The organism is Tropicimonas sp. TH_r6, from assembly GCF_033101155.1.
GTDB lineage: Bacteria > Pseudomonadota > Alphaproteobacteria > Rhodobacterales > Rhodobacteraceae > Tropicimonas.
The window spans coordinates 1-56,654 of sequence record NZ_JAWMPX010000031.1 but is presented as its reverse complement, the minus strand read 5'-3'; the positions used below and the strand labels follow the sequence as shown (position 1 = coordinate 56,654).

Here is a 56,654-nt window from a genome sequence, read left to right as displayed (position 1 = left end):
GTCGGGGTTGATGCAGCTCATGCCGGCGACGGCAGAGCGCTTCGGGGTCTCCAATCGCAATGATGCCGCTCAGAACATCCGCGGCGGCGTTGCCTATCTCGACTGGCTCCTCGACCATTTCGACCGCGATCCGATTCTGGCGCTGGCCGGCTACAATGCCGGCGAGAACGCGGTGCGGAAAAATGGCGGCGTGCCGCCTTATGCGGAGACCCGGGACTATGTGCCGAAGGTGGTCGCGGCCTGGAATGTCGCCAAGGGGCTCTGCCTGACCGCGCCGCAGCTGGTCTCGGATGGCTGTGTCTTCCGGCGCGGCGCGCAGGTGGCGCAGGTGGTCGACAAGCCCTGACCCGCTTCTATTTGGGAGGAGGGCTCCGCATCACGCTTTCGCGGAAGCGGCGGTCTCGATCTCATGGCCCAGCGGCTGAACGCTCCCGTTTCACCAGTGTCAAACGGGAGCAGTCGCGCTGTGGCGATCAGGCGGCCCTGCGGGCGCCGGAACGGCGGCGGTGCCGCTTCTGCCCGTTCGGCCGCGCGGCTTGCGGTTTGCCCGAGCGTTTCGGCGTTTCGGCCTGGGATGGCCCCCAACGCGTCCCGCCCTGCACGGGGATGTCGGTCCCCAACGCTTTCTGGATTGCCTTCAGCTCTGACATCTCGGCCGGTGCGCAATAGGCAATGGCGGAGCCGTCGCGACCAGCGCGCGCGGTGCGCCCGATCCGGTGCACGTAGTTCTCCGGCACATTGGGCAGGTCGTAATTATAGACGTGGCGCACACCGGGGATGTCGAGGCCGCGCGCCGCGACATCGGTTGCCACGAGCACTTTCAGTTCCCCCGACTTGAACGCCTTGATCGCCCGTTCGCGCTGTCCCTGGGACTTGTTGCCATGGATTGCGCCAACAGAGTAGCCCGCCTTTTCCAACGCCCCTGCGAGGCGGTTGGCGCCGTGCTTGGTGCGGGTGAAGACCAGCGCCATGTCGGACCGATGGGCATCGAGATGGTTGATAAGCAGGCGGGTCTTGCCTGCCTGTTCGACGAAATGCAGAGCCTGGGTGACCTTGTCGGCGGGTTTGCCCGGAGGCGAAACCTCGACGCGGATCGGGTCGTTCAGATAGGCCTTGGACAGGTCTGACATCAGTTTCGGCATGGTGGCCGAGAAAAGCATCGTCTGCCGGTCTTTCGACAGCAGCGGCGCGATGCGCCGGAGCGCGTGGATGAAGCCCATGTCCAGCATCTGGTCGGCTTCGTCGAGCACGAGATAGCGGGTGAGGTCCAGCCGCACGGCCTTGCGTTCGATCAGGTCGATCAGCCGGCCCGGGGTTGCCACCAGCAGGTCGGTGCCGCGATGCAGCTTGTTGGTCTGGACGTTGAGCGAGGCGCCGCCAACGACGAGATTGACCTTGAGATGCGTGTCGCGGGTATAGGCGGCAAGATTATCTGCGATCTGCTTGGCCAGTTCCCGTGTCGGGGTGAGGATCAAACCGCGCACCGTTTTGGGGTCGGGCTTGGTGCCGGCTTTCAGCAGGTTATGGGCCATGGGCAAGCCGAAAGCGGCTGTCTTGCCGGTGCCGGTCTGGGCAATGCCCATCACGTCGCGCCCGGCAAGGGCGTGCGGTATGGCCTTGGTCTGGATCGGGGTGGGCTCGGTGATGCCCTGCTCGGCCAGCTTCTGGACGAGGCGCGGCGCCAGTCCGAGTGTTTCGAAAGTCATGTGTGTATTGTCCAATCGAGGAAGAGGCCCAAGGGCCGCATCCAATGAGAAATGCCGCCGTTCGGAGGGAACAGGCGGGCGCAGTCGGGTTGCGCGATGCCCTGACCTCGAAGCCGCATTGCTTCAGGGGCGTCATCGCGCCGGACCCCCCGCGTGATCTGGGAACCTGGGAAGAGGGACGTTCTGCGTCATCCGAAACGGGAGACTGCCATCTGCTCACGCGGCAGAAAACGTCTGAGGGGCAGATGGAGGTTCACGGGGACGTTGTCAACAGGTTTGACGCATTCGAGTCGATTGCGAGCGGTGGCGTTGCGCGCTAAAGGCGACGGAATCCGCGCCTGAGGCCCTATGCGGGGGCGCTTGGCGGTCCCGCCGGACATGCGTCTGTCACCTGTTTGCAAGCGGGGCTTGTTCGGGGCTGGCCGGGACAAAGTGAAGATCACATGGTTGCAGCCCGCCCTCTGGGGCAGGCGCTGGCATGGCCCAACCTGTGCTTTCGTATTTCCGCCCTGCCTGGCCGCGCCCCTGTCTTCAGATCGACATCTTGCGGAAGATGGGCTCCGGCACAGCGCGGATGATCATCATGATGTAGCGCCAGAAGAAGGGCGTGTAGATCACGTTTTTCTTCTTCTCCACGGCGTTGAGGATGCTGTCCGCAACCGCTTCCGGGGGAGCAACGAGGAACATGCCCTCAAGCCCCCAGGTCATCGCCGTATCGACGAAACCCGGTTTGACGGTGATCGCGTGAGCGCCTGAACGGCCAAGGCGGTTGCGCAGGCCGGACATATAGGTCGTGAAGCCGGACTTGGCGGCACCGTAGACATAGTTGCCGACGCGCCCCCGGTCGCCGGCCACCGAGCTGACGCCAACAATCGTGCCCGCGCCGCGCGCCTCCAGCAACGGCGCAAGGCCGTGCAGCAGGCGGGCGGGGCCGGTGAAGCTGTCGGCGACGGTGCCGTCGATCAGCGACGGGTCGGTGTCGATCTCTTCTTGCGGCGGCATGGAGCCGACGAAGACGGCGGCGTTGGGCGTGCCGTCGAGGTCCGCCATGCGGTCGAGGATGGGCTGGAACGTGCCGGGATCACGGGCGTCGAAGCGGAGCACCTCGGCCAATGGCGCACCGCGCAGACGGCAATCGGCAGCGGATGCTTCAAGGTCGGTCAAGTCCCGTCCGGCCAGCAGGAGCTGGGCGCCCTGTTCGGCGAGCTTGCGGGACAGGGCGCGTGCCATCGACGAGGTGGCGCCGAGGATGAGCCAGGTCTGCGGGGCAGTGTCGGTCATGCTTGGCTCCTCAGCGACAGGCGGCGGATCATATCGGTGGCATAGGCCTGCTCGGGATCGAGCGCGTTCACGATTCCGGTCCACGCGGCGCGCTCGGGATACATGGCGTCCATCTGCCCTGGTTCGGCGAACCCGTCCTTGGCGAGATAGACCCGGCCGTTTGCCTCCACTGCCATGGCGATCAGGGTCCGGATCATGCCGGCAGCCTCGTCGCGGGCGGGGAAATCGATGGCCAGCGTGTAGCCCTCCATCGGGAAGGACATCATGCCGCCGCGCCCCGGCCCCATGCGTTTGAGCACAGCGAGCGGCGAGGCGAGCCCGGCGCCGGAGACCCGCGAGAGCATGTCGCGCAGGATCTCGCGTTCGGCCAGCGGGACGACGCATTGAAACTGGTGAAAGCCGCGCTTGCCGTAGAGCCGGTTCCAGTCATGAATCTTGTCGAGCGGGAAGAAGTAGTCTTCCAGCGGTTTGACCACGGTGCGGCCGCGCTCGGGGATGCGGCGGTAATAGGCGGTGTTGAAGTTGCGCACGATCGGGCCGGAGAGGGCGAAATGCGGTGCGTTGAACGGGATGCTCTTGCCGCGCTTGGCAGGCGGGACAAGGCCGGGCCCGGTCTCGCCCTCCTCGAAGATGCCGCGCCCAAGCGCGTCGCCCTTGGCTGTGGCATCGATCCAGCCGACAGTATAGGTCGCCTGGCTCTCGTCGAGATGGGTGAAATAGCTGTCGAGATTCGGCACCCGGCGTTCGGTGACCATCATCACGTCGCCCTTGACCGGCAACATGCGCAATGTCGCGCGGGCAATGGGGCCGGTCTGGCCCATGCCACCGATGGTGGCGGCAAAGAGCGGATCCTCGGCCGTGATCTCGCGCGGTCCGTCCGGCGTGGCGAGGGTCAGGCCCTCGACATGCTGGCCGAAGCTTCCGAGATGGTGGTGGTTCTTGCCATGAACATCCATGCCGATGGCGCCGCCCACGGTGGCGAAACCGGTGCCGGGCAGGACGCTGGGCAGCCAACCTTTCGGCGCGAAATGGGTGACGATATCGCTAAGCCGGACGCCGGATTCGACCTCGAGCAGGCCGGATTCCGCGTCGAATCCGAGGAACCGGTCGAGCCGTGCGGTATCGATGGCGCGATTGTCGGAGTTCAGGCAGGCATCAGCATAAGAGCGGCGCTGGCCGAAGGCGGGGCAGGGGGTCTCGGTGGCGATCCGCGTGAGGGTCGCGGCGCGTTCGGGCCGGGCAAGCTGGCCCGAGGCCGTGTAGTAGCGACCCCAGCCGGTGTAATCGGTTTGCTTCCAGGTCATGGACAAGCCTTTTTCGAATGGCGTTCGGCGAGGGGGAAAATGGCCAGGCCGATGAGGATGGCGAACCACAGCGTGGTCAGGCGGATCACGGCGGTGGCCGGGACGGAGATTTCCAGCGGCACGCCTTGCAACTTGAGCAGTGCGATCATGGCGGCTTCGGCGCCGCCGACACCGCCCGGCGCGCCGGTCAGGCCGCCCGCCAGCGTGGAGAAGACGAAGACGGCGACGGCGTTCCAGAACGGGATCTCCGCGCCCATCCAGCCCAGCAGCAGGTAGAAAGCATAGCCCTCGGCGATCCATCCGACCGCGCCGAGCGCCATGGCCGGTGTGACCACGATGGCGCGGGAGAATTGCTTGAGCGAGCGGGCGGATTGGCGGACGCGCCCGAAGGCGCGCGGCCAGCGACCGGTTGTCCGGTAGGCGAGCGTTACGGAGGCAGCGAGCAGGCGGGGGCGGGTGGCGATCCAGGCGGCGATCAATGCGAGCAGGACGACGGGTGCGGCACCGGTGATGCCTGCGGTTGAGAGTGCGAGCGCCAACGCGAGGATCATGCCCATGGCCGCGAGGTCGGAGGCGCGATCGACGAGGACGAGCGGTGCCGTGCGCTCCACGTTCCAGCCGGTTTCGCGTTTGAGCCAGCGCATGCGGATCAGCTCGCCGACACGGCCGGGCGTGACCGTCATGGCGAAACCGCCGAGAAAATGCCGGACATCCTGCAAGAGACCGGTCGGCAGGCCAAGCGTGCGGGCGAAGAGGTGCCAGCGGGCGCTGCGAAAGAGGTAATTGACCAGTGACAGCGCCAGCAGGGCCGCAACCTGTCCCCAGCTCAGCTTGCCGAGCTGGTGCAACGTTTCCTCCCAGCCAGTCGCCGCCGCGAGGCCCGCGAGCCCGACGAGGAAAAGGCCCAGAAGGCCGCCAATGATGGCAATGTCACGCCAGCGCCGGCTGGTCGTGGCTCGGGTCGGGGTCACGGAAGGATTGCTCATGCTCGTCATCATTATCGCCCGGCTAGCGGGCAATTGCGGCTGTATTATGAAACTGTTTCCACCTTGGCGAAGGAAAATGCACCCCTCGGCCCGGCTTTTGACCCGGCCTTGTGGCATTTGCGCGATGGCCGCCGCGAAGACGTGATCAGAACAGGCTGCCCTGCTCCGGCTTGTCCTTGTACTCCCGGGACGTCCGCGTCGCCCCGAGCTTGAGCCGCCCGTCGGCGAACTGGATTTCCAGCGCCCGTGCCGTTTCGGCCTCTGCCTTGGTCGTCACGATCCGCTCTCCCACCCGCACGACCGCATAGCCGCGTCGAAGCGTCTCCTCGTAGCCGAGGCTTTGCAAAACCCGGTCCAGCGCCGTCAGACGCTCCGTGCGGCGGGTCAACAGATCCTTGCCGGCCGCCGAAAGCCGACGTGTCCTGTCTGCAAGCGCCTCTTCGCCCCGCGTGATTTCCCGACGCAGGGGGATCGGGCTGAGCCGGGCGGACAGCCTGTCCAGATCCTGACGCGCCCGGTCCCTTCGCCGCTCCAGCGCCGGTTCAAGCCGGTCGGCCTGGACCTTCAATCGCGCCGACAGCCCGTCGAGTCGCTGCGTCAGCACGGTCGGCCGCAGCGCGGCGCTGCCCTGCGCAAGCCGGACCTGCCGCCGCTGCACCCCGGCTTTCAGCGCGGCAGGCAGACGGTCGGTGGCGTGGTCCAGCCGTTGGCGCGGCCCTGCCAGCAGCGTGTCGGGGCGGGGCAGCGCGCGGGACAGATCCCGCAGCCGCTCGCCCCGCCGCGTCATACCGCGCAGCAGCGCGCCAGAGAGCCGTGCGCTCTGGCTGTCCAATTGGGACAACAGTTCCAACCGCACCGGCACCGCCATTTCGGCGGCCGCGGTGGGCGTGGGGGCGCGACGGTCGGAGACAAAGTCGATCAGCGTCGTGTCAGTCTCGTGGCCGACCGCCGAAATCAGCGGGATCTGGCTCGCCGCGGCCGCTCGCGCCACGATCTCCTCGTTGAATCCCCAGAGATCCTCGATCGAGCCGCCGCCCCGGGCGACGATCAGAACATCCGGTCGCGGCAGCGCGCCGCCGGGCGTCAATGCGTTGAACCCCTCGATGGCCGCAGCCACCTGGCCCGCGCAATCGCGCCCCTGCACGGCCACCGGCCAGACCAGCACCTTGCGTGGCATCCGGTCCCTGAGCCGGTGCAGGATATCGCGGATCACAGCGCCGGAGGGCGAGGTCACCACGCCGATGATTTCGGGCAGGAAGGGCAGGGGGCGCTTGCGCTCGGCGGCAAAGAGCCCTTCCGCCTCCAGCTGCTTCTTGCGCTTCTCCAGCATCGCCATCAGCGCGCCAGCGCCCGCCGGCTCGACCTGTTCTGCGTTGAGATTGTATTTCGACTGCGCCCCGAAGGCCGTCAGCCGCCCCGAAACGATGACCTCCATGCCTTCTTCGGGCACGACCGCGAGCCCGGCGACCTGACCCTTCCAGGTCGTGCAAGCGAGCACGTTCCGCTCGTCCTTGATGTCATAATAAAGATGTCCCGAGCGCGCCTTGAACACGCGCCCGACTTCGCCGCGCACCCGAACGCGGCCAAAAGCGCCCTCCAGCGTCTTTTTCACCGCCCCGGAAATCTCGGAGACGGTGAATTCGGGAGCGTTCGACCCCTTGTCCGGGTCGCCAAAGTCGTCGTCGAGAAGGTCGGACATGGGCTGCTCTCCTGCCGTTTCGGCCAACCTATCGCGCGGCGTCAGGGATGAAAACCGGTGGCGCTACCGATGCGGCTTGTGGGCGACTGTCACGAAATGACTGACCGAGAAGAAGAAGCGCCCGGCCTGCGCCAGAGCATGCTGCTCCTCAGCCCATGCGGCGGCCTCGGCAGCCCCCATATGTCCATTCGCCACCGCGTAGCGTTCCATCAGCCGGAGCAACATGAAGGCAAGCCCGTCCGGCCGCAGCTCGCAATCGCACAGTGTCACCGGGTCGGTGCCATCGACGACAAAGCCGGCTTCGCGCATGAGTCCGGGCAGATGCGCCGGCAGGTCGAGATGGACCGCGTGCCGATCCCAAGAAGCGCACATCCGGGCCATTCGCTCGGGATCGTCGCTATGCCAGACCATCGAGCCGAAATGGATATCCCCGAGAACCAGCCGCCCGCCGGGCCGCAGGATTCGAGAGGCTTCGGCAAGGGCCGAGGGCACGTCGGAGAGGTATTCGAAGACCTGCACGGAGAGCGCCTTGTCCGCCAGCCCATCAGCGAGCGGCAACGCGTCGGCCGTTCCGTCGAGGATGCGGGTGTTGGAGCTTTCCCGGCAGCGCTCTTGCGCCGCTCCCCGCATATCCGCGCTCGGATCGACGCCGATAACCTCGCCGCTCTCCCCGACCGCGCGCGCCAGTTCCAGCGTCAACAGCCCGTTGCCGCAGCCGATATCGACGATCCGGTCGCCGGGCCCCGGCCGCAACCGGTCGAACGATTCCCGCCTGCGCCGCGTGATGTCTGCCCCCTGGTAGCATTGCTCCAGCAGGCGCGTCGTGTCCGCGTCGAATTCCAGCATCTGTCCTCCCCTTCGCCCGGACAGGCTACCAGAGCGCCGATCCGATACCAAATGCCCGCTTGCGAACGCTTGTGATCCATCCGCGCCGCTCCTAGAAGAAAGCCGACCGAGGAGACGACATGAACATATTGGTATTGGGCGGTGGCGGCCGCGAGCATTCCCTGGCCTGGGCAATCCTGCAAAACCCGAAATGCGACCGGCTGATCGTGGCGCCCGGCAATGCCGGCATTGCCCAGATCGCCGAATGCGCCAGCTTCGATATCTGCGATGGCAGCGCCGTGGTCGAGTTCGCGGAAGCCGAGAGCATCGACTTTGTTGTCGTCGGTCCCGAGGCGCCGCTTGCCGCCGGCGTGGCCGACCGTCTCGCCGAGGCCGGCATTCCCGTCTTCGGCCCCTCTCGCGAGGCCGCCAGGCTCGAAGCCTCCAAGCGTTTCACCAAGGAGATCTGCGACGCCGCCGGCGCTCCCACCGCCGCCTGGGCCCGGTTTGACGAGGTCGAGGCCGCGAAGGCCTATATCCGGCAGCAGGGCGCTCCCATCGTCATCAAGGCCGACGGGCTGGCCGCCGGCAAGGGTGTGATCGTGGCAATGACCGAGGCGGAAGCGCTTGCGGGCGTCGAGGACATCCTCGGCGGCGCCTTCGGCGCGGCTGGCGCGGAAGTGGTGATTGAAGAATTCATGGATGGCGAGGAGGCGAGCTTCTTCGTCCTCTGCGACGGCGAAATCGTTCTCCCCGTTGGCACCGCGCAGGACCACAAGCGCGTCGGCGAAGGCGATACCGGCCCCAACACGGGCGGCATGGGCGCTTATTCCCCCGCCCCGATCATGACCGATGAGCTCGTCGAGGCGACGCTGGAACAGATCGTCAAGCCGACCATGGACGAGATGGCCCGGCGTGGCACGCCCTATCGCGGCGTGCTCTATGTCGGGCTGATGATCAAACACGGCAAGCCGCGGCTGGTCGAATACAATGTCCGTTTCGGCGACCCGGAATGCCAGGCGATGATGATGCGGCTCGGCGCCCAGGCGCTGGACCTGCTGCTCGCCGCCGCCGAAGGACGCCTCGCCGAGCGCCATGTGAACTGGGCCGAGGACCACGCCATGACCGTCGTACTCGCGGCCGATGGCTATCCCGGGGTCTATGAGAAAGGCACCGTGATCAACGGGCTCGACGCCCTGCCCGAGACCAGCTGGGAGATGATGTTCCACGCCGGGACCTCCGAGGCGGATGGCAAGATCACCGCCACCGGTGGCCGCGTCCTCAACGCCACGGCGCGCGGGCGCACGCTGCAGGAAGCCCGCGACCGCGCCTATGCCATGGCCGAGGCCGTGGGCTGGCCGCAGGGCTTCTTCCGCCGTGATATCGGCTGGCGCGCGCTCGACTGAGCGCTGCCAAAACGGGGAGGGGAGCATGAAACGCTATATTGCGCCGGTCCTGATCGGCTTGATCGGGAGTGCCGTCCTGATCTCGCTGGGCGTCTGGCAGGTCCAGCGCCTCGCCTGGAAGGAAGCGATCCTGGCCGAGATCGAGAGCGGCATCCTCGCCGCCCCCGTCCCGGTCCCGCAATCGCCCGACCCGGCGGATGACCAGTATCTCCCCGTCCGGGTCACCGGCCAGCCCGATCCTCGCGAGCTGCATTTCCTCGTCTCGACCCGCAAGCTCGGCCCCGGCTTCCGCATCATCACCGCTTTCGAGACGGATACCGGCCGTCGCCTCCTGCTCGATCACGGCTTCGTTCCGACCGATGCCAAGACCGCCCCGCGCCCGCCGCAGCTGCTCACCGTCACGGGCAATCTGCACTGGCCGGAGGAGCGCGACCGCTTCACCCCCGAGAACGACCCGGAGACGAACTACTGGTATGCCCGCGAGGTCCCCCTCCTTGCGAAAGAGCTGAACACCGAGCCGACCCTCGTCATTGCCCGCGAAATCACCCCCGCCGACCCGTCGATCACCCCCCTGCCGGTCGACACGACCGGCATCCCCAACGACCATCTCGGCTATGCTGTCACCTGGTTCGGCCTCGCCGCCTGCTGGTTGGGGATGACAGCGCTGCAACTCTGGCGTATCTCACGCCGCAACCCTTGACCCGCCAGGCAAAGAACCGGTCCGCCCGACTTCTTCTGTCCAGAAATATCCCCGCCGGAGGTTCCAGCACCCGCAACAGGCGGCGACGCAGGACCAAAAGCGCCCGAGAGACACGAGAGAGACAATGAAATACATCTCCACACGCGGCCAGGCCCCGGTCCTCTCCTTCGAGGAAGCCATGCTCACCGGGCTCGCCCGGGATGGTGGCCTCTATGTCCCCGAGACCATCCCGCAGCTTTCGACAGGCGAAATTGCCGCGCTGGCAGGTCTCTCCTATGAAGACGCCGCCTTCCGCATCATGCGCCCCTTCGTCGGCGACAGCTTCACCGATGACGAGTTCCGCGAGATCATCGCCAAGGCCTATGCCGGCTTCGGCCACACCGCCCGCGCGCCGATGGTCCAGCTTGGGCCGAACCACTTCCTGTTGGAGCTGTTCCACGGGCCGACCCTGGCCTTCAAGGACTTCGCCATGCAGCTCATCGGCCAGCTCTTCCAGGTGGCCCTGAAACGGCGCGGCGAGAAGGTCACGATCGTCGGCGCGACCTCCGGCGATACCGGCTCGGCCGCCATCGAGGCCTTCCGTGGCCTCGACGCTGTCGATGTCTTCATCCTCTTCCCGCATGGTCGCGTCTCCGAGGTCCAGCGCCGCCAGATGACCACGCCCTCCGAAGCCAATGTCCACGCCCTTGCCGTGGATGGCGATTTTGACGATTGCCAGGCGCGGCTCAAAGACATGTTCAACCATTTCGAGTTCCGCGACGAGGTCCGCCTCGCCGGGGTCAACTCGATCAACTGGGCCCGCGTCCTCGCCCAGGTCGTCTATTATTTCACCGCCGCCACCGCCCTCGGCGCGCCGCACCGCAAGGTCTCTTTCACCGTGCCGACGGGCAATTTCGGCGATATCTTCGCCGGCTATATCGCTCGCCGCATGGGCCTTCCGATCGAAGAGCTGGTGATCGCCACCAACCAGAACGACATCCTCCACCGTGCGATCACCTCGGGCGGCTACACGACCTCCGGTGTCATCCCCTCGATCTCGCCATCCATGGACATCCAGGTCAGCTCGAATTTCGAACGTGTGCTCTTTGACGCGTATGACCGGGACGGCTCCGCTGTTGCCCAGCTCATGGAAGAGCTGAAGACGGACGGCGGCTTCACCATCTCGCAAGGTGCCCTGCAGAGCCTGCGCGAGACTTTCGCCTCCGGGCGGGCGTCGGAAGAAGAAACCTCGACCACGATCAAACGCCTCTTTGCCGAAACCGGCGAGATCCTCTGCCCGCATTCGGCGGTCGGGGTGAAGGTCGCGGAGGAGCAACTCGGCGCCACGCCGATGATCACGCTCGCCACCGCCCATCCGGCCAAGTTCCCTGACGCGGTCGAAGCCGCCACCGGAAATCGCCCGCCGCTTCCCAATCGCATGGCGGACCTGTATGAGCGTCCGGAACGCGTGACCCGTGTCGAAAATGATCTCGACGCGTTGGAAACACTCATAAAAGAAAGGCGCGCCTCTTGAGCGTCAGGCTGGACAGATTGCCCAACGGCCTCCGCATCGTGACAGAGACGATGCCGGGGCTTGAATCCGCAGCGCTTGGCCTCTGGGTCAATGCTGGCGGTCGGCACGAGCGGGTGGACCAGAACGGGATCGCCCATTTTCTCGAACACATGGCCTTCAAGGGCACGCAGCGCCGCTCGGCGCTGCAGATCGCCGAGGCGATCGAGGATGTGGGCGGCTTCATCAACGCCTATACCTCGCGCGAGGCGACGGCTTATTACGCCCGCGTGCTGAAAGCGGATGTGCCGCTGGCGCTGGACGTGATCTCCGATATCGTTCTCAACCCGGTCTTCGCGCCGGAGGAAATCGAGGTCGAACGCGGGGTGATCCTGCAGGAAATCGGCCAGTCGCTCGATACGCCGGACGATATCGTCTTCGACTGGCTGCAAGAGGCGGCGTATCCGGAGCAGGCGCTCGGACGAACCATCCTCGGGCCGTCGGAGCGGGTGTCGGGCTTCGCGCGGGAGGATCTCGCGGGCTTTGTCGCCGAGCATTACGGACCGGGACAGATGGTGCTCTCGGCGGCGGGGGCCGTGGACCACGACCAGATCATGCGGCTTGCGGAGGCGGCCTTCAGCCACCTTCCGGCGGTGGATCTGAGCTCGCATGACGTGGCCCGGTTCCAGGGTGGTGAAAAGCGGGAGATCAAGGAGCTGGAACAGGTCCATTTCGCTCTCGCCCTCGAAGGCCCGGCCTATTCTGACGATGATATCTACACCGCGCAGATCCATGCCACGCTGCTCGGTGGCGGCATGTCCTCGCGGCTTTTCCAGGAAATCCGCGAAAAGCGCGGCCTGTGCTATTCGATCTTCGCCCAGGCAGGCGCCTATGCCGATACCGGTATGATGACGCTCTATGCCGGCACCTCCGGAGAGGATATTGCCCAACTCGCCGAGCTGACCGTGGACGAGCTCAAACGCGTGGCCGACGATGTGACCGAGGCTGAAGTGCAGCGGGCGCGGGCGCAGATGAAGGCTGGGTTGCTGATGGGGCTGGAAAGCCCGTCGGCGCGGGCCGAACGGCTGGCGCGGCTGGTGGCGATCTGGGATCGCGTGCCGCCGCTGGAAGAAACGGTGGCTCGGATCGAGGCGGTCAACCGGACCCGCGTTGCGGAGTTCGCCGGCAAGCTCATCGGATCGAAACAGGCTGCGCTGGCGCTTTATGGGCCGGCCTCGCATGCGCCAAGCCTTGGGGCGCTTCAGGAGAGGCTCGCGGCCTGATGATGCGGCTTGGCCGGAAAAAGGTGAAGATCGTCACTGAGCGGATGATCCTGCGCCCGCCGGTGCATGGCGATTTCCGCGCCTGGTCCAGCCTGCGCACCGATTCCCGCGACTTTCTCGAGAAATGGGAGCCGCGCTGGACCTCCGACCACCTGTCGCGCAAGTCCTTCGCCAACCGTGTCTACTGGGCGCAGCGCTCGCAGCGCACCGGCTCGGCCATGCCGCTCTTCCTGATCCGGCGCGAGGGCGGTGTGCTCATCGGCGCCATCACGCTCGACAATATCCGACGCGGCCCCGCCCAGGCCGGTACGCTGGGCTATTGGATCGGTGCGCCTTTTGCCCGACAGGGCTATATGCGCGAGGCGATCCAGGGCGTCGTCCACCACGCGTTCGAAAAGCTCGATCTGAGCCGGGTCGAGGCTGCCTGCCTGCCCGAGAACGCCGCCTCGCGCGGCTGTCTCGAGAAGGGTGGTTTCAAATACGAGGGCGTGGCGCAGTCCTATCTCCAGATCAACGGCCGCTGGCGCAATCACGTGCTCTACGCCAATCTGCGCCCGGACCGTCGCGGCCGTACCGGGATCGGCTGATCACGCCCACGCGGCGTCGGCGACACGCGCCCCTGCGGCAAATCCATGAGACGTCCGGCGTCTTCCCGAGTCGGAGCTACGACGGTCAACGCCCCGCTTTCCGTGTCGGCCATGGTCCGGAACATCTCACGCCCTGTCTCTGCGCATCGGTCGGTTGTCATGCATTATGAATCCGCTTGCTTCAGCCCGCTTGGCCCGGTCCCGGCGGCGCTCGCGAGGGCGTGAACAGAAACCGTGTCGATTTTTGTCCGATTCGTGGGATGATCGCTGAAATCCCGACGCCACCCGCCGGAGACCGCTTCATGTTTCGCCTCTTCCTGACGCTGCTTGCCGCCTTGTCCCTCACCGCCCTTGCCGCGCCGGCCCAGGCGCAGGACCGCCGCCCGAGCCATTGCATCGCTCTGGTCGAGAATACGCCCGGGCTCGAAGTGATCTGGCGCGCCGGCTTCCGCGATGGGCTGCCGAAGGACACGGTTCGGCTGAGTTTCATCGACCACTCGATGTACCTGCTGCAGACCGCCGGCGGGGTGACGGCGGTCACCGATTACAACGGGTTCATTGGCCCGGAGCCGCTTGTGCCGGATGTGGTGACGATGAACCAGTCACACAGCTCGCATTGGACCGCGCTTCCGGACCCGGCCATCCCCCATGTGCTCAAGGGCTGGGACGAGCTTGGCGGCGCGGCGGCGCATCACCTCGATCTCGGCGAGATGCTGGTGCGCAACGTGACGACGGATACCCGCTCGCCTTGGGGCGAGGGCGTGCGGCGCGACGGGAATTCGATCTTCATCTTTGAGGTGGCCGGGCTGTGCATCGGCCATCTGGGGCATCTGCATCACATCCCGAGCCCGGAGCAATTCGCCGCCATCGGCCGGTTGGACGTGGTCATGGCGCCGGTGGATGGCGGCATGACGCTGCCGGTGCCGTACATGATCCGGGTGCTGAAGGAACTGCGCAGTTCCATTGTCCTGCCGATGCACAATTTCTCCGGCGGCACGCTCGACGTGTTCCTGCAGGGGATGTCCGAGGCCTTCCGGATCGAGCGGCGGCAGGAGCGCTCGCTCGAGGTCTCCCTGCGCAGCCTGCCCTCGGAGCCGACCGTGATCGTGCTCGAACCGCGCTTCCTCGGCTTCGACGATGACGGCTTGTAACATCTGACAGCCCATCTTGCGCCTGCCGCGCCGGCATGGTTCACCGGCCTGAGAAGGAGTCGCGAGGATGCTGAACCCGGCCGGGACCGATCTGGAAAAGAGCCTGCGCGCGGCGCTGCCGCCGGGTTGTTTTCGTGCGATTGCACTGCAGTACCTCGAAGAGCTGCGCGGCCGGTTCCATTGTCCCGATGCGCTGCTGCTGACCCCGGCCAGCCGCGAGGAGGTGGCCGAGATCCTGCGTCAGGCCTCGGCGCGGCGCGTTCCGGTCGTGCCCTATGGCGGCGGGACCGGGCTTGTCGGCGGACAGGTTGGCGTGGGGTTGCCACGCCCGATCCTGCTCTCGCTCGAACGGATGGACGCGATCCGCTCGGTTCACCCGAAGGAGAACCTGATGGTGGTCGAGGCCGGTGCGATCCTGGCCAATGTGCAGGCCGCGGCGGAGGCGGCGGGCCGGCTCTTCCCGATCTCGCTCGCCTCGGAAGGCTCGGCCCAGATCGGCGGCTTGCTGGCGACCAATGCTGGCGGGGTCAACGTGCTGCGCTACGGCAATGCGCGGGAGCTGTGCCTGGGGGTTGAGGCGGTGCTGGCCGATGGTTCGGTGTTGCGCGGGCTGAAGCGGCTGCGCAAGGACAATACAGGTTATGACCTGGGCAACCTGCTGATCGGCTCGGAAGGAACGCTTGGTGTGATCACGGCGGCCTGCCTGCGGCTTGTGTCGTGCCCGGCCTCGCGTGGGGCGGCGATGATGGTTGTCGACAGCCCCGATGCGGCGCTGACGCTGCTGGGGATGGCGCAGGAGCGCTTGGCCGAGGGCGTCTCGGCCTTTGAACTCATCCACCGGACCGGGCTGGGTTTCATCGCCGAGACCATGCCGCATGTGCGCCAGCCTTTTGCGTCGCATCCCGAATGGTCGGTGCTGATCGATCTCGGCCTGTCTGGCGGGTTGGAGGCGGATGCCGCGCTGGAGGCATTGTTCGAGACGGCGGCGGAAGCGGGGCTGGTCAGCGATGGCGTGATCGCCTCCAACGCGGCCCAGCGAGCCGCCTTCTGGACCCTGCGCGAGTCGATCCCCGAGGCGAACCGGTTGATTGGCGCCGTGACCTCGCATGACATCTCCGTCCCCATCGAAACGGTCCCGGAGTTCATCGCCCGGGCGCGCGCGCTTGTGGCCGGGTTGGGGCCATTCCGCATTAATTGCTTCGGCCATCTGGGCGACGGCAACCTGCATTTCAACACCTATCCGCCGCGCGGACAGGACCGGGAAGCCTATGCAGACCGGCGGGAAGAGATCAGCCGCAAGGTCCATGACCTCGTCGAGGCGTTTGACGGCTCGGTCAGTGCCGAGCACGGAATCGGCCGGTTGAAGGTCGGGGATCTGGAGCGCTATGGCGATCCGGCAAGCCTGGTGGCGATGCGCGCAATCAAGACGGCGCTGGACCCGGTCGGAATCCTCAATCCAGGGGCTGTGCTCCGGGAGGCTTAGCGTCGGTGGCGTGATCTCGGGGCGGAGGTTCAGGTGCCCTCGAACGAGCAGAGCGCGTGCACATCCATGCCCATCGCTTCGAGCTTGGCGCGGCCGCCGAGTTCGGGCAGGTCGATGACAAAGGCGCAGCCGATGACATCGCCGCCGAGCCGTTCGATAAGCTTGATGCCAGCCTCGGCCGTGCCGCCGGTTGCAAGCAGGTCATCGACAACGAGGACCCGGGCACCGGGCTCGATTGCGTCGTCATGGACCTCGACCACGGCCTCGCCATATTCCAGCGTGTAGGCTTCGGAGATCACGGGACCGGGCAACTTGCCCTTCTTGCGGATCGGCACGAAACCGATGGAGAGCTGGTGTGCGACAGCGCCGCCGAGGATGAAGCCGCGCGCCTCCAGCCCAACCACACAATCGATGGGTGTGCCGGCATAGGGGTGCAGGAGCTGGTCCACGGCGATGCGCAGCCCGCGCGGATCGGCGAAGAGTGTGGTCACGTCGCGGAACATGATCCCTTCATGGGGGAAATCGGCGATGGTGCGGATGTAATCCTTGACGGTCTTGTGAGATGCCATGGCTCGCGTTCCTTCCTGACTGACCAGCGCCGTATGCGGCGGCGCCAATGAAACGGTTGGGGCTGGTTTGGGCAAGGGGATACGGGGCGAAGGGCGCGGCCTGTGCCAAGATGACGCCTATTGGCAGCCCTTGCTGAGAGACGTCGATCTCTGGACTGATGTTTGTTTGGTCTCTTCGCGGATGTCATCCGACCAATGTCGCTTCGAGCCGTTTGCGGACGCTGGAACTGAGCGCCTTTTGGCATGGAAACAAGGCGAAGCCGCCATGCCAGCGCGCAAGCAGCGAACGTCCCTTCGGGCCGCATCCCTGTCGCGGCTCCCGGAGCAAGGCCAGAGCGGCTTTTCCGATTCAAGCTGGTTCTGAAATGCGTTAACGCTGGGCAACCGGCCCATTTGGCCGGGTCCGAGCGGACGAACGGGACGAAAACGTGCATCTGAGTCAGGAAAACGCGGATGATTGGTGGGAGGTCGAGGCGCTGCTCGACCTGTGCTTTGCGCCCGGGCGGGAGGCTCTGTCCTCCTACCGGCTGCGCGAGGGCGTCGAACCGGTCGCGCAACTCTGCCTGACGGCGCGCGAAGACGGCATCCTCGCGGGCGCGATCCGCGTCTGGCCTGTCCGCGTATCGGGACGCAACGCGGCCCTGATCGGGCCGGTCGCCGTGCACCCGACGCGGCAGGGCGAAGGGTTGGGCGGGTTGATGATTCGTGACGTGGCGGAGCGGGCCGGCGAGATCGGCTGGTCACGCATGCTGCTGGTCGGCGATGCGCCCTATTACGGGCGGTTCGGATTCCGGCGGCTGGACGGGGTGTCGATGCCCCCGCCAACAAACCCCGAGCGCGTGCTCGGCATTGGTGACTGGCAGGGGATTTCCGGAAAGGTTGTGCGCGCGGCCGGGGCAGGCCACCCGCCGAGCCATCAAGGCTGAGGCGGCCCCATGTCGTAGCCGTAATTCGGCCGGACGCCGCGCCGTTCGGATTCATTGGCAATGGTCTCGCAGACCCGGTCTACGGCGCCCCAGATGGTCACGGAGTCTCCGGCCAGCCGGCGGTTGCGACGCAGCACGGAGCGGATCAGGTCGATCTGGTCGGCCGGCAGGTTCCATTGCACATCGGCGGCTTCGCCGGATTCGGGCGGCATGTACCCACGCCAGGCAATGCGCGTGAGAACACGGCGCGCGGTGTCGCTCCGCGTTCTTGGAATGTCGACTATCAGAGTATCTGTCACGTCTCTACGCTCTCCCCAACGCGGTGTGCCGGTCAGGGCACTGGTTACCCGGTCCGACGCGCGTTGACGGACCTCATTCATGTACCGATGACAGGTTGGGGATGATATGCGCCAGCCACTCGCGCTAAACGGCTGCCCCCTGTCCTCTAAACTATGCTAAGTTGCAGAGCGGAAAAGCTCAAGCACCGCACAGATCGCAAATGACTGTCTTTTTGTCTATCGCGTGGCTCCGGTCCCGTGATCGCGTGATGAGACAGACTATCCCTCACGCCTCAGCCTTGTTGGCGCAGCCAGTCCATCACCGCCGAACGCACCGATTGCGCCCCTGCCGCCCGGGCCTCGTCGATCACCTCGCGGACTTCCGCGAGATTCGAGCGGCGCAGCAGATGCTTGACCGGCCCGATGGAAGCCGGCCGCATAGACAGTGTCCGGAAGCCCATCGCCGAGAAACAGAGCGCCTCGACCGGACGCCCGGCATCTTCTCCACAGAAACTCAGAGGTGTCTTCGTCTCTGCGCAGCGCATGACGATCCATTCGAGGAAAGTCAGGAAGGAGACGTTGAGCGTGTCGTAGCGTCGCCGCACGCGTTCATTCTCGCGGTCGGCTGCAAAGAAGAACTGTTTCAGGTCATTGCCGCCCACCGAGATGAAATCGGCCAGTTCGAAGAACTGCTTGGGCGCGAAGGCGAGGCTCGGCGTCTCCAGCATCGCTCCGACCTCGACCTTCGAGGGCAACGGATGGCCAAGCCGCTCCTCGCGGTCCAACTCGTCGAGAAATTGCTGACGCGCGGCGAGGAACTCCTCGAACTGCGCCACGAAGGGGAACATGATCGAGAGCGGACGCCCATTGGCCCCCCGGATCAGCGCCTGGAGTTGCATGCGCATGACGCCCGGCTTGTCGAGGCCGACGCGGATGGCGCGCCAGCCAAGCGCCGGGTTGGGCTCGTCCTGCGGCTTCATGTAGGGCAGCACCTTGTCGGAGCCGATATCGAGGGTGCGGAAGACGACACGCTTGCCCTCGGATGCGTCGATCACGCGGGAATAGGTGGCGGCGAGATCCCCCCGGCTGGGCAGCTTCGAGCGGACGAGGAATTGCAACTCGGTCCGGAACAGGCCGACCCCTTCTGCACCCGAGGATTTCAGCGAGGGCAGGTCGTCCATCAAACCGGCGTTCATGTCGAGCCTGATGGTCGGGCCGTAGACCGTGGTGGCGGGGACCCGGCGAATTGAGGCGTATCGCTCCTGCGCCTTGGTCATCATCGCCATCTTGTCGCGGAAGGCGATCGCGACAGATTCCTCGGGGCGCAGATGCACGATCCCCTGCTCGCCATCGACCAGCAGGTGGTCGCCATTGAGCGCCTCGGTCGTGATGCGCTCGCAATTTATCACCAGCGGGATGGCCAGCGCGCGGGCGACAATCGCCGCATGAGAGCCGACGGAGCCTTCTTCGAGCACGATCCCCTTGAGCCCGCGCCCATAGGCCAGCAACTCGCCCGGCCCGATATTGCGCGCCACGAGAACGGGATTGTCCGGCATCTCGACGCCGGTATCGGAGCCTTGGCCGGTCAGGATGCGGAGCAGGCGGTTCGACAGATCGTCGAGATCGTGCAGCCGCTCGCGCAGGTAGGGGTCCGGGACCTGCTCCATGCGGGCGCGGGCTGTGGTCTGTTCCTTCTCGACTGCGGCCTCGGCGGAGAGGCCGCGCGATATATCCGCCTGCATCCGCCGCATCCAGCCCTTGGAATTGGAGAGCATCCGGTAGGCTTCCAGCACCTCGCGCTGGTCCTTGTCGGCGACATCGGTCTGGGTGAGCATCTCATCGACCGAGACCCTCAACTTGTCGATGGCAGCCTTCAGGCGGGCAAGTTCGGCTTCAGCATCGTCGGAGAAAGGGTTCGTGACAACGACGCGGGGTTCGTGCAGCAGCACATTTCCCTCGGCGGCGCCTTCCTGACCGACGCCTCCGCGCAGCATCACCGGGTTCTGGTGCGGCGCCGACATGGCCGCGCCTTCGCCGATGAACGCGCCCAGCTCCGTCATCTCGGCCAGCACCATGGCAACGACCTCAGCCGCGTAGACCTCGTCTTCGCTATAGGCCTCGGTCCCCTTGGACTGCACCACCAAAACGCCGAGCTTCTCGCCCAGACGCTGGATCGGCACGCCGAGGAAGGCGGAATAGAGCTCTTCGCCAGTCTCCGGCATGAAGCGGAACCCGGCCTCGGAGGGCGCATTGCCGGTATTGATCGGCTTGGTGGACAGCGCGACACGGCCGACAAGGCCCTCGCCCATCCGCATCCGCGTCTTGTGGACGGATTCGGGGTTGAGCCCCTCCGTCGCGCAGAGCTCCAGCGTGTCCTGGTCTCGGAAGAGGTAAATCGAGCAGACGGGGGTCGCCATCTCCTCGGCGATCAGCCGGGTGATGCGGTCAAGCCGTTCCTGCCCTTCGGCCGGCTCTGCCAAGGCCCGCTTCAGCCGACCCAGCAGTTTCCTGCTGCCACTCTGGGTGTCGCTCACCTGTCTCGTCCCTTTGGGGCGACGGGGTGTGACTACCCCGCCTTTTCAAGCCCGAAGGCATCATGGAGTGCCTGAACCGCCAATTCCAGATATTTCCGGTCCACGAGCACGGAGATCTTGATCTCTGATGTCGTGATGACCTTGATGTTGATTCCTTCGGCGGAGAGCGCATCGAACATCTTCGCGGCAACGCCCGTGTGGGAGCGCATGCCGATGCCAACCACGGAGACCTTGCAGACATCATTGTCGACGACGATGTCGTGGAAGTTGATCAGCCCCTTATCGCGGGCGTCCTGCACGGTGCGATCAGCGCGGGCGACCTGGTTGGTCGGGCAGGAGAAGGTCATGTCGGTGCGACCTTCCTCGGAAATGTTCTGGATGATCATGTCCACGTTGACGGCGGCCTCGGAGAGGGTGCCGAAAATGGCGGAGGCGACACCGGGACGGTCGGCGACCGAGACCAGAGTGACCTTGGCTTCGTCGCGGCTATAGGCGACGCCAGAGACGACATTGCTTTCCATGATTTCCTCCTCGTCGCAGACCAGCGTGCCTGCGTTGGGGTCATATTCTTCGAAGGACGAGAGCACGCGCAGCGGCACCTTGTAGCGCATGGCGAGCTCCACGGAGCGGGTCTGGAGCACCTTGGCGCCCAGCGAGGCCAGTTCCAGCATTTCCTCGAAGGCGATCTTTTCGAGCTTGCGGGCCTTCTGCGAGATGCGCGGGTCTGTCGTGTAGACACCGTCTACGTCCGTATAGATGTCGCAGCGCTCGGCACCGAAGGCCGCCGCGAAAGCGACGGCAGTGGTGTCTGAGCCGCCGCGTCCGAGCGTGGCGATGCGGCCTTCTTCGGTCACACCCTGGAACCCCGCGACGACGGCGACTTTCATGCCCTCGGCGAACTTGGCGTTGATATTGTCGGTCGGGATCTCCTCGATCCGCGCTGCCGCGTGGACGGGGGAGGTCTTGAGCGGCACCTGCCAGCCCTGCCAGGAGCGCGCGGGCACGTCCATCTCTTGCAGCGTCAGCGCCATCAGCCCGGCGGTCACGTTCTCGCCGGAGCTGACCACGGCGTCATATTCGCGGGCGTCAAAAAGCGGCGAGGTTTCCTCGACCCAGCCGACCAACTCGTTGGTCTTGCCGGCCATGGCGGAGACGATGACGATGACATCATAGCCATTGGCGACTTCGCGGCCGACGCGCTTGGCGACCCGGCGAATCCGGTCAAGTGTGGCGACCGATGTGCCGCCGAATTTCATGACAAGAAGAGGCATTGTTCCGCCCGTTCCTTTGCGTGTTGTTCGCGCGAGGGCATAGGCGAAGGGGGGGCGGGACGCAAGGGCAGGTCACGGCGCCGGTCGCCTGTTAGCCAAGACAGTGTGCAGAGCTTGCCATGCCGGCCCGTTCAGGAGAGTTTGCGCGCATGAGGTGGAATTGGTGCATTGCGGTGCTGCTCCTGGCGGCGGCGCCCGGTTTGGCGCATGCCCTGGAAGGGCGGGCGCGTGCGATTGACGGCGATACGCTGGAAATCGCCGGCGAGTCCGTGCGGCTGCATGGAATAGACGCGCCCGAAATGGCGCAAAGCTGCGAGGCAGCAGGCGGCGGGCGCTGGTCCTGCGGCCGCTGGGCGCGCGAACAGCTGATCGACATCATCGGCCGTGCGCCGCTGCGCTGCGACGGTCGCGAGCGGGACCGCTACGGTCGGCTCGTTGCCAAGTGCTACCTGCGCGGCGCGGATATCGGCCAAGAAATGGTCGCGCGGGGAGCGGCGCATGCCTATCGGAAATACTCGCTCGACTATGTCGATGCGGAGAAAAACGCTTTCCTCGCGGCCCGTGGCCTCTGGCAGGGCGAGCACCTGCCGCCCGAAGCCTATCGCGCCGGGAAAACACCGCAATCACAGCCGAAGCCTGTCTCGGGCTGCGCGATCAAGGGCAATATCTCCAAGTCTGGGCGCATCTATCACATGCCCGGTCAACGCGACTATGCCGCCACCCGGATCAGCGAATCCAAAGGCGAACGCTGGTTCTGTACCGAGGCCGAGGCGCAGGCGGCAGGTTGGCGCGCGGCGCGGCGCTGAGGCGGCCTATTCCTCGATCTCGTAGGGGAGCTGGTGCCGGCGGTTGACCGGGAAACGCAGCTTGCGCTCCAGTGGAGGGATGGCGCGCTGGTGGCAATCGCGCCGTTCGCAGATCCGGCAGGATGTCCCGATGGGCTCATAGGCAGCGACAGTGCCGGTATCCAGCCCGTCGGCATAAACGAGTTCGGACGCATGGCTGACTTCGCAGCCAAGCGCGATGGCGTAGCGGCGGTCGGGCGTGCGCCAGGCATGGGCGGGTTTGGAGACGTCGCGGGCCAGCAGCAGGTAGCGTTCGCCATCCGGTGTCTGCGCCAGCTGGCGCAGGAAGCGGCCCGGAGTCTCGAAGGCGCGATGCACGTTCCAGAGCGGGCAGGCGCCGCCGAACCGGGCGAATTGCAGCCGCGTGGCCGAATGGCGCTTGGTGATGTTGCCGGCCTGATCGACGCGGACGAAGAAGAAGGGCACCCCCTTGTCGCCAATGCGCTGGAGCGTCGAGAGCCGGTGCATGACCTGTTCGAGCGAAGCACCGAAGCGATAGGCGAGACGCTCTATGTCGTGGCGGGTTTCCTGCGCGGCAGCTCGAAATCGATTGTAGGGCAGCAAGGCGGCACCGGCGAAGTAATTGGCGAGGCCAATCCGGGCGATGGAGCGGGATTCGTCGCTTTGCAGCCGGGCGAGATCGAGCGTGGCCTCCAGTAGGTCCATTTGTGTGATAAGTGCAAGCTGGTGCAGGATCTGGAAATTGCGCGAGGCGCTGTCGGAGCGGGCGGCCAGGGTCAGGATACGCTGCTTGGGATCATAGTCGCGCAGGCCGGTTTCCTCGCTGAGGCGGAGGGTTATGCCGCGCTCATCGAGCGCCTTCTGCGCGGCGGCCATCGGATCATTGCCAGCAAAATGCTCGGCCGCGCGGTCCACCGCATCGATGTGATTGTCGATATAGTGAAAGAAGTCCCGCACTTCGTCCCAGGGCGATGCGGCCACGTATTCGGCGCGCTGCCCGAGGGCGGCGTCGAGTGTGGCCATGCGTTCTTGGGTGCGGCGATAGGCGGAGTGCAGCTCCAGGAAGGCGCGGGTCAGGGCAGGGGCATTGGAGGCGGCGAGCCGCAGATCGGCCTGGGGCGGGGTGTCCGAGAAGAGCGGGTCGGCCAGAACCTCGCGCATGTCCGAGACAAGCCGCTCTGTGTCGCCAGAGCTGAGCTCGGTGACATCCATGCCGAACACCTGCGCCAGCGCCAGCACGACCGTTGTGGAGACCGGCCGGTGATTGTTCTCCATCTGGTTGAGATAGGGCAGGGAAATCCCGAGTTTCGCGGCAAAGACCTTCTGGGTCAGGCCGAGCCGGGTGCGGGTTTCGCGCAGTTTGACGCCGGCATAGAGCTTTTTCTGGGCCATGAGGTGCTTTGCGGTTTTGCGTTTTGCTGCGGGCAGCTTTGCAAATCAGGCGCTGTCGTGCAATTGCCGCTCGCGGCGAAGGACGACGAGCATGGAGAGCAGCGACAGCGCGGAAGAGAGGAACATCAGCCATTGCAGCGGCAGGGGCGTGGCGCTTCCTTCGATCATATGCCCGGACAGAACGGAGAGCGCCGCGCCGCCGCCAATCATGATGAAGCCGCCAAGGCCGCTGGCCGTTCCCGCGAGCTGCGGGCGGACCGAGAGCAGGCCGGCGGAGGTGTTCGGGATGACGAGCCCGTTGCCAATGCCAAGCGTGGTAACGAGGCCGAAAAAGAGCAGAGGGCTTTGCAGCCCGGCGAGGCCGAGCGCGAGAGAGACTGCCATGCCGACGGTCGTGATGCCGGTGCCCCAGAGGATCAGCGGGTTGATGCCGGTGCGCGCGGAGAGGCGGCCGGAGAGGAAGTTGCCGAACATGTAGCCAATGGCGGGGGCGCCGAGGCAGATGCCGGTCCATAAGGGCGACAGGTGGAAGATATGGTCCGCCGCCAAAGGCGCGCCGCCCAGGAAGACGAAGAAGGCGCCGGATGTGAAAGCGGCGCAGAGGGCATAGCCCCAGAAGCGCGGGGAGGTGAGCAGTTCCGGGTAGTCGCGGAATTGCTGTGAAAAGCTGGTGCCAAGCCCGGGGGCGGTCTCACCCTGATCTCGCCAGCAGAGCCAGAAGAGGGCGAGGCCGCATGCCGTGAGGAAATAGAAGATCGCGTGCCAGCCGAAAAGCTCGTCCAGCGCGCCGCCGATCATCGGGGCGACCATGGGGACGAGAGACATACCCATAGTGACGTAGCCGATGCGGGACGCGGATTCGTTCTGGGGGTAGATGTCCCGGACGATTGCACGGGAGAGGACGATTCCGACCGCAACCGTCGACTGGGCCATGCGGAAGGCGAGGAACGTGGCGGCGTTGGGCGCAAGCAGGCATCCGAGCGTGGCGAGCAGGAAGATCAGGATCGACCAGAGTACGACGGGTCGGCGGCCGTAACGGTCCGAGAGCGGTCCGATAAGCAATTGCAGAAAGGCGGTCGTCGCGAGGTAGAGCGAGACCGTGAGCTGCATGACCGCGTAATCCGTGCCGAAATCCTCGGTCATCGCCGGCAGCGAGGGCAGCAGGATCGACATGTTCATCGCAGAGAGACCTGCGAGCAGGACCAGTGTGACGATATGTGGCGGGGACGCGCGGTCGAGGAAAAGGACCTGTCTTGGCGCTGTCATGACGCTGCAGATAGGGGCTCACGGGCGGGAAGTCCATTGCGTGAGGGGCTTTCGGATGATTTGCTATTTTGCAATTTGCAGAAGTTTGATTGCCAAGTTTTTGCAAATTTTCCAAAAGAGCCTTTTCGCCTGCCCCCGGAGAGCGGTACGTGTTTGGGTAGGACATTCTCTGGGGGAGAAGAATATGCGGGATATTCTGGAAGAGCTCGAGGGACGGCGTGCGTCGGCACGGCTTGGCGGTGGCCAGCGGCGGATCGACACTCAGCACAAGAAGGGCAAGCTCACCGCGCGGGAGCGGATCGAGCTTTTGCTGGACGAGGAGAGCTTCGAAGAGTTCGACATGTTCGTCACCCATCGCTGCCATGAGTTCGGCATGGAGGCCGAGAAGCCGGCCGGCGATGGGGTGGTGACTGGCTGGGGCACGATCAATGGGCGGCTGGTCTATGTCTTCAGCCAGGATTTCACCGTCTTTGGCGGCTCGCTCTCGGAGCGTCATGCGCAGAAGATCTGCAAGATCATGGACATGGCTGTGCAAAACGGCGCGCCGGTGATCGGGATCAACGATTCCGGTGGCGCGCGGATTCAGGAGGGCGTGGACAGCTTGGCTGGCTATGCCGAGGTGTTCCAACGCAATATCGACGCCTCCGGGATCATCCCGCAGATCTCGGTCATCATGGGGCCCTGTGCGGGCGGTGCTGTCTACAGCCCGGCGATGACGGATTTCATCTTCATGGTGAAGGACACCTCCTACATGTTCGTCACAGGCCCCGATGTCGTAAAGACGGTGACCAACGAGGTCGTCACGGCCGAGGAACTGGGCGGGGCCTCGACCCATACGAGGAAGTCTTCTGTTGCCGACGGCGCTTTCGAGAACGATGTCGAGGCGCTGGTCGAAATCCGACGGCTCTTCGACTTCCTGCCAATGAACAACCAGCAGAAGGCGCCGGTGCGGCCCTTCTTCGACGATCCGAACCGGGTCGATGAGAGCCTCGACACGCTGGTGCCGGACAATGCCCACACGCCCTATGACATGAAGGAACTGATCCTGAAGGTGGCGGATGAGGGCGATTTCTTCGAGATCCAGGAGGAGCATGCGAAGAACATCATCACCGGCTTCATCCGGCTGGAGGGGCAGACGATGGGCGTGGTGGCCAATCAGCCGATGGTGCTGGCGGGCTGTCTTGATATCGACAGTTCCAAGAAGGCGGCACGGTTCGTGCGGTTCTGCGATGCGTTCGAGGTGCCGATCCTGACGCTGGTCGATGTGCCGGGCTTCATGCCGGGGACCGATCAGGAATATGGCGGCGTGATCAAGCACGGCGCCAAGCTGCTCTTCGCCTTTGGCGAGGCGACGGTGCCGAAGGTGACTGTGATCACGCGCAAGGCCTATGGCGGGGCCTATGACGTGATGTCTTCCAAGCATCTGAAGGGCGATATCAACTACGCTTGGCCGACGGCGGAAATCGCGGTGATGGGCGCCAAGGGGGCGGTGGAGATCCTGCATCGCGCGGATCTCGGCGACGCGGAGAAGATCGCGCAGCACACGCAGGATTACGAGGACCGCTTTGCCAACCCCTTTGTCGCCGCCGAGCGTGGCTTCATCGACGAGGTGATCCTGCCGCGACGGACCCGGCTGCGGGTTGCGCGGGCCTTCGCGAGCTTGCGCAACAAGAAGCGGGCGCAGCCCTGGAAGAAGCACAACAACATCCCGCTCTGAGGTGGGACGCCGGGGGCGACACCCCCGGGACCCAAGGGATGTCTGAAGAAAGAGGATGAACCGGAATGTGGCAATCGAGACCTGGCCGGGAAACAGCGGCGCAATGAGCCGGAAAGGCTGGCATGTGCTGCGCGACGGCGCGCGGGTGACGGTGGCGCGCCAGTTGCCGGCACGGTTTGACGTCGTGGCCGAGACGCGGCTGCCGTCTGCGGGGCGTGCGCGCGTGGCCCAACAGGTCCGTCAGGACATATGGCGGGCGTTGCAGGGGCAGCGCGGATTTTCGCCGGTGGTCGAGATCGAAATGGTCGAGGACGGGTTGCGCGTTCGGGCCGGTGGGCGCGTCGCGGCCGCGCGGTTCGACCGGGGCGGTCTCGAAGCACGGATTGCGGATGTCCTTGAGGCACCGGAAAACCGACGGCGCTGGGTGCGTATGGCCGGAGGGCAGGTTTGATGAAGTGGTTGGGGTTGGTTCTGGCGCTCGGCGCCGGGGCGGCGCAGGCGGAAGAGCTGGTGACGCCCTCGGGGCTGGAGGTGGAGTTCCTCGACCGGGTTGTCGAGGAACAGATGGGCGGACAGGTCTGGCTGACGCTGCGCTATGTCAGCCCGAGGATCGGCTTTGACGAGGGCGAGCTGGGCTATGACGCGGTGGCGGCAGATATCGACCATCTCTGCGACCATGAAGGGTTGCGTGCGGCGGCGGAGGCCGGCGGGGTTGACCAGGTGATGATCGCGCTGATGGACCGTGCGGTTGAACGCGGGGTGCATGACCCCGAGGCGACCATGTTCATCGGGGCATACCTGCCAACGGATGGCGGGTGCGTGTGGCAGTGAAGGACACAACAGAATGCTGAAGCATCGCGGCTTTCCAGGCCGGCTTTCGGGAACCGATTACCAGTTCACGCTGCGGCGGGAGAACAAGGGCGGTGCAACCCCGCTCAAGGCGCGCGAGCGCTTTGCCGACCGCAAACCGGCGGATCGGCGCGCGGATGCGGGCTTTCTTCAGGCGGTGTTGGAGCATTTCGGCGATGCGCCCTTTGAGCGCGGCAACCTTGATGCAGGACGGTTGAGCTGGCTGTTCGGGCGCGAGATCGTGCCTGGCGAGGAAGACTTCGATCCGGCGAGCTACGAGGCGATGCTGGTGGTCGATCTCAAGGCAATCGCGAAGAGCTATCCCGAAGTGCTCGGCAAGTTCGAGATCGTCGACGGTCCGGAAGAGGGGGAGGATTGGGCGTGAATCTGCCGAACCCCCTGAAAGAACGGCAGGAAACAGCCCATTCCATGGGGAGCGTCAGCTTTGGCTTTGCGAATTGTGAAATGCGCGGCAGCAAGGGCTTGGAAGCGGCGCATCCCAACTTCTACGCCGCCTCCGGGATCTTTAGTACCCCTTCCGACTTGAGGCGGCCGCGCACCCCCAACGCATGGCCGCCTTTTTTTCGTCCAGACGAACCACTTGGCGGATGTTTGCCGGATTTTTTCGAGGGATTCACAAGGCTTGCTGCATGCGCCATAGTGTCGGCGCGGCAAACCCGAAACGGAGCAGAAATCCCATGGGAAAAATCATCAAACTCACGACCATCGTTGCATTCGCCGGCTTGCTGGCCGCCTGCGACGAGAACACGAATGTCCAGAACGCGGGGATCGGTGCGGCCACCGGCGCGGGTGTTGCGGCCGTCACGGGCGGCGACGTTGTCACCGGCGCGGCCGTCGGCGCGGCGGCTGGTGCCGTCACCAACGAAGTCAAGAAAATGGCCAACTGACGAACGGACATTTCCGGGGCATGACCCCGAACTGAGATATTCGGCCATCGGAGTGTATCTCTCCGATGGCCTTTTTTGTGGTCTGTGCAAACGGACGGGCGCTGGGGAGGCGCTGCCGGGACAAGAGGGAAGGGACGGAGCATGTTCAAGAAGCTGCTGATCGCCAACCGTGGAGAGATCGCCTGCCGGGTGATCAAGTCGGCGCAGAAAATGGGGATCAAGACCGTCGCCATCTATTCGGATGCCGACCGGCACGCGCTTCATGTCCAGATGGCGGATGAGGCGGTGCATATCGGGCCCTCGCCCGCCAACCAGTCCTATATCGTCATCGACAAGGTGATGGATGCGATCCGCAAGACCGGCGCCGAGGCCGTGCATCCGGGCTATGGTTTCCTGTCCGAAAACCGCAAGTTCGCCGAGGCGCTGGAGGCCGAGGGCGTCGCCTTTGTCGGTCCGCCGGCCTCGGCCATCGAGGCGATGGGAGACAAGATCACCTCCAAGAAGATCGCACTCGACGCGAAGGTCTCCACGGTGCCCGGTTATATGGGCCTGATCGAGGATGCCGAGGAAGCAGTGAAGATCGCCAACAAGGTTGGCTACCCGGTGATGATCAAGGCTTCCGCGGGCGGTGGCGGCAAGGGGATGCGGATCGCCTGGAATGACGAGCAGACCCGCGAGGGCTTTCAGAGCTCGAAGAACGAGGCGGCGGCGTCTTTCGGCGATGACCGGATCTTCATCGAGAAATTCGTGACCCAGCCTCGTCATATCGAGATCCAGGTGTTGGCCGACAAACATGGCAACTGCATCTATCTCAATGAGCGGGAATGCTCGATCCAGCGGCGCAACCAGAAGGTCATCGAGGAGGCGCCGAGCCCCTTCCTCGACCCCGAGACCCGCGCCGCGATGGGCAACCAGGCCTGCGCGTTGGCCAAGGCGGTGGGCTATGCGTCGGCCGGCACGGTCGAGTTCATCGTCGACGACAAGAAGAATTTCTACTTCCTGGAAATGAACACCCGGCTGCAGGTCGAACATCCGGTGACGGAGCTGATCACCGGTGTCGATCTCGTCGAGCAGATGATCCGGGTGGCCGATGGCGAGGAACTCGACATCGAGCAGGACGACATCGGCATCAAGGGCTGGGCCGTCGAGAGCCGGCTCTATGCAGAGGATCCCTATCGCGGCTTCCTGCCTTCGATCGGCCGGCTGACCGACTATCGCCCACCAGTCGAAGCGGCGACTCATGAGAAGGCGGTGCGCAACGATACCGGCGTCTATGAGGGCGGCGAGATCTCGATGTTCTACGACCCGATGATCGCCAAGCTCTGCACCTGGGGGCCGACTCGCGCCAAGGCCATCGACCATATGCGCGACGCGCTGGACGCCTTCGAGGTCGAGGGGATCGGGCATAACATCCCCTTCCTGTCGGCGGTGATGGACCATCAGCGCTTCATCGACGGCAATATCACCACCGCCTTCATCGAGGAGGAGTTTCCCGACGGGTTCAACGGGGTGGAACTCAGCGAGGAGAACAAGAAGAAGGTGGCGGCCTGTGCGGCCGGCATGTTCCGCGTGGCCGAGATCCGGCGGACCCGGATCACCGGCACGATGGACAACCACAAGCGCAAGGTCGGCACCGAGTGGATCGTCTCCGTCGATGGCGAGGAATTTCCGATCAAGATCGAGGCCAACAGGCATGGCACGACGGTCGTTTTCGAGGATCGTCGCATCGGGATGAAATCGAAATGGACGCCGGGGGACTCGCTCGCGGTGGTCGACATTGCCGGAAAACGGCATTTCTTCAAGGTGGACAAGATCACCTCCGGCTACCGCATCCGCTATCGCGGCGCCGACATGAAGGTGAATGTCTTCACCCCGCGTCAGGGCGAACTCGCCCGGCTGATGCCGGAGAAGATCGCGCCGGACACCTCGAAACTTCTGCTTTGCCCGATGCCGGGTCTGGTCGTGACACTCGGCGTGCAGGTCGGCGACACGGTGCAGGAGGGTCAGGCGCTCTGCACGGTCGAAGCGATGAAGATGGAGAATATCCTGCGGGCCGAGCGCGGCGCAGTGGTGTCGAAGATCAATGCCGGACCGGGAGACAGCCTGGCTGTTGATGATGTGATCATGGAGTTTGAATGACAGGTTCCGAAACCGCCGAAGGCTCTTGGTCGGCCCGGCTACCGCTCGTTTCGATGGCGAGCGTGCTGCTGGGCTTCGCGGCGTTGCAACTGGCGGCATTCCTGAATGCGGGGGTGTTCGAGTACCCGCTGGACGATGTGTATATCCATCTCGCCGTCGCCGAACAGATTGCGGCGGGGGGCTATGGGGTGAATCCCGGGGAAAACGCCTCCGCTGCCTCCTCGCTGCTCTATCCGTTGCTGCTGGCGATGGCGCCGGGGAGCGAGGTCCAACGGGTATTGCCGCTTTTGTGGAACCTGCTCGCCCTTGCGGCAAGCGGCTGGATCTGGGGGCGAATCCTGGTGCAGGCCGGTTACGAGTCCTGGCCACGCTGGGTCGGGCTGCTGCTCGCAGGCGCGGTGCCGCTGCTGCTCAATATGGCGGGAATCGCCTTCACCGGCATGGAGCAGAGCCTGCATGTGGCAGCGAGTCTCGCGGTAATCCTGGGCATGCTTGTGTTGTTGGACGAGGACCGGGTCACGCCGTTGTTGCTGCTTGGGATCGTGCTCGGGCCGGCCTTTCGTTTCGAAGCGATGGGAGTGTCGCTGCTGGGCGCAGCGCTCCTGGTCTTGCGCGGCCGCTACGCGCTTGGCCTGCTGTTCGGGCTGCTGGCGCTGGCGGTGGCGGGGCTGTTCATGGGGCTGCTGGTCGCGCTCGGGATGGATCCGTTGCCCTATTCCGTCCAGGCCAAGATGGGCACGATAGGCGATCTGGGCCTGCGGGACCGCATTCTGGTCAACTTCATCGTGAACTTCAAATTCACTGCGGCCTGGGCGCTGCTAGCCGCGCTTGTCATTGCGCCGCTGATGTTCCTGCTTGTGCCGGGGATGGTCCGCTCGCCGCGCCGCCTGCTGCTCTATGCTGTCATGCTGGCGCTGATGGCGCATCTCCTCGTTGGCAAAGTCGGCTGGATGAACCGCTACGAGAGCTACATCCTGCTATCCGCGATGGCCGGGCTTCTCGCGCTCGCGGCACAGGGGGGGCGCGGCGCGCTGTTGGGCGCGTTGCTGCCCGCAGCAATCGTGGCATCGTCCTACGTGCCCGACCATGTTCTGCGCTATCCCTTTGCGACCCGGACCATCGACCGTCAGCAGGCGCAGATGGCCCGTTTTGCCAAGCAGGTTCATGCCGGTCCTGTCGCGGTGAACGACCTCGGCTGGGTCTCCTGGGGCAATCCGAACTACGTGCTGGATCTCTGGGGACTTGGCTCGAAAGACGCGCAGGACTATCGCATGAATGGAGGTCTCGAGGACTGGACGGACAAGCTTGCCGGCGTGCATTCGGTCGATCTCGCCATGATCTATGACGATTGGCTTGCCGACCACATCGGGGCTGATTGGGTCCGTCTCGGACAATTGGAACTGACCGGGTCGCATTACTTCGCCGCCCGGCCGGAGGTCGCTTTCTATGCGACCGGTCCGGAGGCTGTTCCTGCGCTGCGCGACGAGCTTGCGCTGTGGGCGGAAGATCTGCCGGAAGGCGCCAGTTTCACCTTTTCGCCGGAGGGGCCGACAGAATGACCGGCCCCGCCTCGCATCACTGGCCGATTGATCCGCTCCTGTCGCGGATCTCCTGCCGCCGAAGCGGGGTCTTGTCGATGGAGCGGGCAATTTCGCGGGTCGACCACGGCGCGGGCTTGCGCAGCTTGACCTCGCCGTCCTTGTCCACGAGCACCAGCGCGAACCCGCGCGGGCGCAGCGTCTTGCGCACATCCGTTCGGGGCTCGGGATCGGTATCGGTCAGCACCACGACATCGCGTTCGAGCAAGTCGCGCGGGCGCTCGCCGATCATCTCCATCTGCTTGATGAAGCGCGGATCTGCCGGCGTGTCGGCGAAGATGACGAGCACACGCTTCTCCCAGAGATACGCGTCGAGATCGATTCCAGCGGCAGGCAGGATTTCAAGCCCCGCTGGCGTTTCCGTCACGGTTTCAGGCGCGTCTTCCGGCGTGGCAGCGGCCTCCTGGGCCGCCACGGAAACCGGCTGGACCAGCGTCAGGCTCGAAACAAGCAACAGCGTCAGGGGGATGCGGGGCAAGTCAGGCTCTCCTCGTGTCCACAGTGATATAGGCGAGCCGGAACAGAAATCTAAGAGGAAATCGCGCGAATTTGCGACTCGGGGCATTATCCTTAACGGCCCGGCAAGGGGCGATGGGCTATGGCAGGGGTCAAGACCCCTTTCGCGCAAGAACTGCGCGGAGCTGCCAAACGGAGTCCTGACCCTGATGCACGTGACCCTCCATCTCGGCGCGCACCGAACCGGAGCCACAACCCTGCAACGTTTCCTCGGCCGCAATACGCATCTGCTGGCGGAGGAGGGCGTCGCGTCCTGGCTGCCGCCCCAGACCCGGCGCGGGCTCTTGTCCGGCCTTGTCCGATCGCCGGATGCGATCACGCTCCCGCTCGAAAGGCTGGGAAGACATTCCTGTGGCCGACTCAGAATGCGGCAGCACCAGATGGAGCGGCGCGGGCTCTCCCGCCTTCTCGTCTCGGAGCAAAACCTGCTCGGAACGGCCGCCAATTGCCTGAAATCCGAACGACTCTACCCCTGGGCATTCGAACGGCTGGACCGGGTCGTGCCCGGCTTCCACGAACGCTGCGATCGAATCATTTTGTCGATTCGCGCCTATGACCGATTCTGGGCCTCTTTGTTGACCCAACAGGTGCTCAACGGGTTTCCCGCGCCGGACCGCGCAGCGCTGGACCGCCTCGTGACCCAGCCGCGCCGCTGGCGTCGGATAATCGAGGAGATTTCAGCGGCATTTCCGCGCGCCCAGGTGATTATTTGCCCCAGTGAACGCTTCGCGCCCCGTCCGGAGCAACAATTGGCTGTCATGACAGGGGGTTCGCTGTCTCCGGGTTTCGCGTCTCGCATGGCGGGTGTGCGCTCTTGGGAGGCGCGCGGAGCGACGCCAGAAGATATATGCGAGGTGATGGCGGATTGCGGCCACCTCGCCCCGATTCCGATCAGCAGCGATGAACGATGGCTGTTGTTCGACCGAGATCAGCGAGAGGCTCTCATAGCGCAATATGCCGAAGACCTGGCATGGCTTCGCGCCGGCGCGAATGGTCACGCAACGCTGATAGAACGCGCGGACGCTGATGAGCTGCGCAACATGGACATGACAGGAGGACCCTTCCCCGATGACCGACAAGAAAACACCCCAGGACTGGGCTGAGATGGCCACGAAGGAGCTGCGCGGCAAGCCGCTTGATGCTCTGACGTGGGAAACGCTCGAAGGCATCAAGGTCAAGCCGCTCTACACGGCCGAAGACACTGCCGATCTTCCCCATATGGGCTCGCTGCCGGGCTTCGAGCCCTTCACGCGCGGCCCCAAGGCAACGATGTATGCCGGCCGCCCCTGGACGATCCGTCAATATGCCGGTTTCTCCACCGCCGAAGAATCCAACGCTTTCTATCGCCGCGCGCTCGCCGCCGGCCAGCAGGGCGTCTCGGTTGCCTTCGACCTGGCCACGCACCGTGGCTACGATTCCGATCACCCGCGCGTTGAAGGCGATGTCGGCAAGGCCGGCGTGGCGATCGACAGCGTCGAGGACATGAAGGTCCTGTTCGACGGCATCCCGCTCGACAAGGTCTCGGTTTCGATGACCATGAACGGTGCCGTGATCCCGATTCTCGCCAACTTCATCGTTGTCGGCGAAGAGCAGGGGCATGACCGCTCGGTGCTCGCCGGGACCATCCAGAACGACATCCTCAAGGAGTTCATGGTCCGCAACACCTATATCTACCCGCCTGAGCCCTCGATGAAGATCATTGGCGACATCATCGAATACACCGCCAACGAGATGCCGAAATTCAACTCGATCTCGATCTCGGGCTACCACATGCAGGAAGCCGGCGCGGATCTCGTGCAGGAGCTTGCCTTCACGCTGGCCGATGGGCGCGAATATGTCCGCGCGGCGCAGAAAGCCGGGATGGAAGTCGACAAGTTCGCCGGCCGTCTGTCCTTCTTCTTCTGCATGGGCATGAACTTCTTCATGGAGATTGCCAAGCTGCGCGCTGCCCGGACCCTCTGGTCGCGCATCATGACCGATCTCGGCGCCAAGGACCCGCGCTCGAAGATGCTGCGCACCCACTGCCAGACCTCGGGTGTCTCGCTGGCCGAGCAGGACCCCTATAACAACGTGATCCGGACCGCCTACGAGGCGATGTCGGCCGCGCTCGGTGGCACCCAGTCGCTGCACACCAACGCGCTCGACGAAGCCATCGCGCTGCCGACCGATTTCTCGGCTCGCATCGCCCGCAACACCCAGATCATCCTGCAGGAAGAGACGCAGGTGACCAAGGTGGTCGACCCGCTCGCCGGCTCCTACTACATCGAGTCGCTGACCAACGAGCTGATCGAGAAGGCCTGGGCGCTGATGGAAGAGGTCGAGGAACTCGGCGGCATGACCGCAGCCGTGAACTCGGGCATGCCCAAGCTGCGCATCGAGGAATCGGCGGCCAAGCGCCAGTCGATGATCGACCGCGGTACGGAAGTCATCGTCGGCGTCAACAAGCACAAGCTTGCCGAAGAAGCCGAACTCGAGATCCTCGATGTCGACAACATGGCCGTGCGCAAGAGCCAGATCGAGCGTCTGGAGAAGATGCGTGCCGAGCGCGACGAGGCTGCCTGCCAGGCAGCCCTTGCCGAGCTGGAGCGTCGTGCCAAGGAAGGCGGCAACCTGCTGGAAGGCGCGGTCGAAGCGGCGCGCGCCCGGGCGTCTGTTGGAGAGATCAGCATGGCGATGGAGAAGGAATTCGGCCGTCACAAGGCAGAGATCAAGACGCTGTCCGGTGTGTATGGTGCGGCCTATGAAGGCGATGACGAGTTCATCTCGATCCAGAAATCGATCGAGGTCTTTGCCGAGAAGGAAGGCCGTCGCCCGCGGATGCTCGTGGTCAAGATGGGCCAGGACGGTCATGATCGCGGCGCCAAGGTGATCGCCACGGCCTATGCCGATATCGGCTTCGACGTCGATGTGGGCCCGCTCTTCCAGACCCCGGAAGAGGCCGCCCAGGACGCCATCGACAACGACGTGCATATCGTCGGCATCTCCTCTCTGGCAGCTGGCCACAAGACGCTGGCCCCGCGCCTCGTCGAAGAGCTGAAGAAGCAGGGCGCCGAGGACATCATCGTGATCTGCGGCGGGGTCATCCCGCATCAGGATTACGAGTTCCTCTACAATTCCGGCGTCTCCGCGATCTTTGGCCCGGGCACCAATATCCCCGCCTCCGCGCAGGAGATCATGGATATCATCAGCAAGAAGAAAGACACCGCCGCCTGATCTCGGGCAGCGGGGCGGAGATCTCTTCTCCGCCGTCTGAAAAGATGCAATGAATAGGGGCGGGCCGGATCTGGTCCGCCCTTTTTGCGCGAGGGGCAATGTTTGAATTCGATCATCTGGCGGTGTCCTGCGAGACGTTGGAAGGCGGCGTGGCTGCGCTGGAGGCGACGCTAGGCGTGCCGCTCGGGACGGGCGGGCAGCATCCGCATTTCGGCACCCATAACCGCCTTCTCTCGCTTGGCGGGACCGAATATCTCGAAGTGATTGCCATAGATCCGTCGGCGCCGCCGCCGGGCCGGCCGCGATGGTTCGATCTCGATTCTTTCTCGGGCCGACCACGTTTGACGAACTGGATTCTGCGATGCGCGGATATGACGACCGCGCAGGAAGCGCTCGGGGCAGGGATTGGAGTGCCGATCGCGCTCAGCCGCGGCGCGTACCGCTGGCAGATGGCCGTGCCAGAAGATGGCCGGCTGCCCTTCGACAATTGCCAGCCGGCCGTGATCCAATGGGAGAGCGACCACCCTGCGCCCATGCTCGAAGACAACGGCTGTCGGCTGGCAGAGCTGGTGATTTCTCACCCCGACGCCGAGTCGCTGCGCGACCGGCTTCAACTGGCCGATCCACGCTTTCGTTTCGAGACCGGTCCGACCGGGATACACGCCGTCATCGACACACCCAAGGGGGCGCGCCGGCTCGATTGAGCTTCAGAGGATCTCCAGCGGCGTCGGTCCGTCAGGGGGCGGGAAAATCGCATCAAGCCGGGTCCGGACCTCGTCGGTCAGGACAATCTCGGCCGCCTTCGCGTTCTCTTCGACATGCTCGACGCGGCCCGCTTTCGGGATGGCGATCACGCCGCCGCCGTCGATTGTCCAGGCCAGCGCCAACTGGGCCGCGCTTGCCCCGATCTCGCGGGCCAGCGCGATCAGCTCCGGCTCGACCAGCAACCGCGCCTGATCGACTGGTGAATAGGCCATGATCGGAACCCCGTCTTCGCGCGCTTCCGGCAGCAGGTCCCATTCGATGCCGCGGGTCGAGAGATTGTAGAGTACCTGGTTGGTGGCAGCGGCTGCGCCGCCCGCTGCGGCCAGGTCCTCCATGTCATAGGGGTCGAAATTCGACACGCCCCAGCGGCGGATCTTGCCCGCCGCGATCAGCCGCTCGAACCCGTCGATGGTCTCGTCCAGGGGCACGCCACCGCGCCAGTGCAACAGGTAGAGGTCGAGCCGGTCGGTGCCCAGCCGCGTCAGCGAGCGCTCGCAGGCTGCGGCGACACCGTCGCGCGAGGCGTTATGCGGATAGACCTTGGAGACGAGGATCACCTCCTCGCGCCGCCCCTCGATCGCCGCGCCCACGAGCTTTTCAGAGGCGCCGTTCCCATACATCTCCGCGGTGTCGATCAAGGTCATGCCAAGGTCGATCCCGCGGCGCAGCGCGGCGATCTCCGCCTCGCGCCGAGTGCCGGAGTCGCCGATATACCAGGTTCCAAGGCCAAGGCTCGGGACGTGCGTCCCGTCGGGCAAACGGATTGGCCGCATGGTTGCAGCTCCTTCTCACTGACTGCATCGCTGCTGTTATGGCGGCTCGGGGCCGCCCGGACCACGGGCATTCATGCCGCAGCAATCCCCCCTGTTGGCAGGCGCGCAGGCCGGATAATGTGCGGGCCATGTCGATCTGGTCACGCATATCCGCCGCGCTTTCGGCGCTGGCCTCGGGCGAGCCGCTCTCGGACGTCTTTGACCGGTTGCGCACGCCGCCGGAAAAAGGGGTCGCCTTCACCATCGCCGTGATCGCGCTCGGCGCCAAGCTCGCGAAGGCGGACGGGGAGGTAACGCGGGACGAAGTGCGCGCCTTCCGCGAGGTCTTCATCATCGCAGAGGCTGACGAGGCCAATGCGGCGCGGGTCTTCAACCTCGCGCGGCAGGACGTGGCGGGCTACGATGTATATGCACGGCGCATCGCGGCGCTCTTCGAGGACGGCCATGAGGTACTCCGCGATCTCATGGAAGGTCTCTTCCATATCGCCATCGCGGATGGCGATTATCACGAGGCCGAGAACGAGATCCTGGCGCAGGTGGCAAAGATTTTCGGGCTATCGGACCTGGAATTCCGCAGCTTGCGCGCCCGGAGCGTGCCCGATGCCGAGCCCGACCCCTATGAGGTGCTTGGCGTGAGCCCCGAGATGCCATTGGCGGAGATTCGCAAGGTCTGGCACCGGGAGGTGCGCACCAGCCATCCGGATGTGATGATTGCGCGGGGTGTTCCGGAAGAGGCGATCCGCATGGCCGAGCAGCGCCTCATCGCGCTCAACCGCGCCTGGGAGCAGATCTCGGCCTGAGCCGCACTCAGCCAAAGCGCCGCAAGGCCTCCTGTTCGATGGCCAGTCGGGTCTGCAGGTCGGCAAGCCGCTGCATCTCTTCCTTGCGCTCTTCCGGATCTTTCAGCCCGCGCAGCCTTTCCTGGCTGGCGATGATCTTCGCCTTGAAGACGACGACCGGCGGCTTGGCTTTCGCCTCCTTCAGCATCCGGTCGATCACCGCATTGCCGGGCACATGCAAGTCGGCCAGCGGCTTGCCGGAACCGGGCAGGTTTTCGAAGGCGCCATCGGCTTCGGCGGCGCGGATGGCCTTGTCGACAAGGAAACTCAGCGGATTGGACATGGAAGACCCGTTTCTTAACTGGCGCATCCTCGGAGCGCGCTGGCTATGAGGCAAGGCAAATCCCCGTGCGACATGCCGGGGTTCCGTTCCCTGCATGGCTTGCCGGGCCGGGGATTGGGGCGCCGGAATCGAAAAGGCGCCCGGTCGAGTTGCCGGACGCCCTGCCTTCCTTCCGGGTGAACCGCGGAAAGCACGCTCTTGAGATAGCTGTTTTTTAACCCTTTTGTGACCGCGCAGGGTCTGTCGAATGCGCAAGGCTGACTGTCGCTGGAAGAATACGCCCCTGTCCGTACCGGCCTGTCGCAGGGAATTGCCTCCTGGGCGGATTCAGGGCAGCGTCGGTTTACGGCCCGGCTGGGGCTGGCGGGTTTCGCGGAGGGGCGGATGCGGATTGCGACCTATAATGTCGAGTGGATGAACCTGCTTTTCGACGACGAGGGCAAGCCGGACATGAGCGATCGCTGGTCGGCGCGGTACAAGGTGACCCGGCGCGAGCAGCTCGAAGCGCTCGGGATGGTCTTCACGGCGCTGGACGCGGATGCGGTGTTGATCGTCGAGGCCCCCGACCATAGCCGTCATCGCAATACGGTGGTGGCGTTGGAAACCTTCGCCGCCACCTACGACCTGCGCCAGCGCCGCGCGGCAACCGGGTTCGTCAATCACACCGAACAGGAAATCGCGCTGCTTTATGATCCGGACAAGCTCTCCGTGCAGCATGACCCGCAGGGCGAGTTCGTCGGCAAGAAAGGCGGCGACGCGGCACCGCGGTTCGATGGCACGCTGCGGATCGATCTCGATATCGACGACACGCCGGACCACGTGACCTTTTCCAAGCCGCCGCTGGAACTGGAGGCGACCTGTGCTTCCGGTGCGCGGTTCCGGCTGATCGGGGTGCATGTGAAGTCCAAGGCCCCGCATGGCGCGCGCAGCGAGGCCGACGTGATGCGGATCTCGATTGCCAACCGGCGCAAGCAGTTGGCGCAATGCATCTGGCTGCGTCGCCGGGTCGAGGCGCATCTGGCGGCGGAAGATCCGCTGATCGTGCTGGGCGATTTCAATGACGGACCGGGGCTGGACGAATATGAAGAGCTCTTCGGCCGCTCCGGTCTGGACATCATTGCCGGGCAGGGGCAGCCGGCCGAGGCGCGGCTCTTCGACCCGCATGCGCAGGTCGGTCCCGGCTCTCACGGATCCGCGGCCCGTCCGCCAGCGACGGCCCGTTTCTACAATGATGTCGAAAAGCGCTATCTCTCGGCCCTGCTGGACTTCATCATGATCTCGCCCGGGCTGCTGTCGCGCCGTCCGGTCTGGCGGATCTGGCACCCGTTCGACGATGCGGCGATCTACGCGGTGCCGGAACTGCGCGAGGCTTTGCTCGCGGCGTCGGATCACTTCCCGGTGACGCTGGATATCGAGATGGAGGCTTTTGCGAATCCTACGGCAGGCGTATGATCCCGGCATGAAACCCATAGCTGCAGCCGTTCTGGCAACCGCCCTCACTGTCCTGCCTCTTGCCGCACCTGCCCAGGAGGGCGAAGTCGGTGAAGGGTTCAGCCTGATCGAGGAGGGGGCCAAGCTGCTCCTCAAGGGGCTGACGGACGAGATGCAGCCGATGATGGAAGATCTGGCGATCGAGATGGAGCCGAAACTCCGCGCCTTCGCCAAGGAAATGGCGCCGATGCTGGAGAAGTTCCACACGCTGGTCGACGATCTCGACGCGTATCACCCGCCCGAGCGCCTGCCCAATGGCGATATCATCTTGCGGCGCAAGACGCCGCTGGAGCCGGGCGAAGAACCGTCAGAGGACGACGAAGTCGATATCTGACCCGCGGAGCGCGGCTGCCACGACAGGCCGCGCAGCCGGATGTCGCGGCGCTGCGTTCAATCGCGTGAATGCGCCAGCTCCGGCACATCCGCAGCGCCCGCTGACCCCCGTCCTGAGAGCGAGGGGTTCTCCATGAAGAAGCGATGGCAGTTGAAGCCCGCATCGCCGTCGGGCAGCGCGATGCGCTCGAAGCTGCCATCGGGACGCAACACCCAGCTCTGCGCCGTGTCGGCCATGTTGGCGGCCATGATCTGTTCGACGATCTGGGCCTTGACGGTCTTGTTCTCAACCTCGACCAGCGTCTCGACGCGGCGGTTGAGATTGCGCCCCATCCAGTCGGCGGAGGAGAAAAACACCTTGGCCCGTTTCGAGGGCAGGCCCGCGCCATTGCCGAAACAGACGATCCGCGAATGCTCCAGGAAGCGCCCGACGATGGATTTGACCCGGATGTTCTCCGACAGCCCCTTGATCCCCGGACGCAGTCCGCAGATGCCGCGGATGACAAGATTGATCTTCACCCCGGCCTGGCTGGCCTCGTAGAGCGCGTCGATCACCTCGCTCTCGATCAGCGAGTTCATCTTGGCCCAGATCTCGGCCGGCTTGCCCTTGCGCGCCAGCTCCGCCTCCTTGCCGATCATCTCCACCAGCTTGGGCTTGAGAGAATGCGGCGAGATGGAGAGGTTTTCGAGCACCTCCGGCTGGGCATAGCCGGAGAGATAGTTGAACACTTTGGTCGCGTCGCGCCCGAGGGCCGCATCGCAGGTGAAGAAGCTCAGGTCGGTATAGATCTTGGCGGTGATCGGGTGGTAATTGCCGGTGCCGTAATGGGTGTAAGTCACCAGCTTGTCGCCCTCGCGGCGCACGACCGTGCTGATCTTGGCGTGGGTCTTGTAATTGGTGAACCCGTAGACGACATGCGTGCCGGCGCGCTCAAGCTTGCGTGACTGGCGGATATTGGCCGCTTCGTCGAACCGCGCCTTCAGCTCGACAAGCGCCGTGACCGACTTTCCGTCCTCCGCCGCCTCGCAGAGCGCCGTGACGATCGGGCTGTTCTTCGAGGTTCGGTAGAGCGTTTGCTTGATCGCCAGCACATTGGGGTCATGCGCGGCCTGGGCGAGAAAGCGCACCACCATGTCGAAGCTCTCATAGGGGTGATGCAGCAGCATGTCCTTCTGCTTGATCGCCTCGAACATGTCGCCTTCGTGATCCTGCACCCGCTCGGGCACGCGCGATGTGAAACTCGGCCAGAGCAGGTCCGGGCGCTCGTCGAGCACAAGTTCCTTGAGATCGGTCAATCCCAGCAGGCCCTTGACCTCGACCACCTCGTCGCCGGAAACGGCGAGTTCCTCCATGATCGTTGCCCGCAGCGCTTTCGGCGCGCCGGTGGTCATCTTGAGCCGGATCACGTCGCCCCGCCGCCGCCGCTTCAGCGCGACTTCGAACTCTCGAACGAGGTCTTCGGCCTCTTCCTCGACCTCCAGATCGCTGTCGCGCAGGACCCGGAAGGCGCAATGCCCTTCCAGCCGATAGCCGGGGAAGAGCGATCCCAGATGCAGGATCAGCAGGTCTTCGAGCGGCAAGAAGCGGTGCGTTGCATTGTCCGAGGGAAGCCGGACAAAGCGATCGACCTGGGCCGGGATCGGCAGAAGCGCCTGCCGGGCGACGCCATCGGCTTCGCGGGTGAGCTGCAGTGCCAGGCAGAAACCGGCATTGGGAATGAAGGGAAAAGGGTGTGCGGGGTCGATGGCAAGCGGGGAAAGCACCGGGAAGACCTGGGAGAGGAAATGGGCTTCCAGATGGGTCTTGTCGGCACGGGTCAGGCGGGAGCGGGCGAGCAGCTCGATGCCTCCGGCCTCCATCTCTTTCTTGAGTTTGTTCCAGGCCGTTTGTTGCGCTTGCAGGAGCCCGCGCGCATTCTCGTTGATCTGCTGGAGCTGTTCGAGCGGGGTCAACCCGTCGGCGGCAGGGGTCATGTTCCCCTCGCGGGCTAGTTCGCGCAGCCCGGCGACGCGGACGGTGTAAAACTCGTCGAGATTGGTCGCCGAAATCGACACGAAGCGGACCCTCTCCAGCAGTGGCACCCGCGGATTGGTGGCTTCCTCGAGGACGCGCCAGTTGAATGCCAGCCAGCTCAGTTCGCGATTGAAAAAGCGACGTGGACCGGAGAGCTGCGCGGCGGGGATCTCGACGGGGGCGGGATAGGGAGATTTGAGGAAGTCGGCTTCGGTCATGGCGTCGGAATCCTGGACGTTCGAGCAACGGTTTGGCGGAAAAATGAGGTCTAGGATGAGGCCATCTTTCGGGTCGAAAAGTCAAGAGGCGCGGGGTCGGGACAAAACGGAGGAGGTGGCAGCGATGGGACAGTCTCGCCTGAGCGGCGGACGCTCCTCATCAGGCAGTCTCCGACGCGCAAACTGCGTTGTTTGTCGAGATGAATCCCGGGGGGCGTTCGGCCAGACGGGTGGCGCTTCTCGGGGGGCTGAATGAATCCCGAAGCCGTTTATTCGGCCGGCGTCGGTGCCGGTCCGAAGACCCGTGATTTCGGGCGCGCCCCGATCCCCCGGCAGACGAGGATCACGGGCAGCAACCCCACCGCGACCAGCACGAGGCTCGGGACCGCCGCGCCGTCGAGCCGTTCATCGGCGGCGAGGCGGTGCGCCTGAACGGCCAGCGTGTCGAAATTGAAAGGTCGCATGATGAGCGTCGCGGGCAGTTCCTTCATCGTATCGACGAAGACGATGAGCAGCGCTGTCAGCACCGAGGGGCGCAGGATCGGCAGGTGGACGCGGCGCAGCATTTCCAGCGGTTGCGTGCCAAGCGTGCGGGACACGGCGTCGGTGTTGGGGTGGATCGTGCCAAGCCCGCTATCATAGGCGTTGAGCGCAGCGGCCATGAAGCGGGCCATGTAGGCGACGACAAGAAGCCAGATCGAGCCTGTGAAGAGCAGGCCGGTCGAGATGCCGAAACTGGCCCGCATCCAGGCGTCGAGGCCGTTATCGATGGCGGCGAAGGGCACGAGCAGCCCGACCGCGATCACGCCGCCGGGGACTGCATAGCCGAGCCGGGCGACATGGTTTGCCATGCGTGAGGTGCGCGACGGCCAGAGCCGCTGGCGAAAGGCGATCAGCACTGCGCCGAGCGTCGTCAGCAGCGCCGCGGTGCCAGCGAGCAGGATCGTGTTGCGGGTGAAATGCGCATAGCGGCTGGTGAAGAGCGACTGTTCGCTCTCGAGCCCCATCGTGACCAGGAGTACGACCGGCAAGGCGAATCCGAAGAACACCGGAATGGCGCAGAGCGTCATGGCGCCCCATTTGTGCAGCCCGGTCAAAAGACTCGGGGGCAGGCGTTCGAAGCGCTTGCCGGCCGCGTGGTGGCGGGCATCGCCGCGCTGGATGCGTTCGAGGATCGCGAGCATCAGGGCAAAACCGAGCAGGCAGAGCGCAAGCTGGGCGGCGGCGGCGCGGTCGGCCATGGTGAACCAGCTTGTATAGATGCCGGTGGCGAAGGTCTGGACCGAGAAATAGGAGACGGTGCCGTAATCGGCGATGGTTTCCATCACGGCGAGCAGCACGCCGCCGGCGATGGCGGGGCGCGCCATGGGCAACGAGACGCGCAGGAAGGCGGCCCAGGGCCCGCGCCCGAGCGCGCGGGCGGCGAGGAAGGCGGTGGCGCTTTGCTGCAGGAAGGCGGCGCGGGCGAGTAAGTAGACATAGGGATACAGGACGAGGATCAGCATCAGCGCCGCGCCCTCGACAGAGCGGATTTCCGGGAACCAGTAGTCGCGTGGGCCCCACCCGGTCAGGCTGCGCAACGCGGTCTGCACGGCGCCGGGATGGTCGAGGAAATCCGTGTAGGCATAACCCATTACATAGGCCGGGAAGGCCATAGGCAGGGCGAGGCCGATCTCGAAGAAGCGGGCGCCGGGGAAGCGGGTCATTGTCACCAGCCAGGCAGCCCCCGTACCGATGGCGGCGGTTCCGAGGGCGACGAGGAGGACGAGTTTCAGCGTCGTGGCCGTGTAGGTCCACAGCACAGTTTCGGCCAGGTGCCGCAGGGTTTCGGTCGATCCAAGAGCGGCGGCGACCGCCACGGCAACCATTGGCAGAAAACAGATCGCCGCAACGAAAAGCGCCCCCCCGCGGAGCAGGCCGGACGCTGATCGCTCGGCCAGGACGGAAGGGCGCAAGCTCATGCGAGCGTTTTTATCGGATTTAGGCCCGCGCGGAAATCGGAAATCGTGCGGCGGGTGTGAAAGGCAGCAATAAAGACGCTGGGCAACGGGACGGGCGACGATCCGGCACGGGTGGACCGATTGGGAACCGGCGGGCGTCTGGGCGGAGTTCCCCCAAAGGTCCGGTCGAATTGGTCCAAACTGTGGTCGGGCGTGACCGAAATTCCGGTCGTTTTTGTACCTGAGGGAGCGGTTCCGGCAGGGGTGCGATCAACTCGAACCAAAAGAAGGCGTTTGGGTCGCTTTTTCGGTCGTTCCTGCACGGGTTTCGACCGAAAGGACGACCTGTTCGCAGGAATGTCGACCAGACCGGGAGACCGGATTGCTCAGCGGGCGATGCATGCTGCGGCAGGGGAGCGGGCATTCGGCGATGGCCGTGGGAGCAAGGCCGGTGGACCTGGCTGCCATACGCAACCTTGCTCCAATGCCCAAGCTGATACAAACTTGTCTGCGGAGGAGGGATGTCCGTTGCACCGCCGGACCTGTTGGAAAACGGACCGGCGCGGCTCGGTCCCTTGGGAGGAGCGAGACATGACATCCAAGAGTACAGGACCCACGTCACCGGACGAGCCGACGCCGCAACCGCCGGCCATGCCCGACGTCAACACGGTGACCGCGGATGATATCACCGAGTCGTTGAAGGCGGGGTTTTCCGACTTCCTCGCACGCCCCGTCATGAGCGGGTTCTTCGGCCTGTTCTACGCGGTGTTCGGACTGCTGTTCGTTTGGTGCCTGATCTGGCTCGGCAAGATCTGGATGATCATTCCTGCCGTCATAGCGTTTCCGCTGGTCGCGCCTTTCGCTGCTGCCGGGCTGTATGAAATGTCCCGCCGGTTGCAGAGGGGAGAGAGTTTCGGCTGGGGTGACATCCTCACCGTCATGGCCAACCAGCGCAAGCGCGAGATGGGCTGGATGGCGTTCGTCACCCTGTTCATCCTGTGGGTGTGGTTCTACCAGTTCCGGGCCGTGCTGGTGATCGTGCTGAAGGATGCGTCCTTCTCGGATCTGGATGGCTTCCTGAACACCGTATTCTTCACGCCCGAGGGCTGGACCTTCCTTGCGATCGGCTCTTGCGTCGGCGCGTTTCTCTCGGCGGTCCTGTTCTCGGTGACCGTGGTCGGCATGCCCATACTGCTCGACCGGGACATGGATTTCGTGTCCGCCATGATCACGTCCGTTCGCGTCGTCAGGGAAAGCCCGGTGGTCATGCTCACCTGGGCGGCAATCATATTTCTCACGATGCTGTTGTCCTTCGCACCGGGGTTTCTGGGCCTGATCTTCACCTTGCCGATCCTTGGCCACACCACATGGCATCTCTATCAGCGGGCGGTCCAACCGGCGGCGGGGTGATCTCTGTGCCCAACACCTTGAGAAACTGCGTGCGTCCCGTGTCCGCGGGGACGGGACGTCTGGTCTTTCGGGGGGCGGGGAGCGCGGGGGCTTGTCCCGGGAGCCCTCGGTCGAGGCGAGCGGCAACGCGTGCTGCCGCTCGGTTGGTTTGCCGTAAGGCTTCGGGAGCAGGTCGCCCCGAAGCCGCCCTGCCGGGATCAGGCGTTTTGCAGCGCGTCGATGATGGCGCCGAAATCGGCGGCTTTCAGGGAGGCACCGCCGACCAGCGCGCCGTCGACATTCTCCACGCCGAAGATCTCGGCGGCATTGGAGGGCTTCACCGAACCACCGTAGAGCAGCGAGATCGCGTTGCCGGTCTCGGCGCCGAAACGCTCGACGAGGCGGGCGCGCATGAAGTCATGGACTTCGATGATCTGCTCCATGGTCGGGATACGGCCGGTGCCGATGGCCCAGACGGGCTCATAGGCGACGACGAGGTTGTCACCGGAGATGCCATCAGGGATGGAGCCGGCAAGCTGGTCGCCCACGAGGTCGAGGGTCTCGCCCGCGTCGCGCTGCTCCAGCGTCTCGCCGATGCAGACAACGGCGACGAGGCCCGCGCCGATGGCGGCCTGCGCCTTGGCGTTGACGATCTCGTTGGTCTCGGCGTGATCGGTGCGGCGCTCGGAGTGACCGACGATTGCGTAGGCGCCGCCGGCATCCTTGACCATCTCGGCCGAGATGTCGCCGGTATGGGCGCCCGTCTCGTTCATGTGGCAGTCCTGGGAGCCGGTGGCGATCTTGCCGCCGCCGATGCGCTTGCTCATCCGCTCGAGCAGCGTGGCGGGCGGGCAGATCAGCACGCCGCAGCCCGGATCGGGATAGGCGGCGAGCATCGCGTCGATCTCGGCCAGGGCGGCCTCGGTGCCATTCATCTTCCAGTTGCCGGCGGCTAGTTTCTGCGCCATGGGGTATACCTCCAATTGGGCATTCGGGTTGGCGCCTGATTGACCTCACGGGAGCGGAGCGTCAAGGGATCGCGGTTGCGGCCGATTGATGCCCTTCAGTGTCCGCAGGGGTCTGACCCTGCTCCATCTGGGGGCGCAGCGCTGCATCGGTCAACAACTGCGCGATGGCCTCCAGTGCCGCCCGGACTGGCGGATCGTGGCGGGCTTCGTGATGCGCCACCAGCCACTCTTCATGCCCGAGCCCGTCGATCGGCGGCGTCAGGCGGTGCAGCCCAGGCTCGGCATCGCCGACAAAACAGGGCAGGACAACCCGCCCAATTCCCTCCAGGGCAAGATCGAGCGCCAGACGTGTGTCGCTGGCCAGCATGACGATACGATCCGCGCGGTTCGCCCGCACCCAGCGGCCTGTTGGGGTCGAGGGGCCGTCATGCGGAAGCGCGATATAGCCGTCGACCTCCGGCGCGGTGCCATATTCGGCATTCTCGATCCGACTGGTGAAGCGGCCGGCCAGCCAGTCCTGTTCGGGGCGATGGTTGCGCACGCCGATATCGGCCTGGCGCCGCGCGATGTCGACGGTGAGGTTGGAGGCGAGCATGTCCGGCGCCCAGATCGCGTCCTCCGACCAGACCTTGCGGATGTTGCGGGCGATGAAGCGCGAGGTCCAGAGCCCCGCCGTGATCCGAACGCGCGCCACAGCCCGGCCCTCATCGCGCCAGCGGCTGATCCCGGCGGCGGCGGATTTCAGGGGCAGGACCCGCTCGGAAAGCTCGCGTCCGTCGGTGGTGAGGGCGTAGCCAGCCGGTCCACGCAGGAACAGGCGCCGGCCAAGCTCGCCTTCCAGTCGTGTCATGCGCCGGCCCATCGTCGGCACGCTGAGACCACTCCGGGCAGCGGCGGCCGTGAGCGATCCGGTCTCGGCCACCAGCAGGAACAGGGCGAGATCGTCGAGAGGAAGTGCGCTTTTCATTTTTGAAACCATACATGCGATATCCGCGGCTGTCATGGGAAAGCGGCGTATGTTTTCTTGGGGATACTCTCTCAGAAATGAAAGGACTGGTGCATGGAGCTGCGTCCACTCTACGACTTTGACACCGACAATTGGTGGTTTGAACCCGGCCACTCCACCGAGCGCGAGTTGATCATGGCGCGTGTTCAGAGCAATCTGAAATGGCGACGTCGTCGCCGGAGACTGCGCCTGAGGGCGGCAATCTGTGGCCGCCGCAAGGCGATCCTTTCAGACTCGCCTCCAAGCCGGCACGCCAAATGGTTGTCGGGTCAGGGTTGGCCGGCGTCGGACAGGGTTTCGTCGAACTTGATGGATTCGCCGCAGCCGCAGGCTTCGGAGACATTCGGGTTGCGGAATTTGAACCCCGCTTCCAACAGCGAAACCTCGTAGTCGATCTCGGTTCCGAACAGGAACATTTGCGCCATCGGGGCGATCATCACCCGCGCGCCATCCTGCTCGACCACTTCATCGTTCGGATCAAGTGTGTCGGCGAATTCCATTGTGTATTCCATCCCCGCGCATCCGCCCTTCTTGACGCCGAGCTTGAGCCCGTGATGGCCCTTCTGGTCCATCAGCTTCGAGATATGCGCGGCGGCGCGGGGCGTGAGGGTCACGGCCTGTTTGCCGGGAATGGAGAACATCTAGGTGGTCCTTGTCCTATGCCCACCCAAGGTAGGGATGCGAGCGGGCGCGCTCAAGATCTCACATGAAACCCAGTTCGAGTCGGGCCTCGTCGGACATCATTTCCATACCCCAGGGCGGCTCCCAGGTCAGGTCGACATCGACCTGTTTCACGCCGGGCAGCGGCTCGATCGCCTCGGCAACCCACCCTGGCATTTCGCCGGCCACAGGGCATCCCGGAGCGGTCAGGGTCATGATGATCCGGACTTCAGAATCATCATTGATTGCAATGGTATAGATCAGGCCGAGATCGTAGATATTGACCGGAATCTCGGGGTCGAAAACCGTACGGCAAGCCTCGACAATGGTGTCATGAAGCGGATGGTCTGTGGAGGAGGGGCGGATAAGAGGTTCGCCCTCCATGGGGGTGTCGGAGTTCATCGGGAGCCCGTTTCTGGGAAGAATGTTGAGGGATTATATAAGGAATGGAGGAGGCCGGGTCCAGAGGCAGCACCGTGCGCGGGAACGCGACACTGGTCGGTCTGCGCGGAATTCTGGGAAAATGCACCGTCTCTATTAGTCTTTTGTATAGGTTTTTTGAGTCAAGGTACCTTTGCGTGATACCTTGGAGAACAGATTGTGACGGCCCGGATCCTGCAAATTCTTGTTTGGTCGATTGGAGTGATCGGTGTTTGGTTCGTCGCGGCAGAGGTCGAGCTGTTCGAGAGCCTTCACGAATACACCCGCGCGCATGAGGACTGGGACCTTGACGAGATCTTCAGTTTCATCATCCTTCTCGGCTTCGTCCTGCCGGTTGTCCTCTATGAGAGGAACCGAAGGCTGAGACAGAGCCTGCGGGCGCGGGGAGTCGCCGAGAAACGTGCCAAACACATTTCTCGCCATGACTCGCTGACAGGGCTCTTCAATCGTCGTGTCATGTCAGAAGTTATCCGGAAATACATCGAAGCCTCGCAACACAAAGGAGGCTCTCTGGCCGTCGTCTTGATGGATCTGGACAGGTTCAAGCCGATCAATGATCTGCGCGGGCATGATGTCGGGGACCGGGTTCTTCAGGATGTTGCAAGCCGGCTGCGCGCTGCCTGCAAGAGCGAACAGGTCCCGGTGCGGCTGGGAGGCGACGAGTTCGCCATTGTGGTCCGGGAGAATGATGAGCTGGATGAGGCGGTTGGCCTGGCGCGCCGGATCATGACAGCCATGGAGCCGAAATTTCCGATCGGAGAAGGCGAGTTGGCGGTTGGAACCAGCATCGGAATCGCGGTCTGGAGCGAAGGGTTGGACGAGGATCAACTGTTTCGGCACGCGGACCAGGCGATGTATCGGGCGAAGCGCGAAGGGCGTGGACGGTTGAACTTCTTCGACGACGATCTCGGGGAAAGGTTGCGGGAAGCAGCGGAGCTTGAGGTCGAACTGACCGAGGCGATCGAGGCAGGACAGATCGTTCCCTATTTCCAGCCTATTGTCGATATTGCCAACCGGCGCCTGGTCGGGTTCGAGGTCCTCTCACGCTGGCATCATGAGCGTCTCGGTCAGATCCCACCGACGCGTTTTATTGCCCTTGCGGAAGACACAGGCCAGATCAATGCCATAAGCTGGCTTGTCCTGCGGCAGGCCTGTGAAACGGCAAAGGCCTGGCCATCCCATCTGACAATTTCCTTCAACCTGTCCCCGCGCCAGTTCCGGGACAGCGAACTGGCCGCCACGATCTCGTCGGTTCTCCTTGAGACCGGGTTCCCGCCCGAACGTCTGGAGATCGAGATCACGGAGACTGCGGTCATCGAGGATCTCGACTATGCGCGGGAGACGATTGAGCGGTTGAGATGGCTCGGGATCCGCATCTCCCTCGATGATTTTGGAACGGGTTTTTCCAGCCTCGCGACGCTTTCGCGGCTTCCCTTCGACAAGCTCAAGATTGACCGGAGTTTCGTAACGCAGGTGACCGAAGATGCCCAGAAGGCCAAGATCGTTGCCGGCATCATCTCGCTCGCGGATTCGCTGGAACTCAGCGTAACAGCCGAAGGGATCGAGACAGAAGATACCTACAAGATGCTTGCAAATCTGAACTGCGATCTGGGGCAGGGTTTCCTGTTCGAACGTCCATTGCCGGGAGAAATGATCTCGGAACTGCTCCTCTCGGGGCGTCTTGATGGCGGCTATTTCGAGGAAATCGGCGGTGTTGCCAGCGCGCTCGCGTGATCACGATCCTTGTACGGACGTATCGGGTCATCAGGGGGCGCGCGTGAATGCAGTGGCGTCGCCTGTCAGTCTGGTCAGGTAAAGTAAGAGACACTCATTGAAATCTGCGCGCCCTTCTGAGATTGGAAGGCGCATGGCAAAAGAATTCTCTTTCGACTTGGTCGCCACCGACGGGATCGTGCGCAGCGGTGTAATTCGGACTCCGCGTGGAGAGATCCGAACGCCTGCCTTCATGCCGGTTGGTACTGCCGGAACCGTCAAGGCAATGCTGCCGGAGAACGTTCGGGCAACCGGGGCGGACATCCTGCTCGGGAATACCTATCACCTCATGCTCCGGCCGACCGCCGAGCGCATCGACAGGCTGGGCGGTTTGCACAAATTCATGAACTGGGATCGGCCGATTCTCACCGATTCCGGCGGCTTTCAGGTCATGAGCCTGAATGACCTTCGAAAGATCAGTGAAGAGGGTGTGCAATTTCGGTCTCACATCGACGGGTCGAAACATGAACTGACCCCGGAACGCTCGATGGAGATTCAACGGCTTCTTGGGAGCGACATCGTCATGTGTTTCGATGAGTGCACTCCCTTTCCCGCCGAGGAGGCCGTGGCCCTTGAGTCCATGCGGATGTCGATGCGCTGGGCGAAACGCTCGCGGGAGGCGTTTGGCGACCGACCGGGACATGCACTCTTTGGCATTCAGCAGGGAAGTGTCTATCGGGATCAGCGCGCGGAAAGTGCCGAAGCGCTGAAGGCCATCGGCTTCGACGGCTATGCCGTCGGAGGTCTCGCGGTTGGCGAAGGTCAGGCGGCGATGTTTGATGTGCTTGACTATGCGCCCCAAATGCTGCCGACGGACAAGCCCCGTTACCTGATGGGGGTCGGCAAGCCGGATGACATTGTCGGCGCGGTCAAGCGTGGCATCGATATGATGGATTGTGTCCTTCCTTCTCGGTCCGGACGGACGGGGCAGGTCTTTACCCGGCGCGGTGTGGTCAATATCAAGAATGCCCGCCATCAGGACGATCCGCGCCCGCTTGACGAGCAGTGCAGTTGCCCTGCATGCCGGAACTACTCCCGGGCCTATCTTCACCATGTTTTCCGGGCACAGGAGATCATTTCATCCATGCTGCTGACTTGGCACAACCTGCACTATTATCAGGAATTGATGCAGGGCCTGCGGGACGCGATCGAGGCAGGTGGTTTTGCCGCCTGGGAAGCAAGGTTCCATGCGGAACGGGCCCTTGGCGATATCGAGCCAGTTTAACGCGGCACAAAATGTCTGGTGTTGCGCAACAGCTTGAAGCTGCGCGCTGCGAGATTAAGTGTCTGCTTTCAATTGTCTGCCCATGTCCAGTGTCGGCGTCTGCACCGTTCGGAGACTGCCTGCTTGCCCATGCCGTTCTCGCCGGGCAGACTGGGTTGAAACCACGGATCAGGTTGAAACGGGCGCGCTGAGAGCCCATTTGTAAAGACCACCACCGGAGAGGGCCGGGCGTTGCCGCGAAGCGGGACCGGAGCCTTCTTGCCAAGAACAGGAAAACGAGCATGCAAGAGCCCCTGAGCCAATCTTATCCCGTGCTGCCGCTGCGAGACATCGTCGTGTTTCCGCACATGATCGTCCCTCTCTTCGTGGGGCGGGACAAGTCTGTGCGCGCCCTGGAAGAGGTGATGCAGGACGACAAGCAGATCCTTCTGGCCAGCCAGATCGACCCTGCCGAGGACGACCCGGAATCCGATGGCATCTACGAGGCCGGTGTGCTGGCCAATGTGCTGCAATTGCTGAAGCTTCCTGACGGCACGGTGAAGGTGCTCGTCGAGGGCATCCGACGTGTGCAGATCGTGGAATACCTTGAAAACGATGATTTCTTCGAAGCCCATGCGGAGTTTCTGACCGAAGTGCCCGGGGATCTCGACACGGTCGAGGCCTTGATCCGTTCGGTCGGAGACGAGTTCGAGCGCTATTCCAAGATTAAGAAGAACATCCCGGAGGAAGCTCTTGCCGCTGTGGCCGAGAGCCGCGAGGCGGCCAAGCTGGCCGATCTCGTATCTGGCCATCTGGGTCTGGAAGTCGCGCAGAAGCAGGAGCTTCTGGAAACCTTGTCGGTCGCCGAGAGATTGGAGAAGGTCTACGGCCTGATGCAGGGGGAGATGTCCGTCCTGCAGGTCGAGAAGAAGATCAAGACCCGCGTGAAATCGCAGATGGAGCGGACGCAGCGCGAGTATTACCTCAACGAGCAGATGAAGGCGATCCAGAAGGAACTCGGCGACGGCGAAGAGGGCCAGAACGAGATTGCCGAACTCGAGCAGAAGATCGCTGAGACCAAGCTCAGCAAGGAAGCGCGCGAGAAGGCCGAGGGCGAGCTGAAAAAGCTCAAGAACATGAGCCCGATGTCGGCCGAGGCCACGGTCGTGCGCAACTATCTCGACTGGATGCTCTCGATCCCCTGGGGCAAGAAATCCCGGGTCAAGAAGGATCTGAACCGCGCTCAGAAAGTTCTCGACGACGACCATTACAGCCTCGAGAAGGTCAAGGAGCGGATCGTCGAATACCTCGCGGTGCAGCAGCGGTCGGCCAAGCTCAAGGGGCCGATCCTGTGTCTCGTGGGACCGCCAGGCGTCGGCAAGACGAGCCTTGGCAAGTCTGTCGCCAATGCCACCGGGCGCGAATTCATTCGCATCAGCCTCGGTGGGGTGCGCGACGAGAGCGAGATCCGCGGCCACCGTCGGACCTATATCGGATCGATGCCGGGCAAGATCATCCAGGCGCTGAAAAAGGCCAAGACCACGAATCCTCTCATCCTGCTCGACGAGATCGACAAGATGGGACAGGATTTCCGCGGTGACCCGTCCAGCGCTATGCTGGAGGTGCTCGACCCGGAGCAGAACGCGACCTTTGTCGATCACTACATGGAGGTGGAATACGACCTCTCCAACGTGATGTTCCTGACCACGGCCAACAGCTACAACATGCCCGGCCCGCTCCTCGATCGGATGGAGATCATCACGCTTGCCGGCTACACCGAGGACGAGAAGCGCGAGATCGCGCGGCGCCATCTCATCGCCAAGCAGATGAAAAACCACGGTCTCAAGGAGAAGGAGTTCGCGCTCACCGATGAGGCGCTGACCGAGATTATCCGTACCTATACCCGCGAGGCCGGGGTTCGGAACCTGGAGCGCGAGATCGCCAAGCTTGCCCGGAAGTCGATCACGAAGATCGTCAAGAAGGAGGCCGAGACGGTCACCGTCAATCCAGACGATCTGGAGAAATTCCTCGGCGTGAAGCGGTTCCGGTACGGCCTGGCCGAGAAGGAAGACCAGGTTGGCGTCGTGACCGGTCTGGCCTGGACGTCCGTGGGTGGCGACTTGCTCTCCATCGAGGCGCTGAAGCTGCCGGGCAAGGGTCGGATGAAGACGACCGGCAAGCTCGGCGACGTGATGAAGGAATCGATTGATGCGGCCAACAGCTTCGTGCGTTCCATTGCGCCGGAGATCGGAGTGAAGCCGCCGAAATTCGATCATCTGGACATTCATGTCCACGTGCCGGAAGGCGCGACACCCAAGGACGGACCGTCTGCGGGTGTGGCGATGGTGACGTCCATCGTCTCGGTGCTGACGCGGATCCCGGTGCGCAAGGATATCGCCATGACCGGCGAGGTGACGTTGCGCGGCAATGTGTTGGCGATCGGCGGGCTCAAGGAAAAACTTCTGGCGGCGCTGCGGGGCGGCATCAAGACGGTGTTGATCCCGGAGGAGAACGAGAAGGATCTTCCCGAGATTCCGGACAATGTGAAGGAAGGGCTGGAAATCATCCCGGTGTCCCATGTGCGCGATGTTCTCAAGATCGCTCTGACCGAAGTGCCGGAGCCAATCGAATGGGACGAGGCGGCGGAGGAAGCGGCCCTGGCAGCGGCGAAGGGGTCAAGCTCTTCCGAGGAAGCACTTTCGACGGCTCCGACAGCGCATTGATCCAACAGATGAGACGAATGAAAGGGCGCTGGAGACAGCGCCCTTTTCTGTTGAGCTTGTGTCGTGGAAAAAGCGCGCCGCGCGGGCAAGTTCCCCCTTGCAGCCACGGGTTCGGGGCGGTAATAGGCGCGTCACCGGGTGATTAGCTCAGTGGTAGAGCGCTTCGTTCACATCGAAGATGTCGGGGGTTCAAATCCCTCATCACCCACCAGACACACTGCATGCATATCAGTGACTTGGACGGTTATGCGTGACCGGTGGATGTCATTGAAAACGCTTTCCGCTGCAAATCTGCTGCACTGACTGCCCGCAAGACGGGAGATCAGCCGGAATGGCAACCATTGTGAAGCGTCCGAATGGCAAGTGGCAGGCGCAAGTAAGAACGGACGGCAAGAACGTGTCAAAGACGTTCACCACGCGACGAGGTGCCGTGTCGTGGTCGCGAGACATCGAAGCGAAAGCAGAACGCGGGTGCCTTCCTGTCGATATGACACTGCTTCGGACAACGACGTTCGGTGAGGTGCTGGTTCGTTATCGAACGGAAATCGTGGCAAGAAAACAGGCGGGTCGGAACGAAGCGTGCATGATTGCGAGTATCGAACGGGACGATCCACAATTGTTTGCGACCCGTCTCGACAAGCTATCGGACAAGCGGATCGCGCGATGGCGTGATCGACGGCTACAGACCATGAAGTCGGCCAGCGTGTGCCGCTACCTCGGCATCATGCAACATGCACTCGACATCGCGATGCGAGATTGGGGTGTGCCTCTGCCAACAAACCCGGTTCGCGAAGTGCGGAGGCCGACAATTCGTAACCGTCGTGAACGCAGGATTACACCAGACGAACGTACTGCTCTTTTCGATGCAGCCGCCGCATATCGAAACCCGTTGATGCACCCTCTTGTGGTGTTGGCGCTGGAAACGGCAATGAGGCGGGGCGAGTTGCTGGCAATCCGATGGGCCGATGTCGATGCGCGCCTGTCCGTGATCCGCCTTCGCACGTCGAAGAATGGGCATGCAAGAACAATCCCACTGTCGCCAACCGCGATAGATACACTCACACGACTACACACCGATTTCGGCTCTGTGCAATCCGGCGACCGAGTGTTCACGTTGAAGGGAAACGCCGTCCAGTTGGCGTGGGGCAGGATTGTCGCGCGCGCAGGCATCATCGATCTACGCTTTCACGACATGCGGCACGAAGCCATCAGCGGTTTCTTTGAACGCGGGTTCTCATTGCCGGAAGTTGCACTGATCAGCGGCCACCGCGACACGCGGATGTTGCTTCGGTACACGCATTTGAATGCGGTCAATATCGTTGCGAAGCTGAGGCAAACTTCGGCTGCATTCGGCGACAGTAAATGTCCCCCAACGCAATGAAATATAGGTGTTTTCCTCTGCTCCGGTTTGACTTCCGGTGATCGGTTCGCTACGCTATAGGCCAATCTGAACCGCAGATGACACCCAAAGGCAGATGTCACGGCGAAACCCCGATTTCGGAGTTACCGATGACGCTGCCTTTACCTTCCACCCACAATGCCGAGACTGATCTTTTGACACCTGCGATGGCAGCAGAACGTGTCGGGATCAGCGCCAGTACGTTGAAACGAATGCGCCTTCGCGGCGAAGGTCCGCGTGTACTTCGGTTAACGGCACGAACGATCCGCTACCGCAGGACAGACCTCGATACCTGGCTGCGAGATTGCCAGCACGACCCGCGAGGTTCGGCCAATGACTGACGTGGAGTGGTGGGACACGGCACAATGCCATGCGCTTGAGATCGTGAACAACGAATGTGCACATGTGGATGAGTTCGGCTGCAAGTTCGTTGATCGATCTCATACTGGGGGTCGCCCGACCTTCAAGCATCGAGGCCGAAAAGCAACAATTGCGCAGGCTATCGCTTTGCCCGCCAAGTGTCAGCATACCAGACACATCTGTGGCAACGAGG

At 64.0% G+C, this 56,654-nt stretch carries 51 protein-coding genes and 1 tRNA gene (1 of these 52 running past the window's edge); 31 read left to right on the top strand and 21 right to left on the bottom strand.

The genetic code is table 11. The annotated features are described in order from the left end of the window. Positions 1 to 346: the final stretch of a lytic transglycosylase domain-containing protein gene (locus R3X27_RS21620; protein WP_317710978.1), read on the top strand. Its footprint begins 584 nt before the window's first position; 346 of the gene's 930 nt are visible here — the last part of the coding sequence; the start codon falls outside the window, past its left edge; it ends in the stop codon at positions 344 to 346. A 127-nt stretch (positions 347 to 473) separates the two neighbouring features. Here R3X27_RS21620 and R3X27_RS21615 read toward each other — a convergent pair whose 3' ends face one another. The 6 genes from R3X27_RS21615 to R3X27_RS21590 all read right to left on the bottom strand — a co-directional run bounded on the left by R3X27_RS21615 (position 474) and on the right by R3X27_RS21590 (position 7,822). Beyond that, positions 474 to 1,706: a DEAD/DEAH box helicase gene (locus tag R3X27_RS21615; protein ID WP_317710977.1), complete on the bottom strand. Its 1,233-nt coding sequence runs from the start codon at positions 1,704 to 1,706 to the stop codon at positions 474 to 476. 531 nt (positions 1,707 to 2,237) lie between these two features. Beyond that, positions 2,238 to 2,987, bottom strand: a complete 750-nt coding sequence (locus R3X27_RS21610; RefSeq protein ID WP_317710976.1) for an SDR family NAD(P)-dependent oxidoreductase — start codon at positions 2,985 to 2,987, stop codon at positions 2,238 to 2,240. Further along, positions 2,984 to 4,291: an FAD-binding oxidoreductase gene (locus tag R3X27_RS21605; protein WP_317710975.1), complete on the bottom strand. Its 1,308-nt coding sequence runs from the start codon at positions 4,289 to 4,291 to the stop codon at positions 2,984 to 2,986. The genes R3X27_RS21610 and R3X27_RS21605 overlap by 4 nt, the downstream gene beginning before the upstream one ends. After that, entirely contained in the window at positions 4,288 to 5,277 is a 990-nt protein-coding gene (locus R3X27_RS21600; protein WP_317710974.1) for a lysylphosphatidylglycerol synthase transmembrane domain-containing protein, read from the bottom strand. Before R3X27_RS21600 ends, R3X27_RS21605 begins: the two co-directional genes overlap by 4 nt. 145 nt (positions 5,278 to 5,422) lie before the next feature. Continuing rightward, positions 5,423 to 6,976: an exodeoxyribonuclease VII large subunit gene (gene xseA / locus R3X27_RS21595; RefSeq protein WP_317710973.1), complete on the bottom strand. Its 1,554-nt coding sequence runs from the start codon at positions 6,974 to 6,976 to the stop codon at positions 5,423 to 5,425. Between the two features lie 63 nt (positions 6,977 to 7,039). Next, positions 7,040 to 7,822: a methyltransferase domain-containing protein gene (locus R3X27_RS21590; RefSeq protein WP_317710972.1), complete on the bottom strand. Its 783-nt coding sequence runs from the start codon at positions 7,820 to 7,822 to the stop codon at positions 7,040 to 7,042. Between the two features lie 119 nt (positions 7,823 to 7,941). Between R3X27_RS21590 and purD the strand changes: the two genes are divergently transcribed. From purD to R3X27_RS21555, 7 genes are all read left to right on the top strand, one after another. Continuing rightward, entirely contained in the window at positions 7,942 to 9,207 is a 1,266-nt protein-coding gene (gene purD, locus R3X27_RS21585) for a phosphoribosylamine--glycine ligase (RefSeq protein ID WP_317710971.1), read from the top strand. A 25-nt stretch (positions 9,208 to 9,232) separates the two neighbouring features. After that, positions 9,233 to 9,907 (top strand): SURF1 family protein, encoded by a 675-nt coding sequence (locus R3X27_RS21580; protein WP_317710970.1) that lies wholly within the window; start codon positions 9,233 to 9,235, stop codon positions 9,905 to 9,907. 124 nt (positions 9,908 to 10,031) lie between these two features. Beyond that, a complete protein-coding gene (gene thrC, locus R3X27_RS21575) occupies positions 10,032 to 11,420 on the top strand; it encodes a threonine synthase (RefSeq protein ID WP_317710969.1) in 1,389 nt (462 codons plus the stop codon). Further along, positions 11,417 to 12,679 (top strand): pitrilysin family protein, encoded by a 1,263-nt coding sequence (locus R3X27_RS21570; RefSeq protein ID WP_317710968.1) that lies wholly within the window; start codon positions 11,417 to 11,419, stop codon positions 12,677 to 12,679. The genes thrC and R3X27_RS21570 overlap by 4 nt, the downstream gene beginning before the upstream one ends. 2 nt (positions 12,680 to 12,681) lie before the next feature. Next, positions 12,682 to 13,266 (top strand): GNAT family protein, encoded by a 585-nt coding sequence (locus R3X27_RS21565; RefSeq protein ID WP_317710981.1) that lies wholly within the window; start codon positions 12,682 to 12,684, stop codon positions 13,264 to 13,266. Between the two features lie 302 nt (positions 13,267 to 13,568). Further along, on the top strand, positions 13,569 to 14,417 hold the full coding sequence (locus R3X27_RS21560; RefSeq protein ID WP_317710967.1) for an MBL fold metallo-hydrolase: 849 nt from the start codon (positions 13,569 to 13,571) through the stop codon (positions 14,415 to 14,417). Between the two features lie 67 nt (positions 14,418 to 14,484). Beyond that, entirely contained in the window at positions 14,485 to 15,900 is a 1,416-nt protein-coding gene (locus tag R3X27_RS21555) for an FAD-binding oxidoreductase (protein ID WP_317710966.1), read from the top strand. A gap of 29 nt (positions 15,901 to 15,929) precedes the next feature. Here R3X27_RS21555 and R3X27_RS21550 read toward each other — a convergent pair whose 3' ends face one another. After that, the gene (locus R3X27_RS21550) at positions 15,930 to 16,469 is read right to left on the bottom strand and encodes an adenine phosphoribosyltransferase (RefSeq protein WP_317710965.1); all 540 of its coding nucleotides are present in this window, start codon (positions 16,467 to 16,469) and stop codon (positions 15,930 to 15,932) included. Positions 16,470 to 16,897: 428 nt separating this feature from the next. Here R3X27_RS21550 and R3X27_RS21545 point away from each other — a divergent pair, with 428 nt between their 5' ends. Then, positions 16,898 to 17,395, top strand: a complete 498-nt coding sequence (locus tag R3X27_RS21545) for an N-acetyltransferase (RefSeq protein ID WP_317710964.1) — start codon at positions 16,898 to 16,900, stop codon at positions 17,393 to 17,395. Here R3X27_RS21545 and R3X27_RS21540 read toward each other — a convergent pair. From R3X27_RS21540 to R3X27_RS21530, 3 genes are all read right to left on the bottom strand, one after another. Further along, entirely contained in the window at positions 17,386 to 17,694 is a 309-nt protein-coding gene (locus R3X27_RS21540; RefSeq protein ID WP_317710963.1) for a hypothetical protein, read from the bottom strand. The genes R3X27_RS21545 and R3X27_RS21540 overlap by 10 nt on opposite strands. Before the next feature lie 272 nt (positions 17,695 to 17,966). Further along, on the bottom strand, positions 17,967 to 20,207 hold the full coding sequence (gene ptsP, locus R3X27_RS21535; RefSeq protein WP_317710962.1) for a phosphoenolpyruvate--protein phosphotransferase: 2,241 nt from the start codon (positions 20,205 to 20,207) through the stop codon (positions 17,967 to 17,969). Positions 20,208 to 20,239: 32 nt separating this feature from the next. Beyond that, positions 20,240 to 21,478: an aspartate kinase gene (locus tag R3X27_RS21530; RefSeq protein ID WP_317710961.1), complete on the bottom strand. Its 1,239-nt coding sequence runs from the start codon at positions 21,476 to 21,478 to the stop codon at positions 20,240 to 20,242. 149 nt (positions 21,479 to 21,627) lie between these two features. Between R3X27_RS21530 and R3X27_RS21525 the strand changes: the two genes are divergently transcribed. Next, positions 21,628 to 22,284, top strand: a complete 657-nt coding sequence (locus tag R3X27_RS21525) for a thermonuclease family protein (RefSeq protein ID WP_317710960.1) — start codon at positions 21,628 to 21,630, stop codon at positions 22,282 to 22,284. Between the two features lie 6 nt (positions 22,285 to 22,290). On the opposite strand, the gene R3X27_RS21520 is transcribed toward R3X27_RS21525, so the two are convergent. Both R3X27_RS21520 and R3X27_RS21515 read right to left on the bottom strand, forming a co-directional pair. Continuing rightward, entirely contained in the window at positions 22,291 to 23,676 is a 1,386-nt protein-coding gene (locus R3X27_RS21520) for a short-chain fatty acyl-CoA regulator family protein (protein WP_317710959.1), read from the bottom strand. 45 nt (positions 23,677 to 23,721) lie between these two features. Further along, positions 23,722 to 24,942, bottom strand: coding sequence for a multidrug effflux MFS transporter (locus R3X27_RS21515; protein ID WP_317710958.1), 1,221 nt, complete (start codon positions 24,940 to 24,942; stop codon positions 23,722 to 23,724). 184 nt (positions 24,943 to 25,126) lie between these two features. Between R3X27_RS21515 and R3X27_RS21510 the strand changes: the two genes are divergently transcribed. The 7 genes from R3X27_RS21510 (at position 25,127) to R3X27_RS21480 (ending at position 32,114) form a co-directional block, all read left to right on the top strand. Beyond that, positions 25,127 to 26,659, top strand: coding sequence for an acyl-CoA carboxylase subunit beta (locus tag R3X27_RS21510; RefSeq protein ID WP_317710957.1), 1,533 nt, complete (start codon positions 25,127 to 25,129; stop codon positions 26,657 to 26,659). A gap of 55 nt (positions 26,660 to 26,714) precedes the next feature. Then, positions 26,715 to 27,110, top strand: coding sequence for a hypothetical protein (locus R3X27_RS21505; protein ID WP_317710956.1), 396 nt, complete (start codon positions 26,715 to 26,717; stop codon positions 27,108 to 27,110). Further along, complete coding sequence (locus R3X27_RS21500; RefSeq protein ID WP_317710980.1) at positions 27,110 to 27,490, top strand: DUF6497 family protein; 381 nt, start codon at positions 27,110 to 27,112, stop codon at positions 27,488 to 27,490. Before R3X27_RS21505 ends, R3X27_RS21500 begins: the two co-directional genes overlap by 1 nt. A gap of 13 nt (positions 27,491 to 27,503) precedes the next feature. Next, the gene (locus tag R3X27_RS21495; RefSeq protein ID WP_317710955.1) at positions 27,504 to 27,893 is read left to right on the top strand and encodes a hypothetical protein; all 390 of its coding nucleotides are present in this window, start codon (positions 27,504 to 27,506) and stop codon (positions 27,891 to 27,893) included. Between the two features lie 313 nt (positions 27,894 to 28,206). Next, on the top strand, positions 28,207 to 28,416 hold the full coding sequence (locus tag R3X27_RS21490; protein WP_317710954.1) for a hypothetical protein: 210 nt from the start codon (positions 28,207 to 28,209) through the stop codon (positions 28,414 to 28,416). Between the two features lie 141 nt (positions 28,417 to 28,557). Further along, entirely contained in the window at positions 28,558 to 30,555 is a 1,998-nt protein-coding gene (locus R3X27_RS21485) for an acetyl/propionyl/methylcrotonyl-CoA carboxylase subunit alpha (RefSeq protein WP_317710953.1), read from the top strand. Beyond that, entirely contained in the window at positions 30,552 to 32,114 is a 1,563-nt protein-coding gene (locus R3X27_RS21480) for a hypothetical protein (protein WP_317710952.1), read from the top strand. Before R3X27_RS21485 ends, R3X27_RS21480 begins: the two co-directional genes overlap by 4 nt. Before the next feature lie 16 nt (positions 32,115 to 32,130). Here the strand turns inward: R3X27_RS21480 and R3X27_RS21475 are convergent, their stop codons facing one another. Next, positions 32,131 to 32,631, bottom strand: coding sequence for a DUF4174 domain-containing protein (locus R3X27_RS21475; RefSeq protein ID WP_317710951.1), 501 nt, complete (start codon positions 32,629 to 32,631; stop codon positions 32,131 to 32,133). 418 nt (positions 32,632 to 33,049) lie between these two features. Here R3X27_RS21475 and R3X27_RS21470 point away from each other — a divergent pair, with 418 nt between their 5' ends. From R3X27_RS21470 to R3X27_RS21460, 3 genes are all read left to right on the top strand, one after another. Beyond that, entirely contained in the window at positions 33,050 to 33,772 is a 723-nt protein-coding gene (locus R3X27_RS21470; RefSeq protein ID WP_317710950.1) for a hypothetical protein, read from the top strand. After that, positions 33,738 to 35,882 carry a methylmalonyl-CoA mutase gene (gene scpA, locus R3X27_RS21465; RefSeq protein ID WP_317710949.1) on the top strand — a complete coding sequence of 715 codons (2,145 nt, stop codon included), beginning with the start codon at positions 33,738 to 33,740 and terminating at the stop codon, positions 35,880 to 35,882. Before R3X27_RS21470 ends, scpA begins: the two co-directional genes overlap by 35 nt. A gap of 98 nt (positions 35,883 to 35,980) precedes the next feature. Next, positions 35,981 to 36,586 carry a VOC family protein gene (locus tag R3X27_RS21460; RefSeq protein ID WP_317710948.1) on the top strand — a complete coding sequence of 202 codons (606 nt, stop codon included), beginning with the start codon at positions 35,981 to 35,983 and terminating at the stop codon, positions 36,584 to 36,586. Between the two features lie 3 nt (positions 36,587 to 36,589). Here R3X27_RS21460 and R3X27_RS21455 read toward each other — a convergent pair whose 3' ends face one another. Further along, complete coding sequence (locus R3X27_RS21455) at positions 36,590 to 37,420, bottom strand: aldo/keto reductase (protein WP_317710947.1); 831 nt, start codon at positions 37,418 to 37,420, stop codon at positions 36,590 to 36,592. Positions 37,421 to 37,548: 128 nt separating this feature from the next. On the opposite strand from R3X27_RS21455, the gene R3X27_RS21450 reads away from it, so the two are divergent. After that, on the top strand, positions 37,549 to 38,220 hold the full coding sequence (locus tag R3X27_RS21450) for a TerB family tellurite resistance protein (RefSeq protein WP_317710946.1): 672 nt from the start codon (positions 37,549 to 37,551) through the stop codon (positions 38,218 to 38,220). 7 nt (positions 38,221 to 38,227) lie between these two features. On the opposite strand, the gene R3X27_RS21445 is transcribed toward R3X27_RS21450, so the two are convergent. Next, the gene (locus tag R3X27_RS21445; RefSeq protein ID WP_317710945.1) at positions 38,228 to 38,542 is read right to left on the bottom strand and encodes a DnaJ family domain-containing protein; all 315 of its coding nucleotides are present in this window, start codon (positions 38,540 to 38,542) and stop codon (positions 38,228 to 38,230) included. Between the two features lie 384 nt (positions 38,543 to 38,926). Between R3X27_RS21445 and R3X27_RS21440 the strand changes: the two genes are divergently transcribed. Together R3X27_RS21440 and R3X27_RS21435 are read left to right on the top strand one after the other, a co-directional pair. After that, on the top strand, positions 38,927 to 39,994 hold the full coding sequence (locus R3X27_RS21440) for an endonuclease/exonuclease/phosphatase family protein (protein WP_317710944.1): 1,068 nt from the start codon (positions 38,927 to 38,929) through the stop codon (positions 39,992 to 39,994). Between the two features lie 7 nt (positions 39,995 to 40,001). Continuing rightward, complete coding sequence (locus R3X27_RS21435; RefSeq protein ID WP_317710943.1) at positions 40,002 to 40,367, top strand: hypothetical protein; 366 nt, start codon at positions 40,002 to 40,004, stop codon at positions 40,365 to 40,367. A gap of 56 nt (positions 40,368 to 40,423) precedes the next feature. On the opposite strand, the gene R3X27_RS21430 is transcribed toward R3X27_RS21435, so the two are convergent. Together R3X27_RS21430 and R3X27_RS21425 are read right to left on the bottom strand one after the other, a co-directional pair. Then, complete coding sequence (locus R3X27_RS21430; RefSeq protein ID WP_317710942.1) at positions 40,424 to 42,598, bottom strand: RNA degradosome polyphosphate kinase; 2,175 nt, start codon at positions 42,596 to 42,598, stop codon at positions 40,424 to 40,426. A gap of 269 nt (positions 42,599 to 42,867) precedes the next feature. Further along, entirely contained in the window at positions 42,868 to 44,559 is a 1,692-nt protein-coding gene (locus tag R3X27_RS21425; RefSeq protein WP_317710941.1) for an iron ABC transporter permease, read from the bottom strand. Positions 44,560 to 45,129: 570 nt separating this feature from the next. Between R3X27_RS21425 and R3X27_RS21420 the strand changes: the two genes are divergently transcribed. Further along, positions 45,130 to 45,948 (top strand): DUF2189 domain-containing protein, encoded by an 819-nt coding sequence (locus R3X27_RS21420; RefSeq protein WP_317710940.1) that lies wholly within the window; start codon positions 45,130 to 45,132, stop codon positions 45,946 to 45,948. A 197-nt stretch (positions 45,949 to 46,145) separates the two neighbouring features. On the opposite strand, the gene tpiA is transcribed toward R3X27_RS21420, so the two are convergent. The 4 genes from tpiA to R3X27_RS21400 form a co-directional block, all read right to left on the bottom strand. Then, the gene (gene tpiA, locus R3X27_RS21415; protein WP_317710939.1) at positions 46,146 to 46,895 is read right to left on the bottom strand and encodes a triose-phosphate isomerase; all 750 of its coding nucleotides are present in this window, start codon (positions 46,893 to 46,895) and stop codon (positions 46,146 to 46,148) included. 61 nt (positions 46,896 to 46,956) lie between these two features. Beyond that, a complete protein-coding gene (locus tag R3X27_RS21410; RefSeq protein WP_317710938.1) occupies positions 46,957 to 47,862 on the bottom strand; it encodes a LysR family transcriptional regulator in 906 nt (301 codons plus the stop codon). Between the two features lie 308 nt (positions 47,863 to 48,170). Next, positions 48,171 to 48,542, bottom strand: a complete 372-nt coding sequence (locus R3X27_RS21405) for an iron-sulfur cluster assembly accessory protein (RefSeq protein WP_317710937.1) — start codon at positions 48,540 to 48,542, stop codon at positions 48,171 to 48,173. Positions 48,543 to 48,603: 61 nt separating this feature from the next. Continuing rightward, on the bottom strand, positions 48,604 to 48,963 hold the full coding sequence (locus tag R3X27_RS21400; protein ID WP_317710936.1) for an SUF system Fe-S cluster assembly protein: 360 nt from the start codon (positions 48,961 to 48,963) through the stop codon (positions 48,604 to 48,606). Between the two features lie 240 nt (positions 48,964 to 49,203). Between R3X27_RS21400 and R3X27_RS21395 the strand changes: the two genes are divergently transcribed. The 7 genes from R3X27_RS21395 to R3X27_RS21370 form a co-directional block, all read left to right on the top strand. Then, positions 49,204 to 50,736 carry a putative bifunctional diguanylate cyclase/phosphodiesterase gene (locus tag R3X27_RS21395; protein ID WP_317710935.1) on the top strand — a complete coding sequence of 511 codons (1,533 nt, stop codon included), beginning with the start codon at positions 49,204 to 49,206 and terminating at the stop codon, positions 50,734 to 50,736. 133 nt (positions 50,737 to 50,869) lie between these two features. Continuing rightward, positions 50,870 to 52,000, top strand: a complete 1,131-nt coding sequence (gene tgt, locus R3X27_RS21390; protein ID WP_317710934.1) for a tRNA guanosine(34) transglycosylase Tgt — start codon at positions 50,870 to 50,872, stop codon at positions 51,998 to 52,000. A 281-nt stretch (positions 52,001 to 52,281) separates the two neighbouring features. After that, entirely contained in the window at positions 52,282 to 54,702 is a 2,421-nt protein-coding gene (gene lon, locus R3X27_RS21385; RefSeq protein WP_317710933.1) for an endopeptidase La, read from the top strand. Between the two features lie 136 nt (positions 54,703 to 54,838). After that, a tRNA-Val gene (locus R3X27_RS21380) sits at positions 54,839 to 54,913 on the top strand. 120 nt (positions 54,914 to 55,033) lie between these two features. After that, complete coding sequence (locus tag R3X27_RS21375; RefSeq protein WP_317710932.1) at positions 55,034 to 56,083, top strand: site-specific integrase; 1,050 nt, start codon at positions 55,034 to 55,036, stop codon at positions 56,081 to 56,083. A 77-nt stretch (positions 56,084 to 56,160) separates the two neighbouring features. Beyond that, positions 56,161 to 56,442, top strand: a complete 282-nt coding sequence (locus R3X27_RS25695; RefSeq protein WP_411572525.1) for a helix-turn-helix transcriptional regulator — start codon at positions 56,161 to 56,163, stop codon at positions 56,440 to 56,442. Further along, a partial coding sequence (locus tag R3X27_RS21370) for a hypothetical protein (protein ID WP_317710931.1) occupies positions 56,435 to 56,654 on the top strand: 220 nt, incomplete at its 3' end. The genes R3X27_RS25695 and R3X27_RS21370, both read left to right, overlap by 8 nt.

Coding starts and splice junctions, on each gene's coding strand:
- scpA (WP_317710949.1), top strand. CDS start 33,738: ATGACCGACAAGAAAACACCCCAGGACTGGGCTGAGATGGCCACGAAG.
- R3X27_RS21610 (WP_317710976.1), bottom strand. CDS start 2,987: ATGACCGACACTGCCCCGCAGACCTGGCTCATCCTCGGCGCCACCTCG.
- R3X27_RS21500 (WP_317710980.1), top strand. CDS start 27,110: ATGAAGTGGTTGGGGTTGGTTCTGGCGCTCGGCGCCGGGGCGGCGCAG.
- R3X27_RS21605 (WP_317710975.1), bottom strand. CDS start 4,291: ATGACCTGGAAGCAAACCGATTACACCGGCTGGGGTCGCTACTACACG.
- R3X27_RS21470 (WP_317710950.1), top strand. CDS start 33,050: ATGGAGCGGCGCGGGCTCTCCCGCCTTCTCGTCTCGGAGCAAAACCTG.
- xseA (WP_317710973.1), bottom strand. CDS start 6,976: ATGTCCGACCTTCTCGACGACGACTTTGGCGACCCGGACAAGGGGTCG.
- R3X27_RS21375 (WP_317710932.1), top strand. CDS start 55,034: ATGGCAACCATTGTGAAGCGTCCGAATGGCAAGTGGCAGGCGCAAGTA.
- R3X27_RS21550 (WP_317710965.1), bottom strand. CDS start 16,469: ATGGCATCTCACAAGACCGTCAAGGATTACATCCGCACCATCGCCGAT.
- R3X27_RS21455 (WP_317710947.1), bottom strand. CDS start 37,420: ATGCGGCCAATCCGTTTGCCCGACGGGACGCACGTCCCGAGCCTTGGC.
- R3X27_RS21410 (WP_317710938.1), bottom strand. CDS start 47,862: ATGAAAAGCGCACTTCCTCTCGACGATCTCGCCCTGTTCCTGCTGGTG.
- R3X27_RS21430 (WP_317710942.1), bottom strand. CDS start 42,598: ATGACCGAAGCCGACTTCCTCAAATCTCCCTATCCCGCCCCCGTCGAG.
- R3X27_RS21515 (WP_317710958.1), bottom strand. CDS start 24,942: ATGACAGCGCCAAGACAGGTCCTTTTCCTCGACCGCGCGTCCCCGCCA.
- R3X27_RS21520 (WP_317710959.1), bottom strand. CDS start 23,676: ATGGCCCAGAAAAAGCTCTATGCCGGCGTCAAACTGCGCGAAACCCGC.
- purD (WP_317710971.1), top strand. CDS start 7,942: ATGAACATATTGGTATTGGGCGGTGGCGGCCGCGAGCATTCCCTGGCC.
- R3X27_RS21565 (WP_317710981.1), top strand. CDS start 12,682: ATGCGGCTTGGCCGGAAAAAGGTGAAGATCGTCACTGAGCGGATGATC.
- R3X27_RS21450 (WP_317710946.1), top strand. CDS start 37,549: ATGTCGATCTGGTCACGCATATCCGCCGCGCTTTCGGCGCTGGCCTCG.
- R3X27_RS21590 (WP_317710972.1), bottom strand. CDS start 7,822: ATGCTGGAATTCGACGCGGACACGACGCGCCTGCTGGAGCAATGCTAC.
- R3X27_RS21555 (WP_317710966.1), top strand. CDS start 14,485: ATGCTGAACCCGGCCGGGACCGATCTGGAAAAGAGCCTGCGCGCGGCG.
- R3X27_RS21600 (WP_317710974.1), bottom strand. CDS start 5,277: ATGAGCAATCCTTCCGTGACCCCGACCCGAGCCACGACCAGCCGGCGC.
- R3X27_RS21440 (WP_317710944.1), top strand. CDS start 38,927: ATGCGGATTGCGACCTATAATGTCGAGTGGATGAACCTGCTTTTCGAC.
- R3X27_RS21445 (WP_317710945.1), bottom strand. CDS start 38,542: ATGTCCAATCCGCTGAGTTTCCTTGTCGACAAGGCCATCCGCGCCGCC.
- R3X27_RS21495 (WP_317710955.1), top strand. CDS start 27,504: ATGCTGAAGCATCGCGGCTTTCCAGGCCGGCTTTCGGGAACCGATTAC.
- R3X27_RS21580 (WP_317710970.1), top strand. CDS start 9,233: ATGAAACGCTATATTGCGCCGGTCCTGATCGGCTTGATCGGGAGTGCC.
- R3X27_RS21510 (WP_317710957.1), top strand. CDS start 25,127: ATGCGGGATATTCTGGAAGAGCTCGAGGGACGGCGTGCGTCGGCACGG.
- R3X27_RS21480 (WP_317710952.1), top strand. CDS start 30,552: ATGACAGGTTCCGAAACCGCCGAAGGCTCTTGGTCGGCCCGGCTACCG.
- R3X27_RS25695 (WP_411572525.1), top strand. CDS start 56,161: ATGACACCCAAAGGCAGATGTCACGGCGAAACCCCGATTTCGGAGTTA.
- R3X27_RS21615 (WP_317710977.1), bottom strand. CDS start 1,706: ATGACTTTCGAAACACTCGGACTGGCGCCGCGCCTCGTCCAGAAGCTG.
- thrC (WP_317710969.1), top strand. CDS start 10,032: ATGAAATACATCTCCACACGCGGCCAGGCCCCGGTCCTCTCCTTCGAG.
- tpiA (WP_317710939.1), bottom strand. CDS start 46,895: ATGGCGCAGAAACTAGCCGCCGGCAACTGGAAGATGAATGGCACCGAG.
- tgt (WP_317710934.1), top strand. CDS start 50,870: ATGGCAAAAGAATTCTCTTTCGACTTGGTCGCCACCGACGGGATCGTG.
- R3X27_RS21505 (WP_317710956.1), top strand. CDS start 26,715: ATGAACCGGAATGTGGCAATCGAGACCTGGCCGGGAAACAGCGGCGCA.
- R3X27_RS21460 (WP_317710948.1), top strand. CDS start 35,981: ATGTTTGAATTCGATCATCTGGCGGTGTCCTGCGAGACGTTGGAAGGC.
- lon (WP_317710933.1), top strand. CDS start 52,282: ATGCAAGAGCCCCTGAGCCAATCTTATCCCGTGCTGCCGCTGCGAGAC.
- R3X27_RS21405 (WP_317710937.1), bottom strand. CDS start 48,542: ATGTTCTCCATTCCCGGCAAACAGGCCGTGACCCTCACGCCCCGCGCC.
- R3X27_RS21425 (WP_317710941.1), bottom strand. CDS start 44,559: ATGAGCTTGCGCCCTTCCGTCCTGGCCGAGCGATCAGCGTCCGGCCTG.
- R3X27_RS21485 (WP_317710953.1), top strand. CDS start 28,558: ATGTTCAAGAAGCTGCTGATCGCCAACCGTGGAGAGATCGCCTGCCGG.
- R3X27_RS21435 (WP_317710943.1), top strand. CDS start 40,002: ATGAAACCCATAGCTGCAGCCGTTCTGGCAACCGCCCTCACTGTCCTG.
- R3X27_RS21490 (WP_317710954.1), top strand. CDS start 28,207: ATGGGAAAAATCATCAAACTCACGACCATCGTTGCATTCGCCGGCTTG.
- R3X27_RS21525 (WP_317710960.1), top strand. CDS start 21,628: ATGAGGTGGAATTGGTGCATTGCGGTGCTGCTCCTGGCGGCGGCGCCC.
- R3X27_RS21420 (WP_317710940.1), top strand. CDS start 45,130: ATGACATCCAAGAGTACAGGACCCACGTCACCGGACGAGCCGACGCCG.
- R3X27_RS21560 (WP_317710967.1), top strand. CDS start 13,569: ATGTTTCGCCTCTTCCTGACGCTGCTTGCCGCCTTGTCCCTCACCGCC.
- R3X27_RS21530 (WP_317710961.1), bottom strand. CDS start 21,478: ATGCCTCTTCTTGTCATGAAATTCGGCGGCACATCGGTCGCCACACTT.
- R3X27_RS21400 (WP_317710936.1), bottom strand. CDS start 48,963: ATGAACTCCGACACCCCCATGGAGGGCGAACCTCTTATCCGCCCCTCC.